Annotated in this window: 51 protein-coding genes (2 of these 51 only partly in view); 30 read left to right on the top strand and 21 right to left on the bottom strand. The window is 69.2% G+C overall.

What is annotated here, in order from left to right; translation table 11 throughout:
• The 4 genes from ABD093_RS11900 to ABD093_RS11885 form a co-directional block, all read left to right on the top strand.
• Positions 1-219, top strand: partial view of an extracellular solute-binding protein gene (locus ABD093_RS11900; protein ID WP_343924665.1) — the 3' portion only. The gene continues 1368 nt to the left of window position 1, outside the view; only the last 219 of its 1587 coding nucleotides appear in the window; the start codon falls outside the window, past its left edge; it ends in the stop codon at positions 217-219.
• Positions 220-327: 108 nt separating this feature from the next.
• The gene (locus ABD093_RS11895) at positions 328-1761 is read left to right on the top strand and encodes a glycoside hydrolase family 32 protein (protein WP_343924663.1); all 1434 of its coding nucleotides are present in this window, start codon (positions 328-330) and stop codon (positions 1759-1761) included.
• 229 nt (positions 1762-1990) lie between these two features.
• Complete coding sequence (locus ABD093_RS11890) at positions 1991-2980, top strand: PrsW family intramembrane metalloprotease (protein ID WP_343924661.1); 990 nt, start codon at positions 1991-1993, stop codon at positions 2978-2980.
• Positions 2981-3070: 90 nt separating this feature from the next.
• Positions 3071-3331: a type B 50S ribosomal protein L31 gene (locus ABD093_RS11885; protein ID WP_193116628.1), complete on the top strand. Its 261-nt coding sequence runs from the start codon at positions 3071-3073 to the stop codon at positions 3329-3331.
• Between the two features lie 10 nt (positions 3332-3341).
• On the opposite strand, the gene ABD093_RS11880 is transcribed toward ABD093_RS11885, so the two are convergent.
• Complete coding sequence (locus ABD093_RS11880) at positions 3342-4463, bottom strand: CobW family GTP-binding protein (protein WP_343924659.1); 1122 nt, start codon at positions 4461-4463, stop codon at positions 3342-3344.
• A 57-nt stretch (positions 4464-4520) separates the two neighbouring features.
• On the opposite strand from ABD093_RS11880, the gene rpmB reads away from it, so the two are divergent.
• The 8 genes from rpmB to ABD093_RS11840 all read left to right on the top strand — a co-directional run bounded on the left by rpmB (position 4521) and on the right by ABD093_RS11840 (position 8557).
• Entirely contained in the window at positions 4521-4757 is a 237-nt protein-coding gene (gene rpmB / locus ABD093_RS11875) for a 50S ribosomal protein L28 (protein WP_193116626.1), read from the top strand.
• Between the two features lie 14 nt (positions 4758-4771).
• Complete coding sequence (gene rpmG, locus ABD093_RS11870) at positions 4772-4939, top strand: 50S ribosomal protein L33 (RefSeq protein ID WP_193116625.1); 168 nt, start codon at positions 4772-4774, stop codon at positions 4937-4939.
• Positions 4939-5244, top strand: coding sequence for a 30S ribosomal protein S14 (gene rpsN, locus ABD093_RS11865; RefSeq protein ID WP_193116624.1), 306 nt, complete (start codon positions 4939-4941; stop codon positions 5242-5244). The genes rpmG and rpsN overlap by 1 nt, the downstream gene beginning before the upstream one ends.
• Positions 5245-5355: 111 nt before the next feature.
• A complete protein-coding gene (locus ABD093_RS11860; RefSeq protein ID WP_343924656.1) occupies positions 5356-5673 on the top strand; it encodes a type B 50S ribosomal protein L31 in 318 nt (105 codons plus the stop codon).
• Positions 5673-5798: a 50S ribosomal protein L36 gene (rpmJ, locus tag ABD093_RS11855; protein ID WP_193116622.1), complete on the top strand. Its 126-nt coding sequence runs from the start codon at positions 5673-5675 to the stop codon at positions 5796-5798. Before ABD093_RS11860 ends, rpmJ begins: the two co-directional genes overlap by 1 nt.
• 254 nt (positions 5799-6052) lie before the next feature.
• A complete protein-coding gene (locus ABD093_RS11850; protein WP_343924653.1) occupies positions 6053-7651 on the top strand; it encodes an FAD-dependent monooxygenase in 1599 nt (532 codons plus the stop codon).
• A gap of 82 nt (positions 7652-7733) precedes the next feature.
• The gene (locus ABD093_RS11845; protein WP_193116620.1) at positions 7734-8180 is read left to right on the top strand and encodes a nucleoside triphosphate pyrophosphohydrolase family protein; all 447 of its coding nucleotides are present in this window, start codon (positions 7734-7736) and stop codon (positions 8178-8180) included.
• Positions 8177-8557 (top strand): NUDIX domain-containing protein, encoded by a 381-nt coding sequence (locus ABD093_RS11840; RefSeq protein WP_193116619.1) that lies wholly within the window; start codon positions 8177-8179, stop codon positions 8555-8557. The genes ABD093_RS11845 and ABD093_RS11840 overlap by 4 nt, the downstream gene beginning before the upstream one ends.
• Before the next feature lie 50 nt (positions 8558-8607).
• Here the strand turns inward: ABD093_RS11840 and ABD093_RS11835 are convergent, their stop codons facing one another.
• Together ABD093_RS11835 and ABD093_RS11830 are read right to left on the bottom strand one after the other, a co-directional pair.
• Positions 8608-10026: a phosphoglucomutase/phosphomannomutase family protein gene (locus tag ABD093_RS11835; protein ID WP_343924650.1), complete on the bottom strand. Its 1419-nt coding sequence runs from the start codon at positions 10024-10026 to the stop codon at positions 8608-8610.
• 49 nt (positions 10027-10075) lie between these two features.
• Positions 10076-11278: a Gfo/Idh/MocA family protein gene (locus tag ABD093_RS11830; RefSeq protein WP_193116617.1), complete on the bottom strand. Its 1203-nt coding sequence runs from the start codon at positions 11276-11278 to the stop codon at positions 10076-10078.
• Positions 11279-11639: 361 nt separating this feature from the next.
• Here ABD093_RS11830 and ABD093_RS11825 point away from each other — a divergent pair, with 361 nt between their 5' ends.
• Genes ABD093_RS11825 through ABD093_RS11815 form a run of 3 tightly spaced genes read left to right on the top strand, consistent with a single transcriptional unit; the run spans position 11640 to position 15126 of the window.
• Positions 11640-12488, top strand: a complete 849-nt coding sequence (locus tag ABD093_RS11825; protein ID WP_343924647.1) for an ABC transporter permease — start codon at positions 11640-11642, stop codon at positions 12486-12488.
• Positions 12485-13465: a carbohydrate ABC transporter permease gene (locus tag ABD093_RS11820; protein ID WP_319021516.1), complete on the top strand. Its 981-nt coding sequence runs from the start codon at positions 12485-12487 to the stop codon at positions 13463-13465. The genes ABD093_RS11825 and ABD093_RS11820 overlap by 4 nt, the downstream gene beginning before the upstream one ends.
• A gap of 26 nt (positions 13466-13491) precedes the next feature.
• Positions 13492-15126: a type 2 periplasmic-binding domain-containing protein gene (locus ABD093_RS11815; RefSeq protein WP_343924645.1), complete on the top strand. Its 1635-nt coding sequence runs from the start codon at positions 13492-13494 to the stop codon at positions 15124-15126.
• 24 nt (positions 15127-15150) lie between these two features.
• On the opposite strand, the gene ABD093_RS11810 is transcribed toward ABD093_RS11815, so the two are convergent.
• The 11 genes from ABD093_RS11810 to ABD093_RS11760 form a co-directional block, all read right to left on the bottom strand.
• On the bottom strand, positions 15151-16347 hold the full coding sequence (locus ABD093_RS11810) for an ABC transporter ATP-binding protein (protein WP_343924643.1): 1197 nt from the start codon (positions 16345-16347) through the stop codon (positions 15151-15153).
• Positions 16344-17399 carry an ABC transporter ATP-binding protein gene (locus tag ABD093_RS11805; RefSeq protein WP_343924641.1) on the bottom strand — a complete coding sequence of 352 codons (1056 nt, stop codon included), beginning with the start codon at positions 17397-17399 and terminating at the stop codon, positions 16344-16346. Before ABD093_RS11805 ends, ABD093_RS11810 begins: the two co-directional genes overlap by 4 nt.
• 134 nt (positions 17400-17533) lie before the next feature.
• The gene (locus ABD093_RS11800) at positions 17534-19216 is read right to left on the bottom strand and encodes an ABC transporter substrate-binding protein (RefSeq protein ID WP_343924639.1); all 1683 of its coding nucleotides are present in this window, start codon (positions 19214-19216) and stop codon (positions 17534-17536) included.
• 69 nt (positions 19217-19285) lie between these two features.
• Positions 19286-20239 (bottom strand): ABC transporter permease, encoded by a 954-nt coding sequence (locus tag ABD093_RS11795; protein ID WP_343924637.1) that lies wholly within the window; start codon positions 20237-20239, stop codon positions 19286-19288.
• 8 nt (positions 20240-20247) lie between these two features.
• Positions 20248-21360 (bottom strand): ABC transporter permease, encoded by a 1113-nt coding sequence (locus ABD093_RS11790; protein ID WP_343924635.1) that lies wholly within the window; start codon positions 21358-21360, stop codon positions 20248-20250.
• Positions 21361-21757: 397 nt separating this feature from the next.
• Positions 21758-23683 (bottom strand): glycoside hydrolase family 35 protein, encoded by a 1926-nt coding sequence (locus ABD093_RS11785; RefSeq protein ID WP_193116611.1) that lies wholly within the window; start codon positions 23681-23683, stop codon positions 21758-21760.
• A gap of 113 nt (positions 23684-23796) precedes the next feature.
• Positions 23797-25812 carry a beta-galactosidase gene (locus tag ABD093_RS11780; RefSeq protein ID WP_193116610.1) on the bottom strand — a complete coding sequence of 672 codons (2016 nt, stop codon included), beginning with the start codon at positions 25810-25812 and terminating at the stop codon, positions 23797-23799.
• Between the two features lie 397 nt (positions 25813-26209).
• Positions 26210-27559 carry a serpin family protein gene (locus ABD093_RS11775; RefSeq protein ID WP_193116609.1) on the bottom strand — a complete coding sequence of 450 codons (1350 nt, stop codon included), beginning with the start codon at positions 27557-27559 and terminating at the stop codon, positions 26210-26212.
• A 210-nt stretch (positions 27560-27769) separates the two neighbouring features.
• A complete protein-coding gene (locus ABD093_RS11770) occupies positions 27770-28732 on the bottom strand; it encodes a carbohydrate ABC transporter permease (protein ID WP_193116608.1) in 963 nt (320 codons plus the stop codon).
• Positions 28729-29613, bottom strand: coding sequence for a carbohydrate ABC transporter permease (locus ABD093_RS11765; protein WP_193116607.1), 885 nt, complete (start codon positions 29611-29613; stop codon positions 28729-28731). Before ABD093_RS11765 ends, ABD093_RS11770 begins: the two co-directional genes overlap by 4 nt.
• Entirely contained in the window at positions 29610-30944 is a 1335-nt protein-coding gene (locus tag ABD093_RS11760; protein WP_193116606.1) for an ABC transporter substrate-binding protein, read from the bottom strand. Before ABD093_RS11760 ends, ABD093_RS11765 begins: the two co-directional genes overlap by 4 nt.
• A 321-nt stretch (positions 30945-31265) precedes the next feature.
• Between ABD093_RS11760 and ABD093_RS11755 the strand changes: the two genes are divergently transcribed.
• The 3 genes from ABD093_RS11755 (at position 31266) to ABD093_RS11745 (ending at position 35139) form a co-directional block, all read left to right on the top strand.
• Positions 31266-32963 (top strand): sodium:solute symporter family protein, encoded by a 1698-nt coding sequence (locus ABD093_RS11755; protein ID WP_193116605.1) that lies wholly within the window; start codon positions 31266-31268, stop codon positions 32961-32963.
• A 22-nt stretch (positions 32964-32985) separates the two neighbouring features.
• Positions 32986-33363 carry a hypothetical protein gene (locus ABD093_RS11750; RefSeq protein ID WP_226849755.1) on the top strand — a complete coding sequence of 126 codons (378 nt, stop codon included), beginning with the start codon at positions 32986-32988 and terminating at the stop codon, positions 33361-33363.
• Between the two features lie 264 nt (positions 33364-33627).
• Positions 33628-35139, top strand: a complete 1512-nt coding sequence (locus tag ABD093_RS11745; protein ID WP_343924630.1) for a S10 family peptidase — start codon at positions 33628-33630, stop codon at positions 35137-35139.
• A 103-nt stretch (positions 35140-35242) separates the two neighbouring features.
• Here the strand turns inward: ABD093_RS11745 and ABD093_RS11740 are convergent, their stop codons facing one another.
• Positions 35243-36775 carry an FAD-dependent oxidoreductase gene (locus ABD093_RS11740; RefSeq protein ID WP_193116603.1) on the bottom strand — a complete coding sequence of 511 codons (1533 nt, stop codon included), beginning with the start codon at positions 36773-36775 and terminating at the stop codon, positions 35243-35245.
• A 101-nt stretch (positions 36776-36876) separates the two neighbouring features.
• Here ABD093_RS11740 and ABD093_RS11735 point away from each other — a divergent pair, with 101 nt between their 5' ends.
• The 11 genes from ABD093_RS11735 (at position 36877) to ABD093_RS11685 (ending at position 50532) form a co-directional block, all read left to right on the top strand.
• Positions 36877-38802, top strand: coding sequence for a glycoside hydrolase family 15 protein (locus ABD093_RS11735; protein ID WP_193116602.1), 1926 nt, complete (start codon positions 36877-36879; stop codon positions 38800-38802).
• A gap of 125 nt (positions 38803-38927) precedes the next feature.
• Positions 38928-40475, top strand: coding sequence for an NAD-dependent succinate-semialdehyde dehydrogenase (locus tag ABD093_RS11730; protein WP_193116601.1), 1548 nt, complete (start codon positions 38928-38930; stop codon positions 40473-40475).
• Between the two features lie 163 nt (positions 40476-40638).
• Positions 40639-41574, top strand: a complete 936-nt coding sequence (locus tag ABD093_RS11725) for a carbohydrate ABC transporter permease (protein ID WP_319021515.1) — start codon at positions 40639-40641, stop codon at positions 41572-41574.
• A gap of 40 nt (positions 41575-41614) precedes the next feature.
• Positions 41615-42553, top strand: coding sequence for a carbohydrate ABC transporter permease (locus ABD093_RS11720; protein WP_343924627.1), 939 nt, complete (start codon positions 41615-41617; stop codon positions 42551-42553).
• 113 nt (positions 42554-42666) lie between these two features.
• Entirely contained in the window at positions 42667-43980 is a 1314-nt protein-coding gene (locus ABD093_RS11715; RefSeq protein WP_343924625.1) for an ABC transporter substrate-binding protein, read from the top strand.
• Positions 43981-44018: 38 nt separating this feature from the next.
• On the top strand, positions 44019-45158 hold the full coding sequence (locus ABD093_RS11710; protein WP_343924623.1) for an ABC transporter ATP-binding protein: 1140 nt from the start codon (positions 44019-44021) through the stop codon (positions 45156-45158).
• 157 nt (positions 45159-45315) lie between these two features.
• Positions 45316-46302, top strand: coding sequence for a hypothetical protein (locus tag ABD093_RS11705; RefSeq protein ID WP_343924621.1), 987 nt, complete (start codon positions 45316-45318; stop codon positions 46300-46302).
• Between the two features lie 180 nt (positions 46303-46482).
• Positions 46483-46803 (top strand): DUF3870 domain-containing protein, encoded by a 321-nt coding sequence (locus ABD093_RS11700; protein WP_343924619.1) that lies wholly within the window; start codon positions 46483-46485, stop codon positions 46801-46803.
• A 154-nt stretch (positions 46804-46957) separates the two neighbouring features.
• Positions 46958-48109 (top strand): DUF819 family protein, encoded by a 1152-nt coding sequence (locus ABD093_RS11695; RefSeq protein ID WP_343924617.1) that lies wholly within the window; start codon positions 46958-46960, stop codon positions 48107-48109.
• A gap of 14 nt (positions 48110-48123) precedes the next feature.
• A complete protein-coding gene (locus tag ABD093_RS11690) occupies positions 48124-49314 on the top strand; it encodes a dipeptide epimerase (RefSeq protein ID WP_343924615.1) in 1191 nt (396 codons plus the stop codon).
• A 99-nt stretch (positions 49315-49413) separates the two neighbouring features.
• Positions 49414-50532 (top strand): C40 family peptidase, encoded by a 1119-nt coding sequence (locus ABD093_RS11685; RefSeq protein ID WP_343924614.1) that lies wholly within the window; start codon positions 49414-49416, stop codon positions 50530-50532.
• A gap of 259 nt (positions 50533-50791) precedes the next feature.
• Here the strand turns inward: ABD093_RS11685 and ABD093_RS11680 are convergent, their stop codons facing one another.
• The 6 genes from ABD093_RS11680 to ABD093_RS11655 form a co-directional block, all read right to left on the bottom strand.
• The gene (locus tag ABD093_RS11680) at positions 50792-51394 is read right to left on the bottom strand and encodes an NlpC/P60 family protein (RefSeq protein ID WP_193116593.1); all 603 of its coding nucleotides are present in this window, start codon (positions 51392-51394) and stop codon (positions 50792-50794) included.
• Positions 51395-51641: 247 nt separating this feature from the next.
• The gene (locus tag ABD093_RS11675) at positions 51642-52442 is read right to left on the bottom strand and encodes a serine hydrolase (RefSeq protein WP_193116592.1); all 801 of its coding nucleotides are present in this window, start codon (positions 52440-52442) and stop codon (positions 51642-51644) included.
• Between the two features lie 235 nt (positions 52443-52677).
• The gene (locus tag ABD093_RS11670) at positions 52678-53022 is read right to left on the bottom strand and encodes a hypothetical protein (RefSeq protein WP_193116591.1); all 345 of its coding nucleotides are present in this window, start codon (positions 53020-53022) and stop codon (positions 52678-52680) included.
• A gap of 232 nt (positions 53023-53254) precedes the next feature.
• The gene (locus ABD093_RS11665) at positions 53255-54133 is read right to left on the bottom strand and encodes a carbon-nitrogen hydrolase family protein (protein ID WP_193116590.1); all 879 of its coding nucleotides are present in this window, start codon (positions 54131-54133) and stop codon (positions 53255-53257) included.
• Between the two features lie 369 nt (positions 54134-54502).
• On the bottom strand, positions 54503-55351 hold the full coding sequence (locus ABD093_RS11660; RefSeq protein ID WP_343924610.1) for an aldo/keto reductase: 849 nt from the start codon (positions 55349-55351) through the stop codon (positions 54503-54505).
• A gap of 311 nt (positions 55352-55662) precedes the next feature.
• Positions 55663-57375 carry an IlvD/Edd family dehydratase gene (locus ABD093_RS11655; RefSeq protein ID WP_343924608.1) on the bottom strand — a complete coding sequence of 571 codons (1713 nt, stop codon included), beginning with the start codon at positions 57373-57375 and terminating at the stop codon, positions 55663-55665.
• 118 nt (positions 57376-57493) lie between these two features.
• Between ABD093_RS11655 and ABD093_RS11650 the strand changes: the two genes are divergently transcribed.
• Positions 57494-57671, top strand: the 5' end (the start) of a protein-coding gene (locus ABD093_RS11650) for a zinc-dependent alcohol dehydrogenase (protein WP_343924606.1). 896 nt of this gene lie beyond the right edge of the window; the window shows 178 of its 1074 coding nt (coding positions 1-178); the start codon lies at positions 57494-57496; its stop codon lies beyond the right edge, outside the window.

Here is a 57671-nt window from a genome sequence, read left to right as displayed (position 1 = left end):
TACCCTCCGGTCATGCTCTCGGTGGATGAGCTGAATCGGATCAGCACCATCGAGGCCGACATCAAGACCCTGGTCACCGAGAAGGTCGCCACCTGGATCGTGAAGGGAGGCATCGAGGACGAGTGGGAGGGCTACGTCGCCCAGCTGGAGACCATCGGCCTCCCCGAGGTCGTCGAGGTCTATCAGACCGCCTACGACCGCTTCACCTCGAACACCTGATGACGTCTGAGCTCGTCTGAGCACGTCTGATCAGACGTCGGCTCACCACCCCGCGCCGCCCTGGGGCCGGCACCACCCGCCGTCCCCACGACCATCGACAGAGAGAACATGACCATCACCTCCCCGTCCCGCCCGCGCACCGATCAGCATCGCCCGCGGTTCCATCTGACCCCCGAGGCCACCTGGATGAACGATCCCAACGGGCTCATCCGCCACGACGGCGCCTGGCATGCGTTCTTCCAGAACAACCCCTTCGGCAGCACCTGGGGGAACATGTCCTGGGGCCACGCGGTCTCCGAGGACCTCGCGACCTGGACGCACCTGCCGGTCGCCCTCCCCTGCTCCGAGACGGAGATGATCTTCTCCGGGAGCATCGTCCACGACGCCGCGAACACCTCCGGCCTGGGGGCGCCGGGCGAGGACGGCCCGCTCGTGGCCTTCTATACGAGCGCGTACACGCCGGCGCATGCGACGACTCCCGGCATCCAGGCGCAGTCGATCGCCTTCTCCCTCGACGGCGGCACGACCTGGGACTTCTACGCCGAGAATCCGGTGCTCACGCGGGATTCGGAGAACTTCCGGGACCCGAAGGTGTTCTTCCATCCCGAGAGCGGCCGCTGGGTGATGGTCACAGTCGAGGCACTGGACCATGCCGTCCATCTCCACACCTCCGCCGATCTGCTGACCTGGGAGCCCGCCTCCACCGTCACGCACCCGGGGCTCGACGGCGGCATCTGGGAGTGCCCGGATCTGCTGCGCGTGCAGGTCGCGGGCGCCGACGGGGCCCCGGCGCGGGAGGCATGGGTCCTGGTGATCAGCACCAACCCCGGCGGACCGGCCGGCGGATCAGGCACCTACGCGGTGATCGGAGACTTCGACGGGACCCGCTTCGCGAGCGACACCTCGCCGGTCCCGCTGGACCTGGGACAGGACTGCTATGCGGCGGTGTCCTTCTCGGGTGTGGACGGCGATCCGGTGCTGCTGGGGTGGATGAACAACTGGGCCTACGCGGAGCAGACCCCGACCGCTCCGTGGCGCTCGGCGATGACCCTGCCGCGGACCCTCCACGTGGAGCCGGACGCGGACGGGACGCTCCAGGTGATCCAGCACGTGATCGTTCCGGAGGGTCTGCGATCCGTGGATCTCGACGTCGTGGATCGCGACGCCGCGGCCGACGGGGAGCCGCTCCAGCTCGACGCGGACGAGCCCTTCCGTCTGCGCGGAACCCTCTCCCCGCAGGGCGCACGACGGGTCGTGCTCCGATTCGGTGCCGGGCAGGCGCAGCGTGAGCTCGTGCTGGGCCTGGATCCGGAGGGCCACGTGGTCCTCGATCGCGGCCGCGCCCACCTCGAGCCCTTCGCAGCCGACCACTCGCGGTCCCTGCCCTACATCCCTCGGGCGGGCGTCGCGGACGTCGCCTTCGACCTGGTCGTGGACCGCTCCTGCGTGGACCTCGAGCTCGACGGCGGCCGCGCCCTGGTCTCCCAGCAGATCTTCCCCGCTGCCGCCACCGTCGCCGTGCACGTCGAGCGCTCGGCCTGAGGGACCCGGCCGCGCTGGTCATCGGAGAGGATGCCCGCGACGGCGGGCGGGCGCGGGACGCGTCCCGCTGATCGACCCGTGCGCGCGGGCACCGGGCACCGGGCACCGGGCACCGGGCACCGGGCACCGGGCACCGGGCACCGGGCACATACTGAGGGCGACGCCGCCGCTCCGACGACGCCGCACCTCGGGTGGGCGGGTCCGATCCTGCTCCAGGAAGGATCCTCCGATGAGCGAGCAGCCAGTCATCCCCCCGCAGGCCCCGACCGTCGCCCGGTCCGGTCCCCCGCCGATGCCGCAGGCGCGATCGGCTCCGCGGGCCGGGCCGGCCCCGTCGCTCGCGTCGACCCCACCAGCCGGTTCCGCGAGCACCGCTCGTTATCCCTGGTACCTGCGGTTCTCGTGGATCCTCGCACTGGTGGTCGGAACCCTCGCCTACGTAGCGACCTTCGTCATCATGCTGCTGACCCGGAACCCCACGATCCTGCCCACCGTGCTGCTGGTCGGCGCCGCGACCATTCCCCTCACGGTCCTGCTGTTCGCCCAGTCGAGCAAGGTCGGCCCGCTCGTGCCCACCCGCACCGTCCTGGTCACGGTGGCCCTGGGCGGGCTGTTCGGACTCTGCGCGGCAGGCCTGGGCGAGACCATCGCCGGGCTGCTGCTGGGCAAGGCCTCGATCCTGCTGGTCGGCGTGATCGAGGAGACCGCGAAGCTCGTGGTCCCGCTGATCGTGCTGGGCCTGGCCCATCGCAGCACCCGGGGCGGCGGCATCGTGATCGGCATCGCCGCTGGCACCGGGTTCGCCGTCCTGGAGACCATGGGCTACGGGTTCAACGCCCTGCTGTCGCGCAGCGGCGGGCTGGGCGCGCTCGACTCGACCCTGATCCTGCGCGGCATCCTCGTGCCGGCCGGGCACGTGGCCTGGACCGGCGCGATCTGCGCGGCCCTGTGGTTCCTGGTGGAGACCTCGCACAAGCCGCGCGGGGTGCTCGCCCTGGCCGTCGCCTACGTCGGGGCGATCGTGATGCACACCGCCTGGGATGCGACCACCAGCGGGATCCTCCATGTTCTGATCGGGGTGATCAGCGTCGGCGCCCTGCTGACGCTCACGATCCTCGCCCATCGCGCCTTCGTGCGACGGACCCTCCCGCCGCCTGGGAACGGGCCGGCCGGAATCCGTCCGGCCGACGGGGAATATGCCGCCCACTCGCGTCGTTGAAAATTCACGTCAACGGCTCTCGGCACGAGCGTCGGTCGACCGGCACCGCACCCCACCAGGCCGCGTCCGCCAGCAGGCGAGGAGAACACCATGAAGAAGAACATCCACCCCGAGTACCGCCCCGTCGTCTTCCGTGACGCGAGCGCCCACCACTCGTTCCTCACCAACTCCACCCGTACGTCGTCCACCACGGTGACCTGGGAGGACGGCAAGGAGTACCCGGTGATCGACATCGAGATCTCCTCCGCCTCGCACCCCTTCCACACCGGCCGCGCCGCCGTGCGCGACGCCGCGGGCCGGATCGAGCAGTTCCGTCGCCGCTACGGCCGCACCGGGGTCCTGACCGCCTGACCGCGTCCGGTCAGACGGTCGCGTCCCGGGCCCCCAACCACGGCGCAAGGTGATCCTCGGCGCCGAGCCACGGGGCAAGACCGTCGGACCACTCGTCCGCCGTGAGCAGGCTGCGCCCGAAGGCCCCGCGCACCCGCTCCCGATCGGCCGGGTCGACGCCGGTGACCACCAGGCGCGTCGTGGGCAGCTCGAGACCCGCCTTCCACACGGCGCCGACGGAGACCTGACCGCCGGCGCCGTCCCATTGGCAGATGCTGTCGGGCCGGTCAGGGACCCAGAACCGACCCCGGCTGCGCAGCTTCCCGGATCCCAGGTCCTCGATGTTCTCGAGCAGGCGCTGCGGATGGAACGGTCGCCGGGAGGTGAGGTCGAGCGTCCAGGTGCCGTGCGCGGTCAGGCCGCCGTAGGGCTCGACGTATCGCATGTCGCGTCGGCGCAGGCCGACGAGATGATCGAGGTGCCCTCCGAGAACCTGGTCGAGCCCGACCTCGTGCGGCCCGGCTGCGAGGATCTGATCCGGGGCACGCAGATGCTCCAGCAGCTCAGCGCCCTCCGAGCGAGGATCTCCGTCCACGACGAGCAGGTCGGAGTATTCGATCTGCGCGGCGAGCGCCTCGCCGACGCTTCGCTGGTCCCCGTCGGCCCATTGCACGCCGCGCTCGGCGAGCGTGGCGTCCCCGAGCAGATCATCCAGTGCGGAGTCGGAGGAGAGCACCGCAGCGGCACCTGCGAGATGCCAGCGGTCCTGATGGGGCTGCAGAGTTCCCACCACGACCGTGGGATCGGCGCTGAGGGGAGGTGCGAGCAGCACACCGGCGCACCGGGGATCCCCCGCGAGACGGGCCAGGGTCGGCACGGCGTCCTCGCGCATGGCGCAGGAGACGCACGGGTGCTCGAGGTGGATGACCTCGTCCTCGATCACACCGTCGGCCCGCAGGATCAGGCGGCGCAGTGCGGCAGAGGCCGCATCCACCTCGTAGCGGAGCTCGACCACGCCCTGGCCGTCGAGCAGCAGGCTCGCGACCAGCGCATCCCGGAGCACCGGATCGATGGCCGTGACCACGGCGACAGGCAGGGAATGCCCATCACCCCGCGGTCGTTGAAACTGATCGAACCCGTGGACGTCGGTCATGCCGACACCACCTTCCTTACTTGACGATAACGATTCTCATTAATAGTATCGCTGAGCATGTCCCAGCACTGTCAAGTCACCGGAGCCGCACCGAGCTTCGGGAAGTCCATCTCCCACTCGCATCGACGCACCTCGCGCCGGTTCGACCCCAACATCCAGCGCAAGCGGTTCTACGTCCCGTCCCTGGGCCGCACCGTGAGGCTCCGAGTCTCCGTACGCGGCCTGCGCACCATCGATCGCCGCGGGATCGAGGCCGTCGTGGCCGAGATCCGTTCCCGCGGCGAGAAGATCTGAAAGGAGCCATACCCATGGCCAGGAAGAACGACGTGCGCGGCACCGTGAAGCTGCGCTCCACCGCCGGCACCGGCTACACGTACATGACCAGCAAGAACCGCCGGAACACCCCGGATCGGCTCTCTGCCCGCAAGTTCGATCCGCGCGCTCGCGCCGTCGTCGAGTTCCGCGAGGAGCGCTGATGGCGAAGACCTCGAAGATCGCCGCTGACCAGCGCCGACGGGGGACCGTCGCCCGGCACGCCGAGCACCGCGCCGCCCTCAAGGCCGCGATCAAGGACCCGTCGACGACCCTCGCCGAGAAGGTCCAGGCCCAACGTGCCCTGCAGCGTCTACCACGGGACGCCAGCCCCACCCGCCTGCGCAACCGCGACGCGATCGACGGCAGGCCCCGCGGCTACCTGCGGACCTTCGGGCTCTCGAGAGTCCACTTCCGGGCCGCAGCCCACCGCGGTGAGCTGCCCGGCATCACGAAATCCAGCTGGTGACCACGACGCGCCGCGGTGAGGAACCGGGCCCGTCCGGTCGCCTGCCAGCCACAACAACAACAACCCCAACCACAACGTTCCGGTGAGAGATCACCCGGAGAGGACTCGACCATGAAGACAGCTATCCATCCCGAGTACCGCAGCGTCGTCTTCCGCGACGCGAGCGCCGACTTCTCGTTCCTGACCCGCTCCACCCGTACCTCCGACAAGAGGGTGACCTGGGAGGACGGCAGGGAGTACCCCGTGATCGACGTCGAGGTCTCCTCGGCTTCCCACCCCTTCTACACCGGCAAGGCGACCGTGCTCGACACCGCAGGCCGGGTCGAGAAGTTCCGTCGTCGCTACGGGAAGTCCGCCCCTCAGCCGGCCGCCGCTGACGATGCCGGTGCCGGTGCCGGTGCCGGTGCCGCAGAGACTGCGGGTGCCTGATGAAGGTTCGCTCCTCGCTGCGGTCCCTGATCCGCAAGCCCGGCGCCCAGGTGGTGCGTCGCCGCGGCCGGATCTACGTGATCAACACGAAGGACCCCCGGTTCAAGGGTCGGCAGAAGGGCTGATCCGACGGGCAGGTCCCGATGCCCGGCACCCTTGATCGAGCCGTACGTTCTGTGCAGACAGGCCTCACTCTCCGTACAGAACGCACGGCTCGTTCTGTCGTCAGGACGGGTCGGTGGCTCTCTGTCGTCAGGACGGGATGAGGTTCTCGCCTGAGCGACGGCGGGCTGATCTTGTGCTCCCCTTCCTGCCCTTGACCCCGCGCACTACCGTAGAAGCACGCCCATACCGGACGTGCCGAGGAAAGGCGCCTCCCATGACGACACCACCAGCGACGACGGAGTCGGCCACGTCGCAGTCATCGACTGCAGCGACGGAGAAGGGTCTGCCGCTGCTGGAGACAGACGTGCTCGTCGTCGGCGCCGGGCCCACCGGACTGATGGCCGCCCTGGTCCTATCCCGGCGCGGGGTGCCTGCCCTCGTGATCGACGCCAAGGCCGGACCCACGCGGGAGTCGCGAGCGATCGTGGTCCAGGCGCGCAGCATGGAGATCTACGACCAGCTGGGTCTCGCGCAGGAGGTGATCGACGGGGCCGTGGCCGCGGAGGGCATGCAGATCCGTGCGGAGAGCGCGTCGGGCGGTCTGCTGTCGAGCGCGAGCGGCGTCGACATCGAGCGCATGCAGCAGGGTCAGACTCCGTTCCCCGGAGTCCAGGTCTTCGAGCAGTCCCGGAACGAGGAGCTGCTGGCCCGGGTCCTCGCCGACGAGGGCCGTCCGGTCCTGTGGCGGCATGCGCTGGAGTCGCTGGACGCACCCTCCGGAAGCCCGGTCGAAGCACTGGTCAGCAGCCCGGACGGGCCGCTGCGGATCCGGGCGCGCTGGTGCATCGGCGCCGATGGGGCGAGCTCGACCGTGCGCCACGAGCTGGGCCTGCCCTTCGACGGTGTCACCGATGACGCGACGTTCTGCGTGGCAGATCTCCACGGCGTCACCGGGCTGCCCGACAAGTCCCTGGCCGCCCGCTTCGGGGACGAGAAGTTCGCGGTCCTGTTCCCGCTCGGGCCCGGCGGCCATGTGCGGCTGATCTGGCTGCACGGCGATGAGCATCCCGAGCAGGAATCTGCCCTCGCGGAGGCCCGCGCCGACCTCGACATCGACTACGACAGGGTCGACTGGTTCTCCACCTACCGCGTGCACCACCGCATCGCCCCGCGCTTCCGGCAGGGTGCCGCCTTCCTCGCCGGCGATGCCGGGCACGTGCATTCACCCCTCGGCGGCCAGGGCATGAACACCGGCCTGCAGGATGCCCACCACCTCGCGCACCTGCTGGCCGACGTCACCTCCGGGCGGTGCACCGAGGCGGCTCTGGACCGCTACGACAGCGAGCGTCGACCCGTCGCGACGACCCTGATCACCGCCACCGACCGCGCCTTCGGGCTCGTCGCCCGACCCGGCCGCGGCACGGCCTTCCTGCGCCGACGGGCCCGGGATGTGATGGCCGAGCTCGCGCCGCGGCTGCTCAGCACGCGTCTCGGCCCCTACGTCGGCGGCCTGCTCGGCCAGTACCGGATCCGCTACCACCCGGTGCCCGCGGAGGCGCCGGTGCCGCAGTGGGCCACCGATCCCGCCGTCGGCCTGCGCCTTCCCCCGACCGCGGAGAACGCCGAGGCCCTGCGCGCGATGAGCTGGCAGCTCCACACCTATGGGGCCGACGCCGGCCGGCCGATCGACGTCCCGACCTGGGTCGATGGACCGCTGCACTTCTCCCCGGACCCGCAGGCCCGGCTCCGCACGGATCGGCTGTATCTCGTGCGGCCCGACGGCTACGTGGCCGCGTCGCTCCCGGTGCACGCCGGCTCCTCCGCCGTCTATGAGGTGCGAGCGGCCCTCGCGGCCTACGACGTCATCGCATGACCGGTGGGCCCGGCGTCGAACGGCGGGCTCGACCTCGGTGCGCCGGGACGAGAGCGCACGACCCCACACATAGGGTGCCGGGATGGACCTCCACGACATCGCCGCCCGGATCGAGAAGCTCTCCACCCAGTACGCGGAGGTCTACGGCATCGAACGCTCCGGCGAATGGGCGCTGCTCAAGCTCACCGAGGAGGTCGGGGAGCTCGCGCAGGCGCACCTGACCGCGACCGGGCAGAGCCGCGACCGCGGGCTGGCGGCCGATGCTCAGCGGAAGGTGCTGGCCGACGAGGTGGGCGACGTGCTCGGCATGTGCCTGGTCTATGCGCAGCAGATGGGCATCGACCCGGTCGAGGCAGTCACCGAGAAATGGTTCCAGTACGAGCGCGCGGTGCCGGCGCGGGATTCGGCGGGCACGGGGCCGACGGGGACGGCCGCGGCCACAGGCGTCGGATCAGCCGCGACCACGGGTGCCGGACCGGCCGCGGCCACCGGCGTCGGACCGGCCGCGACCACGGGCGCCGGATCATGAGCCTCGCGGTCTCGATCAAAGCCGTCCTGCTGGACGCCGACGGCCGCGTGCTGCTGGGACGGAACCCGCGTCAGGAATGGGAGCTGCTGGGCGGCCGGCCCGACCCCGAGGACGCCTCGCCCCAGGACACGCTGCGGCGCGAGCTCCTCGAGGAGGCCGGCCTCGCGGTCGACGTCGGCCCGATCCTGGACTCGTGGATCTACGACCTCGGCGAGCTGGGACGGGTCTGCATCGTCACCTACCGCGCGACCCTCCCCGACAGCTCGTCGCTGCAGGTCAGCGAGGAGCACTCCGATCTGCGCTGGTTCACGGCCGACGAGGTGCTCACCGCCCCGATGCCGCAGGGCTACAAGGACTCCGTACGCAGGGCGCGTTGACGGGACGGCGGGCTCCCTGACGGGACGGCGGGCGCATTGACGGGCCGGCGTCAGGCCTTCAGCCCGTAGTGGTCGGCGACCGTCCGGGACAGATCCTTGGCCTCCTCGGCGGTCGGCGCCTCGGCGAACACCCGGATGACCGGCTCGGTGCCGGAGAAGCGGATGGTCAGCCAGGAGTCGTCGGCGAAGTACACCTTGCAGCCGTCCTCCCAGGAGGTCCGGTCGATCTCCCGCTCGAAGCCGGGCAGATCGTGCTCCTCGAAGATCCGTCGCTGCAGCTCGTCGCGGCGCGCGGGCGTGTAGCCGTAGGAGGACTCCTCCATCACCAGCTCGCCGTAGCGCGCCACGAGGTCCGCATAGATCGCCGAGAGCGTCTTCCCGGAGCGGGCCACCATCTCCACCAGCAGGCTGCCGGCGTAGATGCCGTCCTTCCCGGGGATGTGGCCGCGCACGGTGAGCCCGCCGGAGGACTCGCCGCCGATGACGGCGTCCGTCTCCGCCATCTTCGAGCTGATCCATTTGAAGCCCACGGGGACCTCGTGGCAGACCTCGCCATGAGCGGCGGCGACCCGATCCAGCAGGTGCGTGGTCGAGAGGTTGCGGACCACGGGCCCGCTCCACCCCTTGCCGGTGAGCAGGTACTCGTACAGCAGCACGAGCACCTGGTTGGGGCTGAGGTAGTTCCCGAGGTCGTCGATGATGCCGAGCCGGTCCGCGTCGCCGTCGGTGGCGATGCCGAGGTCTGCACCCTGATCCAGGACCGCCTGGCGCAGCGGCGAGAGCGAGCCCTCCGCGGGGGACGGCATGCGGCCGCCGAACAGCGGATCGTGGCGGGCGTTGATGACGGAGACCTCGCAGCGGGCGCTGACGAGGATCGTCTGCAGGCTGGTCTGGGCCACGCCGAACATGGGGTCCAGCACCACCGAGAGGTGGGCGTGGCGGATGGCGTCCAGATCCAGCTGCTCGATGATCGCGTCGAGATACCAGTTGATCGAGCTCTGCTGGGTGACCAGCGGGCTGTCCGCCACCTCGTGCGGGGCCAGGGAGCGCACCGCAGCCGGGTCCAGGGTCCTGACGTGCGCGGTGATCTCGTCGGTGACCTCGAGCTCGGCATCGCGACCACCCTCGGTGAACACCTTGATGCCGTTGTACAGAGCGGGGTTGTGGGAGGCCGTGACCGTGATCCCGTAGGCGCTGCCCTTCTGCTTCACGGTCCACATGCACATCGGGGTGGGGACCGGGCGGGTGATCACGGTGACCGGCACGTCGTTGCCGGCGAGCACCTCGATCGCCCACCAGGCAGCGACGTCGGACAGGAAACGGCGGTCGTAGCTGAGCACGACTCCGCGCTCGACCACGCCCTCCTCGTGCATCCTGTCGGCGAGCCCCTGCGCGAGCAGGCGGACGTTCTCCCGGGTGAACTCGTCGCCGATGATGGCGCGCCAGCCGCCGGTGCCGAACTCGATCATGGGAAATCCTCCTGGGGTAGCGGTGTTCTCCGGGGTCGTCGCGATGCGCTCAGACCGCGACTGTCCGGGTGTTCTGGGGAGCCTGCTGGCCGCCGTCGAAGTACTCGACGACGTCGGCGGGGACGGGCGGGATGTCGTAGGGGACGCCGCCGTTCCGGATCGACTCGGCCCCGTAGACGCCGGTCGCCACGGCCTCCCGGGCCGCGATGACGGAGACGTCGGTGATCCCGCCCTCGCGGGCGAAGCGCAGGAACTCTGCGACCAGGCTCGGGTCGGCGCCACCGTGGCCGCCGTCGGCCCGCGCGATGACCTCGACCGCGTCGGGGCGGCCGGGCCCGGAGCGGCGGGACTCCCAGATGTGGATCTGGTCGCCGCTGCCGTCTCCCATGTTCTCGATCCGTCCGGCGTCGCCGATGACGGTGTAGTTGCGCCAGTAGTCGGGGGTGAAGTGGCACTGCTCGTAGGAGGCGAGCACCCCGTTGTCGAGCGTCATGCTCAGCATCGAGATGTCCTCGACGTCCACGACGGGGTTGAGCTCCTTCTGCTCCGTGGGCGGCCAGTTGTCCTCGTCGTACCAGTCCCACATGCGACGGTCGGAGTTGTCGCGGCGATCGGTGACGTCTCCGTAGACGGCGAGGTCGCCGATGCCGGAGACGCGGCGTGTGTAGCCGCCGGCCAGCCAGTGGATCACGTCGATGTCGTGGGCGCCCTTCTGCAGCAGCAGAGAGGTCGCCTTGGAGCGGTCCGCGTGCCAGTCCTTGAAGTAGAAGTCGCCGCCCGTGCCCACGAAGTGGCGGCACCAGATCGCCCGCACCCGGCCGATGCGCCCAGAGTCGACGATGGCCTTCATCTGCCGGATCACCGGCATGTGGCGCATGTTGTGGCCGACGAACAGGCGCGTGCGGTTCTCCATCGCGAGGGCGAGCATCGCGTCGGTGTCCTCGACCCGGATCGCCATGGGCTTCTCCGAGAAGGTGGGGATGCCGGCGGCGAGCGTCTTCAGCGCGACCTCGGCGTGGGCGAAGTCGGGGGTCAGGATCATGACCGCGTCGACCTCGTGCTCCGCGAGCAGCTGGTCGACGTCGTCGACGGTCGCGACGTCGTCCCCGAACAGCTCGCGGGCCGAGTCCTTGCTGCGAGGCGTCGGGTCGGCCACGACCGTGACGCGGGATCCCTCCCCCGGCTGGTGGGCGTGGCGGGCGAGGCCGCCTCGGGCGCCGAAGCCGACGACTCCGATCTTGAGGTCAGACATGAAGGGAACCACTTTCGATGAGGTGCATGACGCGCTTCGTCCCATCCTCCCCCGAGCAGGGTCGGCGCGGGAGGCGAACGCTCCACGAGTTTGAACCGATTTACAAAGTAGGTGAAAGCATTTACTCTCGATCTCACCCTGTCAAGGTGCCGATGCCGACGGGTGAGTGCCGCCTCCCCGGGGCGCCGACCGAGAGGACCGATCTCGTGACCACCTCGACAGCGCAATCCCCCGCACCGCCCCCGCAGGTGGTGAGGGCCGCTCGGAGCACATCGTCCGCGCCCCGGAGACCACGGGGCACCTTCCGCAACCGGGTGCGGAAGGACTGGCAGATGCTCGTCCTGATGATCCCTGGGGCCCTGTGCCTGCTGCTGTTCTTCTACGTCCCATCCTCGGCAATGTCATCGCCTTCCAGGACTACTACCCCTTCATCACGATCCCCGAGGCCGAGTGGGTAGGGCTGTGGAACTTCATCGACCTGTTCAACGACGAGCAGTTCCTGATCGCTCTGCGCAACACGCTCGTGCTGGCGGTCGTCCAGCTGGTGCTGTTCTTCCCGGTCCCGATCGTGCTCGCGCTGATCGTCGACTCGGTGATGACGCCGCGCTTCCGCAAGGCCTTCCAGTCGATCGTCTACCTGCCGCACTTCCTGTCATGGGTGCTGGTCATCGCCCTGTTCCAGCAGATGCTGGGCGGCGCTGGGTTCATCAACCAGTTCCTGGCCTCCCATGGCATGGACACGATCCCCTTCATGACCAACCCGAGCACTTTCCCCCTGCTGGTGACCCTGCAGGTGGTCTGGAAGGACGCCGGATGGGGAATGATCATCTTCCTCGCGGCGCTCGCTTCCATCCCGGCCTCGTTGTACGAATCCGCCGCGACGGACGGCGCAGGACGCCTCCATCGCATCTGGCATATCACGCTTCCCGGCATGCGCCCGGTGATCGTGCTGCTGCTGATCCTGCAGCTCGGGTCGATCCTCACCGTCGGCTTCGAGCAGTTCATCCTCCAGCGAGACGCCGTCGGCCCCGATGCCGCCGAAGTGCTCGACACGTACAGCTACTACGCGGGCGTGATCGACGGCAGCTGGTCGATGGGCGCGGCCGCCGGCCTGGCCAAGGGAGTCGTGGGCACGGTCCTCATCCTCGCCTCCAACAAGATCGCCCACCTGCTCGGTGAGGACGGCATCTACCGCGGGAGCAGCAAGTGAGCACATCGACCACGCACCCCCTCGAGAACTCGACACGCTCCGCGCTGCCGGACGAACGGGGATTCCACCGACGGCTCTGGGACCTGATCGGCGGACGCTCGGAACGGCCCGCATGGATGGAGAGGCCCTCCCCCTCGCTGACCCTCCTCAAGACCCTCGTGATCCTCGCGATCTCGATCTCGATCCTGGTGCCGATGCTCGTCGTGGTCTCCACCTCGCTCGCCTCGGACGCAGAGATCCGCGAGGCCGGCGGCTACGTGCTCTTCCCGACCGAGCCGACGCTCGAGGCATACCGCACCATCTTCGCCAGCCCGCTCATCTTCCGCTCGCTGGGTGTGAGCGTGCTGGTGACGGTGGCTGGAACGCTCATCGCGCTGTTCGTGACGATCACGATGGCCTACGCCCTCAGCCGCCCGGTCCTGTTCGGCAAGCCGATGCTGTTGGCGATCGTGCTGACGATGTTCTTCTCCCCCGGGCTGATCCCGCTGTACCTCATGATCAAAGAACTGCACATGCTGGACAGCCTGTGGTCCCTGATCCTGCCGACGGCATTCGCCGCCTTCAACTTCATCGTGATGCGCTCGTTCTTCATGGCGCTGCCCCAGGAGCTGCTCGAAGCCGCCCGCATCGACGGGGCCAGCGACTTCCGGATCCTCTGGCAGATCGTCATCCCGCTGTCGAAAGCGGTGATCGCCGTGATCGGGCTGTTCTACGCGGTGGCGTACTGGAACGCCTTCTTCAACGCGATGCTCTACATCAACGACCAGGAGCTCTGGCCGATCCAGCTCATCCTGCGCAGCTACGTCATCCAGGGCACATCGATGACTGCGGACCAGCTCGGCGTCCAGCAGACCGCCGCCCCGCAGTCGATCAAGATGGCCGTCGTCGTCGTGGCGCTGGTCCCGATCCTGCTGGTCTACCCCTTCCTCCAGAAGTACTTCTCCAAGGGCGTCATCACCGGCGCCGTCAAGGGCTGAACGAACTGCCCTCGAGAAAGGCACCCATGAGCCCCGAACCCCGACGTCGCCACGTCCTCGCCGCCGCCGGAGCACTCACGCTCGGAGCCGGCGCCGCCTCGTGCGGCCCCCGGCCCGAGCCGGAGCTTCCCGACGTCCCGGACATCACCCTGCCGACCTATCAGCCGTTGGAAGGACTCGCCCCGGATCTGGTCGGCAATGCCGATGGTCTCCATGACGCGTACCTGACGGTCCCCGAGCAGCTGATCTCGACCACCTCAGGCAGACCCATCACCTCGGGCACGATCTCCGGCCTGACCCAGACCTTCCAGACCCCTCCTCCGCCGATGGACCGCAACCCCTATTGGAAGCGCCTGAACTCGGCGATGGGTGGCGTGCTCGATCTCGACGTGGTGGTGGACGACTATCCCTCGAAGTTCGCCACCACCCTGGCCTCGGGCAATCTGCCGGATCTCATGTGGGTGCCGCCGAACCAGGGCATACCCAACATCGGGCCGATGCTCGATGCGGCCTTCACCGATCTCACCGACTACCTGGCCGGCGACGCAGTGCTCGAGTACCCGAACCTCGCCGCTCTCCGGCAGGACTCCTGGCGCACCGCGGTGGTCAACGGGAGGATCTGGGGAGCTCCCATCCCGTCGACACCCTTCGGCCAGGTCTACGTCGGCAATCCGGAGGTCTGGCAGGAGGTGGACGGATTCACCGCCGAGAGCGCAGCCCAGTTCCTGGAGAAATGCCAGGAGCTGTCGATCCCGGGCAAGCGCTGGGCGCTCGAGCCCTTCCTGCCCAATGCGTTCCATATGATCGGCGAATGGTTCGGTATGCCCAACGGATATAGGGTCGAGGAGGACCGCAGCCTCACCGCCGCGCAGCAGACCGACGAGTACCTCGAAACTCTCGAGTTCGCTCGTGAGCTGTTCGCCGCAGGGGCGTTCTATCCCGACCTGAACCTCGCGGAAGCACCCCAGCTGCTGGCCAACGGCACCCTTGCCGCGATGGTCTCGGTGGGGCCGCGCGGTGCGGCGGAGACTCGCCTGAACAATCCCGATCTCCTGGGCGACATCCTGATCCCGTTCCCTGCCGTCGACGGGCGCATCCCCACCTATGACATGGGGTACGGCACTGTCGGTTTCACCCCGTTCCGCAAGACTGCTGACGAGGCCCGCATCCGCGAGCTGCTGAGCGTGGTCGATTATCTGTCTGCTCCCTTCGGGACCACCGAGTACATGCAGGTCAACTGGGGCACCGAGGGCAAGGAGTACACGGTCGAGGACGGCAACTACGTGTTCACGGAGGCGGGGGCCCAGAACGTGCCCGGCCTGCAGAGCGCCCTGCAGATCATGGCTGCGGGCGAAGGCGTCATCTACAACCCGATCCCCGAGGACACCCGCTACATCTACGAGTGCGAGCAGGAGCTGCTGCCCCTGGCGCAGAAGAGCCCGATCAAGGGCCTGTACTCGCCGACCAACTCGCGTCTCGGCACCAAGATCAAGACCCGCCTGGACGAGGCGCGCGACGAGGCGATCCAGGGCCGCGGCACGATCGACGACTTCAAGGCCGCTCTCCGGGACTGGGAGGAGAAGGGCGGCAAGCAGATCCTCGAGGAGTTCTCAGAGCTGCTGCCGGACGACGTCCCGGTCACCCCCTCGAACCGGGTTTGAGGCGCCCGGCGTCCGGCACCCGGGTCAGGGCTGGAACGGTCCCAGGTCGGCGGTGGTCTCGCCCTCTAGGGCGACGGTCCGGTCCAGGATGTCCTCGGCGTTGACCGTATCGATCCCGGCCTCCGCTGCGGCGGTCTCGATCGGGACCCCGAACTGGATGTTCCGCTGCTTCAGCAGATCCGCCCTGCCCTCCTGATGCAGCCAGCACTTCGCCCAGTGACCGGGTGAGACCTCGACCTTCTCCGGCTCCTTCTCGTTGCAGATGTCCATCGCGAAGGGGCAGCGAGGGTTGAAACGGCATCCCTTCGGCGGGGTGATCAGGCTGGGCGGCTCGCCGAGATCCCCCACCTCGTCGAAGAGGGACTGCTGATCACCCTCCAGGCCACGGCCGGGGTCCGGGGAGGAGTCCAGCAGCAGGCGCGTGTACGGATGCTGCGGGTCGTGGATGACCTCTTCGGAGCTGCCGCCCTCGACCATCTGCCCGGCGTACATGACGTTGATGCGGTCGGCGATGTACCGGGCCGACGCGATGTCGTGCGTGATGTAGAGCAGGGCCAGGCCCTCCTCGTCGCGCAGCTTCTTGAGCAGGTTCAGCACATCCAGGCGGATGGAGACGTCGAGCATCGAGATCGGCTCGTCGCCGAGCATCACCCGCGGTTCGACGGCGAGCGCACGGGCGATCACGATCCGCTGGCGCTGACCGCCGGAGAGCTCATGGGGGTACTTATCGATGTACTGCTCGGGTGGGGTGAGGTTCACGCGGGTCAACAGCTCATGGATCCGCTCCTCGACCTGCTTCGCGCCACGGGCCTTGCCGTGGATCTTCAGAGCCCGGCCCAGGATGTGGCGGATCGGCTTCAACGCGTTCAGGGAGGCGAAGGGGTCCTGGAACAGCAGCTGCACCTGGCCGTAGTACTTCAGAGCTTTGCGCCCCGTGACGTGGCTGACCGGCTTCCCCTCGAGGAGGATCTCCCCACCGGTGGTCGGGTAGTACAGGCTCAGCAGACGGGCGACGGTCGTCTTCCCGGACCCGGACTCCCCCACCATGGCGACGATCTCTCCGCGATGCAGCTCGAGATCGATGCCTTCGACAGCGCGCACGATGGCGCTGCCCTTCGAGCCGCGCACGGTGAAGTGTTTGGTGACGTCGCGGGCTTCGAGGACGACCTCACGTTCCGCGTCCTGTCGGGGGTGCTCGGTGCGGCTGGTTGTCGTGGTCATGCTGCGTGTCCGTTCTCGGAGCGGGCGTCGGATGGACCCGCGCCCACGGTTTCCCTCTGGGGGTCGTTGAGATGGCAGGCCGCGTCGGCCTTCTCGCTCACCTGCACCAGCTCGGGTCGTGTCGTGCCGCAGACCTCCATCGCCCGGGTGCAGCGCGGTGCGAAGGCGCAGCCCTTGGGGAGGTTCATGAGGTCCGGTGCCGTGCCGGGGATCCCGCGCATCTCGACCAGCGGCGCGTACAGCGGCGGGAACGAGTCCCGCAGCGCCTTCGTGTACGGGTGACTGGGGTGGTGGTACAGCTCGGTCGACGGCCCGATCTCGACGATCTTCCCGGCGTACATGATGGCCAGGCGGTCCGACAGCTCGAGAAGCAGGGAGAGGTCGTGGGTGACGAACACGATCGCGAAGCCCAGCTCGCGCTGCAGTCGCAGCACCTGACTCATGATGGTGCGCTGCATGACCACGTCGACCGCGGTGGTGGGCTCGTCCATCACCACCAGATCGGGGTCGCAGGCCAGTGCCAAGGAGATGAGGGATCGCTGGCGCATGCCACCGGACATCTCGTGCGGGAAGGAGTCCACCCGGTCCCGAGGGATGCCGGAGAGGGCCAGCAGGTCGCCGGCCCGCTCGAGCGCCGCCTTCTCGGTCATCCGCGGATCGTGCTGGCGCAGCACGTCGACGAACTGGGCACCGAGCCGCTTGACCGGGTTCAGGGCGTCCATCGCGCTCTGCATGACGATGGCGAGCTTGTTCCACCGCAGGTGCAGCAGCTCCTTGTCGGTGCGGGGCACGAGATCCGTGACGATCCCGTCGTCACCGTGATAGAGCACCTTCCCGCCCACGGTGACCGCCGGCGATCGCTGCAGGCGCAGCAGCGCGGTGGTGAGCGTCGACTTCCCGGACCCGGACTCCCCGGCCAGCCCGAGGATCTCTCCCCGGCGCAGCGCGAAGGAGGCATGGGAGACGGCGCTGACGGCTCCGTTGAGGGTCAGGTAGTCGACGCTGAGGTCCTGCACCTCGAGCAGGACGTCTCCGACATCGCGACGGGCCACGGTGGACTCCTTGGGTACTGGGTGACTGCGGATTCTGGGGGTTCTGCGGGTCGAGGACCCCCGGGTGCGAGCGGGGCCGACGAGCTGGGCCGACGGGCGGGTGAGCGGATCCGCCGCCCACCCACCCGTAGGCATCAGCCGATCGGCTTGAGCTTGGCCATGGTCTGCCAGCCCTCCGGGCCGTACGGGCGCGGGATGATGTCGCCCTCGCCGAGCGGGCTCTGCGGGAAGCCCTCGAAGTTCTTGCCGCTGGCCTCGAGGAAGGAGGCCGAGGCGTTGAACGGTCCGCAGTACCCCTCCTCCACCACGATCTTCTGCATCTGCTGGCTGAGCTCGAGGAGCTTCGTCTCGTCGTACTCGACTCGGGAGGCGTCCAGCAGCTCGTCCAGCTCGGGGTTCTCGACGCGACCGTAGTTGCCGTCGCCGGCCTCACCGATCGGCGCGGCATTCTTGGAATGGAAGTCGGCGTAGACCGCGGAGAGGTGCGGGCCGCCGCCCACCCAGTTCATGCCGATCTCGAACTCGCCGCTCGCGAACTGGTCCCAGATCTGCGCGTCCGGGATCTTCAGCACGGCCACGTCGAGGCCCAGGACCTCTTTGAGCTGCGCCTTCACGCCGTCGGACCAGGTCGACCAGTTGACATAGTCGGCGACCGTCTTGAAGGAGACCGGGTAGGACGTGCCGTCCTTGACGAGCTTGCCGCCCTCCACGGTCCAGCCTCCATCGGCCAGGAGCTTCTTGGCCAACTCCTGGTCCGCGGCGTGCGGGGTCCGGTACTCCTCGACCACGTCCTCACCGAAGATCTTCTCGTCCATGGTGGTGGGGCTGGTCGAGGCGAGGCCGATGTCGAACAGCGAGTGGATCTGGTCCGTGTCCAGCGCGGCGTAGATCGCGCGGCGCACGTTCCTGTCGTCGAGCGGCGCCTTGGCCGTGTTGAAGATGAGGCTCTCGGTGCCCACCAGTTCCACGGTCCAGTAGTGGTTCCCCTTGGCCACGATCGTGTCCTCGGCGTTCTGCAGCGAGAGGGTCGCCATGTCCATCGTGCCCTGCAGCACCATCGACTTCCCGATCTCGGCGCTGCCGTACGGCGTCCAGTTCACGGTCCCGATGTGGTCCCAGGCGCCCATGAAGTGGTCCTCGCGCACCGCGAAGGAGACCCGCTGCGGGGTGAAGGCGTCCACCACCAGCGGCGAGGACGTCACAGGATCGGCATTGGTGAACGTCGCGAGATCCTCGGTGGAGAAGACGTGCTTCGGGTACAGCGGCACCGCGGCCAGCGTGCGGTCGCCGCTGATATCGGCGGTCTCCTCGCTCCAGGAGACCGTCGCGACGAGATCGTCGACCGCGGCGACCTCGAAGTCGTAGCTGGTGACGGTGGCCTTCTGCTTCTCGGCCTGCGCCGGCAGCTCCATCACCGTGTAGACCAGATCAGCCGTGGTGATCTTCTCGCCGTCGGACCAGGTCGCGTCGTCGCGGAGGGTCACGGTGGCTGTGCGCGCCTCGGGGTCGAAGTCGATGCTCTGGGCGAGCCACGGGACGATCTCGTACTTGTTGTTCACGTCGGCGTACCCGAGCGTGTCGTAGAGGTAGTTCGAGCCGATCACCCCGTCGGTCGGAGAGAACGGGTTGAAGTTCTCGATGAACGTGGGCCGGGGCCCGAAGGAGTTGACGTTGAGGAAGGCCTTGGCGCCGTCGCCGCCCCCGTCGCTGCCGCCGCCACCGGCGGTCTTGTCGAAGCTGCACCCTGCGGCTGCGCCGACGGCTGCCGCCGCGGCCGTGCCGGCGAGGAAGGTGCGTCGTGTGGAGCTCGTGGTCATGTCTGTACCTCTGATTCGTGCGGAAGGGATATCAGGGAGAACTGCAGGAGGAGTGGAGGGGTGGAACTGTCAGGTCGAGGCCGTGACGGCGGTGCGCTGCTCTGCGCGTGCCTCGGCCCGCTGACGTCTGAGGAAGGCGCGGACGACCTTCTCGTTGCCTGTCCGCAGCTTCGGGTTCGTGACTTCGTCCAGGCCGAAGTTCACCATCGCCGTCGCGGTGCCGATCACGGCGATCGCGAGGCCAGGGGGCAGGAACCACCACCAGAAGCCCAGGGTGAGCGCGCCCTGGTTCTGGGCGTTGGTGATCATCGTTCCCCAGGAGATGACGCCGCCGGTGGAGACGCCCAGGAAGTTCAGGCCGGCCTCGGCGAGGATGCCGGCCATGATCGCCGCGAGGAAGCGCGCCGAGATGATGCCCAGCAGGTGAGGCATGATCTCGAACAGCACCAGGCGCCAGGTCTTCTCACCCAGCAGCTTGGTGGCCATGGAGAAGTCACGGCCGCGCAGGGTGAGGGTCTGTGCACGCATGTACCGGGCCATGCCGGGCCACTCGAAGATGCCGATGAGGAAGGCCATCATCACCCAGCCCATCCCAGCCGATCCGGGACCACCGGCGGCGGAGATGTACCCGGCCGCGATCAGCGTCAGGGCGAAGGACGGCATCGTCATGAAGACGTTCGTGATCGCGTTGACGACGGTGTCGTACGCTCCGCCGACGAAGCCGGCCGAGACGCCCAGGAGGGCACCGATCGTGCAGGCCAGCAGCGCCGACAGGGTTCCCACGGCGAGGGAGCCGCGGGCACCGGCGATGAGCTGGGACAGCACGTCCTGGCCCGAGATCGTGGTGCCCAGGAGGTGTCCGCCCTGGAGCGGCGCGCTGGCGACGTAGTCGTAGTCCACGTCCAGAGGGCCGAAGCCGTAGACCGTCAGGATCAGGTCGCCGAAGATCGCGATCACGGCGCAGAGGCCGAAGGCGAGCAGACCCACCTGCACGCGGCGGTTGTGGAGGAATCCGGTGAACATGGGGCGCCTCAGTTCGTGTCGGCCGCGCGCGGATCGAGGAGCACGTAGATCGAGTCGGCGATGAAGTTCGCGACGATCGCGGTGAAGGTCAGCAGCAGCAGGACCGTCTGCATGACCGGAAAGTCGTGCCCGGTGATGGAGGTCTGCAGCAGGTATCCCATGCCGGGGTAGGTGAACACAGCCTCGATGAGCACCGCGCCGCCGATCACGCCGCCGATGGCCATCGCCAGACCGGTGACGTTGGGCAGCAGCGCGTTCCGGGCCGCGTAGTTGAACAGCACCTTCTTCTCCGGCAGCCCCTTCGCACGGGCCATCAGCACGTAGTCCTCGGTGACGGTGGCGACCATGACGTTGCGCATCGAGAACAGCCAGCCGTTGAAGCCGATGAAGATCAGGGCGAACATCGGCAGGGCGCCGTAGTACACGACGCTGAGGAGGAAGTAGAAGTTGTTCAGGGACATCGGGACCGACGTGTCGTATCCGCCTGAGACCGGGAACCATTCCAGCGTGATCGAGAAGATCCACAGCAGCACCAGCGCGATCCAGAAACCCGGGAAGGCGTGGAAGAACGTGGACAGCGGAGCGAACCAGGAGTCGAAGCGGTTGCCGGGCTTCCACCCCATGACCGCGCCGAGGATCGTGCCGATGATCCAGGCGACGATCGTGCTCACCCCGATCAGGAACAGGGTCCACGGCAGCGCCTGCAGCACGATCTCGGAGACCGGGGTGGGGTAGTGCGCGGTCGAGACACCGAAGTCGAACTTCGCCACGCCCACCCAGTAGTCGAAGTACTGGTGGACGATGTTCTCGGTGGGGTTGCCGTACATGCGGCGCACGGAGGCGACCTGGGAATCCGACGGCGGCTCGCCCGTGGTCTGTCGGATCTTGCGCAGGATCGCCTCGGCCGGGTCGCCGGGCATGAAGCGCGGGATGAAGAAGTTCAAGGTGACCGCAGCCCAGATCACCACGAGATAGCTCCCCAGGCGGCGCAGGAAGTACGCCCCGCGGCCACCTGCTCCGCGACGGCGCTTCGCACCGGTCACGCCGGGGAGAGCGGACTCCGGGCGGAGCGGTTCTTCCAGGGCGACCTCACGTCGACCGGTCGCGGTGGGCTGCGTCATCGCTGAGCCTCACGGGTCATCGTCGGTTCTCCGGCTTCTCGGGGACGGTACGCGGGCGGTCGTCGCGGAGAGCACCCAACGGGCCTCTGTTCAGCGACGACCACGTCGCGACGTGCGGACGATCACATCCGCAAAAGGATTTACGAAATATAAGCGGCAACCTCTGACATCGTCAACAGCGGACCGGAGAACCGCCGATCCGTCACCCTTTCGTGATCTGGCCTGGAGCATCGCCGCAGATCGGGGCCGACGCCGATCGGCCCGATCTCCCCTGTGGGGCGACCGGGCTGCTCGGGCCGACGGGCCCGCGACGACTCAGATGGCGGGAAGCGTCGCCGTCACGACTGCTCGCGCCGGGACCCTGGCCGCCAGCACCGCGGCGGCACCCACCGGAACCTCAGCCGTCGGCGCGACCGAAGACGTGCCCCTCCGCGAGGGCGAGGCGCGTGGGCTGCTTCTCGAGATCGAGCAGCAGCACCTCGTTGCGGCCGGCGCGCACCAGCGGTGCGGGCACGTAGAGGGTCTGCTGCGGGCCGATGTTCCAGTAGCGGCCCACGCAGAAGCCGTTGACGTAGGCGACGCCGTGCCCGGCTGCGGAGACGTCCAGGAAGGCATCCGCCGCACCATCGGCCTCGAAGGATGCACTGACCAGCACGGGCAGGGCGTCGTCGAGCACGGTGGAGGTGCCAGCCTCGGAGACGTCGTCAGCCCGTGCTGCGCCGTCGGCCCCCATCGCGCCGACCGCCTCGGACCCGGCCGCCAGCTGCGCGAGCTCGGCGCCCATCTCCTCGAGCGGCCAGGCGTCGGCCTCCCAGTCGTTGAGGAAGCGGATGGTCTGCCAGACACCGCCGAGGATGCCTTTGCGCTCCCCCAGCCGCGGGCCGAAGTTCACGCGCCCGAGGTTCTCGACCAGGATCTCGAGGCGCACGGTGCGGCGCCCGCCGTCGGGCAGGAGGCGATCGGCGAAAGGGCTCAGCTCGACCGTGGCGGGATCGGTGTCCCGTGCCTCGTCGCCCATCACGCCGGTCGCGCCGACGTAGATCCCGTCGACGTAGATCCATGCGCGGTCGTGCAGGTCGTAGAGCTTCAGCGGGGAGATGACAGTGCGCCCCTCGCGCACGGAGGCGGCGATCTCGATGTCGCGGCTCAGCCGCAGCAGGCCGCGCTCGAGGCCGAGATCCTCGAAGGAGGGCGGGGTGGGGTGCACATCCGCGACGCGCGAGAAGCGCTCGGTGCCGCGCAGGGCGACGACCTTCTCGATCGGCACCTCCGTCGCTCGCAGGCGGGCGGGGACTGCGTCGAGCCCGAGCCGGGCCAGGTGCTCCTCGAGCGGCGGCAGCTCGACATGGCGGGCGATGACCTCACGGAACGCGCGGAACTTCTCGGTGAGCTCGCCGTTCTCCGCGATCGGGGCGTCGTAGTCGTAGCTCGTGGTGGTGGGCTGGAGCGCCTCGTCATAGTTGGCGCCGGCGCGCAGCCCGAAGTTGGTGCCGCCGTGCGCCATGTAGAAGTTGACGCTCATGCCGTGCTCGAGCATGTCGGTGAGCTCGCCGGCGGCATCACCCCCGGTCCGCTCGTGATGCTCCTCGCCCCAGTGGTCGAACCAGCCGTTCCAGAACTCCATGCACATCTGCGGCTGCGAAGGCAGCTCCTCCTGCGCCATCGTGAGCACCTCGAGCGCGCGCGAGCCGAAGTTCACGGTGCCGAGCGCCCCCTCGACGGTCCCGCCGGTCAGCCACATGCGGGCCGGCCCGTCGGAGGTCACCAGCAGCTCGTCGATCCCGCGGGCGAGCAGACCGTCCCGCAGGTGGGCGAGGTAGGCCGTGTCGTCCCCGAAGCTGCCGTACTCGTTTTCCACCTGGACCATCACGACGTTGCCGCCGCGGCTCGCCTGGCGCTGCGCGATCACGGGGATGAGCTGGTCGAACCAGGCGTCGACGAGTGCGAGATAGGGGGCGTTGCGGTTGCGCAGGCGCAGATTGCGGTCGGCGAGGATCCAGCCGGGGAAGCCGCCGTTCTCCCATTCGGCGCAGATGTAGGGGCCGGGGCGCACGATCGCATCCAGGCCCTCCTCGCCGGCGATGTCCAGGAAGCGTCCGAGGTCCGCGATCCCCTCGAAGTCCACGACGTCCGCCGAGGGCTGGTGCACGTTCCAGGCCACATAGGTCTCCACCGTGTTGCACCCCATCGCGACCAGGCGGCGCAGGCGATCGCGCCACTGGTCGGGGTGGACCCGGAAGTAGTGGATCGCTCCGGAGATCACGAGGTGGGGTTCGCCGGCGCGGAGGAATCCGTCGGGCGTGGGTTGCAGCAGGGCGGTCATCGGTGGTCGTCCTCTCGGTGAAACGTCTTACGTCCAGTGTCGCAGGAACCCCGCGTCCGACGCGCACCGTCCGCCGGGTGTCAGCGCCCGGGTTCGTCAGCTCTCCTGGATCCTCAGCGCTCCTGGATCACTGCGGCGGAGCCTGCGTGGACGGTGAAGGCGCCGCCGGCGTCGGTGCCGGTGAGCAGCTCGCGCCCGCTGACCTGCACCACCTGGTCCCGGTCGGAGTGGTTGAGCACGAACAGGTAGGTGGTGCCGTCCTCGGCGAAGCGCCGCACGGCCTCCACGTCGCGGTGCAGGCCCGACACCGAGGGCTCCACACCCGCGGCGGCGACGATCTCCGCCACGAGGGTCTCGAGCCCCTCCGCCGAAGGACGGGCCGCCACGTACCAGGCCGCGCCGTCGTCCGCCCCGACCCCGTGCCGGGTCACGGCGGGCCAGCCGCGCAGCGGACCGTCGGCCCAGCTGCGCACCACCTCAGCGCCCTCGAGATGCGTCTTCTCGCTCCACAGGTCCGCGTCGGTCCCGTCGTCGAGATGGAGGATCTCCCCGGCCTGCAGCGGGTAGAACTCCTCGGTGCGGACCCCCAGCAGGTCACGGAATGCCCCGGGGTAGCCGCCGAGGTGCACGTGGTCGTTCTCGTCGACGATGCCGGAGAAGAAGGTGATGACCACCTGGGTGCCGGCGCGGGCGGCGTCGGCCAAGCGGTCGGCGTCCTCCTCGTGCACCGAGTACAGGGTGGGGGCGATGACCAGCTCGTAGCCGGTGAGATCGATCCCGGTGGGCACCATGTCCACGCCGACGCCGAGGTCCCACAGCGCGGTGTACCAGCGCAGCAGCTCCTCGTTGTAGCGCAGCGCCTGGGTGGGATGGGAGTCCAGCTCGCTGGCCCACCAGGAGGGGTAGTCCACGACGATCGCGACCCGGTTCAGCACGCGGCTGCCGTGCACGGGGGCGAGAGCTTCGAGCGCCCGTCCCAGAGCCACCGTGTTCCGCCAGACGTCGGTGTCCTGGCCGCCGTGGGGAACCATCGCGGAGTGGAACTTCTCGGCACCGGCCCGGGACTGGCGCCACTGGAAGAACATGATCCCGTCCGCCCCGCGCGCGACGTGCGAGAGCGAGTTGCGCAGCATCTCCCCGCGCCCCTTGGCGCGGTTGCGCGGCTGCCAGTTCACGGCCGACGTGGAGTGCTCCATGAGGATCCAGGGGTCGCCGCCGGCCACGCCGCGAGTGAGGTCCGCGGCCATCGCCAGCTCGATCTGGCCGCGCTCCTGGGCAGCGATCAGGTAGTGGTCGTTGGCGACCAGGTCGACGTCGCCCGCCCAGGAGTAGTAGTCCATCCACTTCGTGGCGCTGGAGAGCATGAAGTTCGTGGTGGCCGGGATGCCCGGGGTGACCTCGCGCAGCACGTCGCGCAGGGCCCGGTAGTGGGTCAGCAGCTCGTCGCTGGAATAGCGGGCGAAGTCGAGCTGCTGCGTGGGGTTCGCGTAGGTCGGTGCGGCACGCGGCGGCAGGATCTCCTCGAAGGAGTCGTAGCGCTGGGACCAGAACGCCGTGCCCCAGGCGTCGTTGAGCGCCTCGATCGTCTCGTACCGGCGCTCGAGCCAGCCCCGGAACGCGAACGCGGCATGGTCGGAGTAGTCGTGCGGGACATGGCAGCCCAGCTCGTTGTCGACGTGCCACAGCGCGAGCGCGGGATGCTCGCCATAGCGCTCGGCCATCACCCTCGTCATGCGCAGCGCGTACTCCCGAAACAGGGGCGCGGAGACCGCGTAGGCCTGGCGCCCGCCCTGGCCCAGCACGGTGCCGCCCTCGGTGACCGGGAGGAGCTCGGGGTGAGTGCGGGTGAGCCACGGCGGCGGCGAGGCGGTCGCAGTGGCCAGGGCGACCTTGATCCCGGCATCGGCGAGGTCGTCCATGACCTCGTCGAGCCAGGCGAAGTCGTACTCGCCCTCGCGCGGCTCGAGCGTGGCCCAGGCGAAGATCGCGACGCTGACCAGGTTCACGCCGGCCTCGCGCATGAGGTCGACGTCCTCGAGGCGCACCTCGCGGGGCCACTGCTCCGGGTTGTAGTCGCCGCCGTAGATGATCCCATCGACTCCGAGCGGCCAGGGGCGTGAAACGGTCATGTCTCCTCCATCGCGAGAACTTTCCGGAATGCCTACTGACCAGGGTAGTCGGCAGGATCCCTGCCGGGTGGGTCTCCACCGGATGCCCCCGTCGGCCGCCACCTCGTCCTCCGCCCCCTCACCCTGCCTGCTCGGAGAAGATCTCCGTGAAGCGCCCGCCACGGGCGAGCAGCTCGTCGTAGCGTCCGCGCTCGACCACGTGACCCTCGTCGACCACGAGGATCTCGTCCATGCCGCGCAGGGTCCATGCCCGATGCGAGACGACGATCGTGATCCTGCCGGCCCTTATCCCGGGCAGCGTCCGCCGTCGACCGGCTGCGGTGGCCGACGGGTCCGTGCCGATCAGGCGCCCCGGCCGACGGGCGCGAGGCGCCGAGAGCCGCCGGCTGCGGCCCGGTCAGCGGGTCTGCGTCGGGTCCCCGATCCAGCCGAGCACCAACGGCGCCCGCGTGGTCCTCTCGTAGGCGACGAACAGGAACGGGGAATCCAGCACCAGCTCGTGCACGTCCGCCGGTGCCGACACGGCTCCGGCGCCGACCGCGGTCGCGGCGGCCGCCTCCATGCCCCCCTCATCGACCGTGATGACGGCCTTCTGCAGGACCGCGGAGATGGCCAGCTCCTCCTGGGTCGTGATGCCGGAGAAATCGGCAGCGGCGGTGAAGGCGTCGGTCATGCCGAGCCCCTGGAGGATCTCCATCAGCGACGCATCCCCGTCGATGTCGAAGCCCGGGAAGGTCAGCTCGGTGGTCGCCTCACCTCGCTCGAGCCCGTCGAGCAGTGCGGCCAGGCCCGCCCCCGGATCCACCGCGGCATCGACCCAGGTATCCAGGACGCTCGCGAGGTCCGCGGCCGGCTGCACCAGGGCGAGCGCGAGGGCGTTCCCGGCGGTGTCCAGCGCGGTGGCGCGGCACAGGTCATCCTCGTACCAGGACGAGGTGGGGCCGCTGAGCATCTCCGCGCTCACCTCCTCGCCCGCGCCGGTGGTGAAGGTGCCTCCCGCCGACGACAGGGGCTGCGGCCAGGCGGCCTTGAGGTGCAGGGCGTTGACCAGCACCAGGCGGGTCGAGGCGTCGAGCGCACCCTCGGGGATGAGGTCCTCGATGAGGTCGTTCGTGGCGTCGGCGACCCAATCGTTGACGCGTCCGCGTCCCTGCTCCCGCTTCCGCTCGTCGGTGAAGTCGACCTGGTAGACGCCGCTGCCGAAGTGGGTCGCCAGGCCTTCCAGGAACTCCTGCTCGACGGCGAGGTCCTCCTGCAGCCAGGTGCCGTTGACGAGCGCGGCGACGGCCGGCTCGGGCTCCTCGTCATCGGCCTTCTCGCGCTCCTCGTCGCCGATGGCGGCGAGCACGCTGGACAGGGTGTTCGCGGTGGCCGCGAGCTCGTCGATGCTGCGGCCGAGCACCTCCTCCATCTGAGCACGGGTATCCCCCGCCGCACCGAGGCCGGCCATGGTCAGCGCCACCTGGGCGGACAGCGGCGAGCAGACGGTGTTCACCGCGGACCTGTCCACGGCCCCGAGCAGGCGGGCGCTGAACGGGACTGTCAGGGTGCCGGCGCCCTCGGCCGGGCCGGGATCGGCGCGCGGCACCTCGGCGGCGAGATCCGGCTCCCCGGCCTCACCGGGGCCGGCCCCCTCGCTGCAGGCCGCGAGGCCGATGGTGGCCAGCGGGAGCGCCGTCCCCGCTGCGAGCACGGCCCGACGGGGGATTCCGGGGCGCGGCACGGGACAGGACGTCAGTGAGGTCATGGGTCCCATCGAAGAGGGCTGACGTCGCGGATGCAAGCACCCCCGGCTACGGAACAGCACCGTTCGCCCCGATCAGGGACCGCCGAACACCCCGCCCCTCTCCCGAACGCCTCCCGAATGCGATTGTGCGCTGCGCTTCCCGGCAAGGAAGCACAGCGCACAATCGCGTCGCGGTGACGCAGGGACGGGGCCGGACCCGGCGGTGGGGCGTCAGCCCTTGATGGAGCCCTCGGTGAGACCGCCGCGCCAGAAGCGCTGCAGCACCAGGATGAGGATCGCCAGCGGGATCACCGACAGCAGGGCGCCAGTGGTGGTGAGCTGGTAGAACTCCGGCAGACGATCTGTCTGGGCCCGCCAGTTGTCCAGGCCCAGGGTGATCGGATACAGCTTCTCGTCGGCCAGCATGACCAGCGGGAGCATGTAGTTGTTCCAGATCGCGACGAACTGGAACAGCAGGATGGTCACGATCGCCGGGGTGAGCTGCGGGAGCGCGAGGCGATGGAACAGCCCCAGCTCTCCCACGCCGTCGATCCGGCCCGCCTCGAGCAGCTCGTCCGGCACCGCGGCGCCGGCGTAGATCGACGCCAGGAACAGACCGAAGGGGCTCACCAGCGACGGGATCAGCACGGCCCAGTAGGTGTTGGTGATCCCGATCGAGGAGAACAGGAAGAACAGCGGCAGGGCCACGGCGGTGCCGGGAACCAGCACACCGCCCAGGACCAGCCCGTACACGAGCTTCCGACCCCGGAAGCGGTACTTGGCCAGGGCATACCCGGCGGCGACCGAGAAGTAGGTGGCCAGCACGGAGCCGACCCCGGAGTACAGCAGCGAGTTCAGGCCCCAGCGCGGGAAGATGCCGCCGTTGGAGGACAGCACCGCCTTGATGTTCTCCCACAGCTGGAAGCTCTCGCCGAACCAGAACCCGCTGGTGCCGAAGAGGTCCTCGGTGGACTTGGTGGCATTGATGACCACCCAGTACACCGGCACGAGGAAGTAGAGCGCGACGATCGCGAGGATCGCGGTGACGAGGATCGTCGTAGTCGGCTTACGACCTGCGTTTCGATTCCCGAGGCGACCGTCACCCCGGGCGGCCTTGGCGGCATTGCCCAGAGGCTTGTTCCGCCTGGCAGTGGTGGTGGTGCTGCCGGCGGGGGCGTTGTCGGTGGAGCTCATCGGCGCTTCTCCGTCCAGTTCGAGACTCCCAGCGCGATGGCCGAGAGGAGGAAGGCGGCGACCGCGATGATCACGGACTGCGCCGCGGCCATGCCGATGTCGTTGTACTGGAACGCGAAGGCATAGGCGGACATGTTCGGGGTGTACTCCGAGGTGATCCCGGCACTCATGGTCTGCAGCAGCCTCGGCTCCGCGAACAGCTGCAGGGTGCCGATGATCGAGAAGATCACCGTGAGCATCAGGGCCGGGCGGATCAGCGGCAGCTGGATCGAGGTCGCGACACGCAGCGAGCTGGCGCCGTCGAGCTTCGCCGCCTCGTACAGCTCACCGGGGATCGCTTTCAGCTGCGCGATGATGATGAGCATGTTGTAGCCCGTGTACGTCCAGGTCACGATGTTCGCGATGGACCACAGCACCATGTTTGGGCCGAGGAAGTCGATGTCGATCCCCACCGCCCCGAGGACGTCCACGATCGGGGACAGACCCGGGATGTAGAGGAACGACCACAGGATCGTGGCGATGACACCGGGGATGCCGTAGGGCAGGAAGTAGGTGGCGCGAAAGAAGCCGGGCCACTTCGCCGAGGCGCTCTCGAGCAGCAGCGCGAGGACCGTGGCAGCGATGATCATGACCGTCACCTGCACGATGCCGAACAGGATCATGCGACCGATGGATGCCACGAAGTTCGCGTTGGTGAGCGCGGCGACATAGTTGTCGAACCACGCGAAGGAGTTCGTGAGCCCTTTCTCGCCGAGCAGACCCGAGCGCGTGACGGTGGTGAAGCTGTAGCCGATCGCCATGATGATCGGCACGATCATCGTGCCGATGAACACGATCAGGAAGGGTGCCAGCAGCACCCACGGAGCTGTCCTGCTTCTCATCGTGCCTCCTCCGCATCCAAGCCCATGTCCCGCATGATCGTGATGATCTCCTTCTGCGAGTTCTCGAGCATGTCCACGAGCGTCTGCTCGCCGGCGACGGCCTGGGTGAAGCCGTCACCGATGATGGCCTGTGCACGCTGCATCATCGGCGCCCAGGTCCAGTCGAGGTTCTGCCCCTCGGCCATCGGGACGATGACCTCCTCGTTGTAGTTCTGTCCGGAGAAGAACTCCGAGGGCTGCTGACGGACCGTGCCGATGTAGTCCTTGGCGGGCGACCAGCCGATGCCGGAGAACTCGATCATGGCGTCGATCCCTGCCGGATCGGTGCACATCCAGGTGAGGAACTCGAGCGCCTCGACGGGATGCTTGCTGGTGGACAGCACCGCGGCCGATGAGCCGCCGTGGCCGCCGGAGGCGTAGCCGTCCTCCCAGCGAGGCATGGGCGCCACGGCCCACTTGCCGGCCCCGCCGGGGACCGTCTCGACCAGCGCATCCGACCATGAACCGCTGATGGAGGCGAGCACGTCGCCGTCACCGGCTGCGGCGTACCACGGCGTCGAGAAGGCGCCGTACCCGGCGCCGATGATCTTCTTGTCCAGGATGTCGTCCCAGAACTCCGCGACCTTCATCGAGGCGTCGCCGACCATGTCGATGACCCAGCCGTCCCCTTCGGGACGGAACCAGGTCGCGCCGGACTGCATCGCCCACGCGATCGGATAGGAGCCATCGGAGGGGTCGAGGCTGATGAGCATCTTGCCGGCCTCGGAGACAGCGGCCGCGGTCTCGCGGAACTCGTCCCAGGTGGCCGGGACCTGCAGCCCGAGCTCCCCTTCGAGAACCTCACGGTTGTAGAAGGTGGCCACCGGGCCGGTGTCCTGGGGGACCGCCCAGTAGGAGTCGCCGACCTTGACCTGGGCGATCGCCCCGGGGTCGAAGGCGTCCGCCTGCTCGGCGAAGTCGTAGCGGGTCAGGTCGACCAGGGCGCCGGCGAGGGCGAACTCCGGGACCTGCCGCAGCTCGACCTGGGCGATATCGGGACCGCCGCCCGCGGCGACCGCGGACAGGATCTTGGCATAGCCGCCCGAGTTGCCGCCGGGGATCCAGGTCGTCTCGACCTTGATCCTGTCCTGGCTGGCGTTGTAGACGTCCGCGACCTTCTGCAGGTCCTTCAGCCAGGCCCAGTAGCTGACGGTGACGGGACCGTCGGATGGGGGGATGGTCGCCTCAGCATTGACGTTGCCGGGGTTCGGCGGGGCGCAGGCCGCTAGGGCAGCGCCCATTCCGACGGCGCCTGAGGCGGCGAGCGCCGCGCGCCGTGTATAGCTCTTCATGAGGGTGGGCTCCTTTCCTCCTCGTCGAGGGTGAACGTTCACGATAACCGGATCCGGGGCGGATCCGGCCCCCAGGTTCGGACCGTGACCTACGGGTGCGTCACATCACATCCGCGATCTTCGGCAACTTCGTGAACGAACCTCGGAAAACTCTACATTGTGATATGCGCGTCGTCCGGCCCCAGGGGGCTCTGCTGGCGGTCGGGAAATAGTTTCACGGTGGTAGCGTGACCGCCCGGTGGCCACGGCCACCCTGCCCTCGTGCCCTTCGGCGCACGTCAGCGGCCCCTCCTCACCCCTTCTTCACCAAGGATCATCCTCATGGTCGACATCCGCCTGGATGCTCAGTGGATCGACTACGCGATCATCGCGTTGTACTTCGTGTTCGTGCTCGGCGTCGGCTGGTACGCCAAGCGCGGAGTCTCGAACTCCATCGAGTTCTTCCTGTCCGGCCGCTCCCTGCCTGCCTGGGTCACCGGCCTCGCCTTCATCTCCGCCAACCTCGGCGCCGTCGAGATCATGGGCATGTCCGCCACGGGCGCCCAGTACGGCATGCCGACCATGCACTACTTCTGGGTCGGCGCCATCCCCGCGATGCTGTTCCTCGGCGTCGTGATGATGCCGTTCTACTACGGCTCCAAGGTGCGCTCGGTCCCCGAGTTCATGCGCATGCGCTTCGGCACCGGCGCGCACCTGGTGAACTCGATCAGCTTCGCCGTCGCGCAGCTGCTCATCGCCGGCGTGAACCTGTCGCTGCTGGCCATCATCGTGAACCGTCTGCTGGGCTGGCCGATGTGGGTGGGCCTCGTGCTCGCCGCCGCGTTCGTGCTCTTCTACATCACCGTCGGCGGCCTCTCCGCCGCGATCTACAACGAGGTGCTGCAGTTCTTCGTGATCGTCGCGGCCCTGCTGCCGCTGACGCTGATCGGCCTGCACCGCGTGGGCGGCTGGAACGGCATGAAGGAGCGCATCGCCGGTGACGGCATGCTCGGCGAGGAGCAGCTGCACTCCTGGCCCGGTCAGGCGCTGTCCGGCTTCGACAGCCCGATCCTCTCCGTCGTCGGCATCGTCTTCGGCCTCGGCTTCGTGCTCTCCTTCGGCTACTGGACCACGAACTTCGTGGAGGTCCAGCGGGCGATGGCGTCGAAGTCCATCACCGCCGCCCGGATGACGCCGATCATCGGCGCCTTCCCCAAGATGTTCATCCCCTTCATCGTGATCATCCCCGGCATGCTCGCCGCGGTGCTGGTCGGGGAGCTGACCGAGTTCAAGCAGCTGGACGTCGCGGGCGATGCCGCCGGGGCCGCCGCCACCGGCGTCACCTACAACGACGCCCTGCTGCTGCTCATGCGCGACGTGCTCCCCAACGGCCTGCTCGGCGTCGCGATCGCCGGTCTGCTGGCCGCGTTCATGGCCGGAATGGCCGCGAACATCTCGGCCTTCAACACCGTGGTCACGTACGACCTGTACGAGCAGTACGTGAAGAAGGATGCGCCTGATGCGCACTACATCAAGGTGGGGCGCTACGCGACGCTCGCCGCCTGCATCATCGCGATCTTCACCGCGCTGATCGCCGGCAGCTTCTCGAACCTGATGGACTACCTGCAGGCCCTCTTCGGGTTCTTCAACGCGCCGCTGTTCGCGACATTCATCCTGGGCATGTTCTGGAAGCGGATGTCCCCGACCGCCGGCTGGGCCGGTCTGGTCGCCGGCACGCTCTCCGCCGTGGCCCTGTGGGCCGGCTCGACGTTCTTCAGCATCTTCGAGCTGCCGGGCCAGGGTCTCGCCTTCGTCTGCGCGGCCACCGCCTTCGTGGTCGACATCATCGTCTCCGTGGTGGTCACGCAGTTCACCGCCCCGAAGCCGGCGCACGAGCTGAAGGGCCTCGTCTACTCCGAGACCCCGAAGGCCGATCTGGTCGACGCCGACGAGAAGAACCTCCCGTTCTGGCGCCGCCCCGTCCCGATGGCGGGCATCGGCCTCGCCCTCGTCGTCATCCTGAACATCGTCTTCGCCTGAGCGCGGACGGAGGAGAACACTCATGAGTGCACACAAGGATCAGAGCCACGGCAAGCGCCGGGCCACCGGGACCGAGCCCGCATCGGCCACCCCGCTCGGGGCCGACGCCGCACCCGCGGGCGCGGACGTCCAGACCGCCGGCGCCTTCGACATCCGCAACTTCATCGGCACGCTGCTGGGCCTCTTCGGGGTGCTGTTGACCCTGATGGGTCTGTTCGCGTTCGACGACGCGGCGGCCGCGAAGACCGGCGGGATGAACGCCAACCTGTGGGCGGGCCTGGCCATGATCGTCGTGGCCATCGCCTTCGTCGTCTGGACGAAGCTGGACCCGATCCGCATGGTCGTCCGCGAGAACGAGGACGGCGCCGAAGTGCCCCGCGACATCGCGCCCCTCGACTGAGCGACGAGCTGACAGGGTCGGCACCGCTCGACCCTCGCCGGGTCCGCTCGACCCTCACCGATTCCCTCGATACGTGCCGCTCATGGCACGGATCGGGGGTTTCGCGCGTCCTGCCCGTCCGGGAGGGCCCCTCCTGCTCCCCGGCCGGGCGGAAGGGCCGACGACATCTGCCCCGCACCGGCCGGAGCGCCACCACCCGAGCACCTCTGACCGCACCGCCCGCGTAGCATCGACGCCGATGCCGTCCCCGACGAAGGAGCACGAGTGAACGCCCAGCCCACGACCCCCTCCCCCGAGGTCGACTCCGACGGGAGCTCCGCGAGCCCTGCCCCCGAGGACCACCTCGTCACGACGCTTCATTCGCTCACCCTGCCGGACGGGCCGCTGGACTACACCGCGACCGCCGGCACCGTGGTGCTGCGGGAGGAGCCCGAGGGTGAGGAGTACGGGCGCGGCGCCGCCTACGCCGAGCTGTTCTCCGTCTCCTATCTCGCCCAGGGCACCGACGATCCGCAGCGGCCCGTGATGTTCGCGTTCAACGGCGGCCCCGGGGCGTCGACCGTGTGGCTGCACCTGGGCCTGCTGGGCCCGCGCCGGGTCGACTCCGGGGATGCCGGTTCCCCGGCCGCTCCCCCGCACCAGCTGGTGGACAACCACGAGACGATCCTGCGCCACGCCGATCTCGTCGTGGTCGACGCGATGACCACGGGCTACTCGCGGCCCGCTCCCGGCGCGAAGCCCGCCCGTCATCACGGCTTGACGGCGGACCGCGACCTGATCGCCGCGTTCGTCATCGACTGGCTGACCCGCAACCAGCGCTGGACCTCCCCGATCCACCTCGCCGGCGAGTCCTACGGCACCACCCGCGCCTCCGCCGTCGCCGCTCACCTCATGGACCGCTACTACGTGGCGGTCGCGGGCGTCGTGCTGATCTCCCCCGTGCTCGACTTCGGCACCATCAGCTTCGACCCGGGCAACGACAGCCCCTACGTGCACTACCTGCCCACCTATGCGGCGATCGCGCATGCCCACGGCAAGCATGAGGGGCGCCTGCTGCAGGACGTGGTCGACGAGGCGGAGGCGTTCGCGGAGCAGGAGTACCCGGCGCTGCTCGCCGCGGGCCTGCGGCTCTCGTCGGAGCAGGTCCAGGAGGCGTCGGCCCGGATCGGCGCCCTCATCGGGATCGACCCGGAATGGGTGGAGCGGGCGAACCTGCGCGTCGAGCACCTGGCGTTCCTCGCCGAGCTGCTGCGTGACCAGGGCCTGGTCACCGGCCGCATCGACGGGCGGTTCACGGCGCCCGCGGGAGCGGGCAACGCGGCGACGATGGAGACGGACCCGTCGATCGACCAGCTCGCCCCGTCGTACACCGCGACGATCAACCAGTACCTGCGCACGGAGCTCGACTTCTCCAGCGACGTGGTCTACGAGATCATGTCCGGCCGGGTGCACCCGTGGAGCTACAAGGACTTCGAGAACCGCTCCGTCGAGGTCGCCTCGGATCTCTCCCGGCTCCTGCGGAAGTCCCCGCACACGACGGTCCTGGTCTCCCACGGCTATCACGACGCCGCGACCCCGTTCCATGCGAGCGAGCACGTGCTCGCCCAGCTCGCGATCCCGCGGGAGGACTACGCCGAGCGGATCCGCATCGAGTACTACGAGGCGGGGCACATGATGTACTGCCACGAACCCAGCCGCCTCGCCCTCTCCCAGCACCTCGCGGAGTTCGTGACCGGCGAGGACTCCGCGGTCGAGACCACGTCCGACGGGGACTGACCCGGCGCTCCCCCGACTCGGCTCAGTCCCCGGCCCGGCTCGGTCCTCGAGCGATTCAGCCCTCGAGCGGCTCAGTCCTCGAGTGGCTCAGTCCCCGAACGGCTCAGCCCTCGAGCGGCTCGAGCTTCCCGAGGGTCTCGTTCAGCGACTCGGTCGAGGCCGGGTGGGTCCAGATCCCGTTCTTCAGCTGCGTGGCGGTGGTGCCGGTGCGCATCGCGAGCGCGACGAGGTTGATGACCTCCTGCGCGTCGACGTGGAACAGCCTCGCGCCGAGGATCTCGTCGGTCCGGGCGTCGACCACGAACTTCACGATCCCGCGCGGATCGCCGACGGCCTTCGGGCGCGGCATCGCCTTGATCGTCGCGGTCTTCTGCGAGGCCACGAGCACGTCGCGTCCTGCGGCGAGCGCCTCGCCGGCGGTGAGACCGACGGCCGCGAGCGGCGGGGTGAGGAAGGTGGTGGTGGGCACGGCGACCCGGTCGGTGGTGGTGCGCTCCCCGTCTCCCTGCAGCTGGGAGAGCACGATCCGGAAGTCGTCGAGGGAGAGGTAGGTCTGCTGAGACCCGCCGTGGACGTCGCCGATCGCGTACACGTTCTCGGCGCTCGTGCGCAGATGCTCGTCGACCACGATCGCGCCGCGCTCGTCAACGTCGATCCCTGCCTGCTCGAGCCCGAGGTCGTCGGTCGCGGGGCGCCTGCCGGTGGCGAGCAGGATGGCGTCGGCCTCGATCCGGCGCTCCTCGGAGCCGACGCGCAAGACGACCACCGCACTGGCAGAGCTGTTCTCACTCGCGGAGCTGCTCCCGCTGGCAGAGCTGTCCTCGCTCGCGGTGCTGTTCCCACTGCCCGCGCCGTCCTCGATCCGTACCGCCGAGGCCTCGTGCAGCACGTGGATGCCGTCGCCCTCGAGCACGCTGGTGACCTCGGCGGCGACGTCCTCGTCCTCGTCGGGCAGCAGGCGCTCACGACGGTTCACGAGCGTGACGTCGGCCCCGTACCCGGCGAACATCGAGGCGAACTCGAGGCCGATGGGGCCGGCGCCGATCACGGTGAGGCGGGCGGGCAGCGGGTCCACGTGCTGCACGCTCGTGGAGTCGTGCACCCGCGGGGAGTCGATGCCGGGCAGGTCCGGCCGGGTCGGGGTGGCACCGGTGTTCACGATGACCACGTCGGCCGAGGCGGTGAGCACGTCGTCGCCGCCGGTGACCTGCACGGTGCGCTCGGCGGTGAAGCGGGCGCGGCCGTCGATCAGGGTGACGGCGTCGAGGTCGGCGAGCATGTGGTGGTTGACGTCGCGCATCTTCCCCACCACGGTGTCGCGGCGCTCGACGGCGCGGGCCCAGAACTGCTGCGCGTCGTCGTCCTCACGGCGCTGCTCCGCGTCGTGGACGAGGGTCTTGGTGGGCACGCAGCCGATGTTGATGCAGGTGCCGCCGTGCATGGTGTCGAACTGCTCGACCATGCCCACACGCTTCCCCGCCCCGCCGAGCGTGGCTGCGAGGGTCTTGCCGCCCTTGCCCCAGCCGATCACGAGGACGTCGAAGGTCAGCTCGGGAGCGTCACCGGAGCCGCGGGCCGGTTCAGAGGCTCGGACAGATTCAGAGTCGCGGACAGGTTCAGTGGTCGAGGTGCTCATGGCCCCACCGTAAGCCTGGACCCCCGTACCCCGGCAGGCACTCTGCCCGTCGGGCAGAGTTTTCCCACCCCTGCCGGAACCAGCAGGTGCACACTGGAGCCATGACCAGCCCGCTCATCGAAGACCACGCCCTGCTGTCGGACCAGCGCGCCACCGCCCTCGTGACCAGGGAAGGGGTCATCAACTGGCTGTGCCTGCCCCGCTTCGACTCCGATGCCCTCTTCTGCTCGCTGCTCGGCGACGACGAGAACGGGCACTGGTCGCTGCGGATCGCTGACGGCGAGGTCCTCTCGCGCCGCTACCTGCCCGGCACGATGGTGCTCGAGACGGTGTGGCGCTCCCCCACCGGGACCGCCACCGTCACCGAGTACATGCCGATCACCGGCGGCGGGGAATCCGGCACCGGAGCCGGCACCGACACCGGTGACTCCGACTCCGCCGTGGCCGACGCCGACAGCACCGGGGGTGAGGCGACCGGGTCCTCGCCGGGCCCCGGGAGCGCCTCCTCCCTCTCCGGGGACGTCGACGACCACGCGGACCTCGTGCGTCATGTGGAATGCCATGAGGGCGAGGTCGAGGTGCTCCAGGAGCTGAAGATCCGCTTCGAGTACGGGCAGGCGGTGCCCTGGGTGCGCCGCGGCGAGGACGAGGCCGGGAACCGTGTGCTGATCGCCGTCGCCGGCGGGGACGGCATCGCGCTGCACGGCCCCGCACTCACTCCGCACGGCCGGACCCACCGGGGCACGCACCGCCTGCGCGCCGGGGAGAGCACGTGCTGGGTGCTCACCTGGTTCCCCTCCTGGCAGCAGGTGCCCGCCGCGCTCGAGAGCGAGACCGCCCTCGAGGCCACCATCGCGGAGTGGACCGGCTGGCTCGGCCAGGTGCGGGTCGACGCCGAGTACGAAGAACCGGTGACCCGCTCGCTGCTCGTGCTGCGGGCGCTGACCCACCGCCGCACCGGCGGCATCATCGCCGCCGCGACCACGAGCCTGCCCGAGGACTTCGGTGGGGTGCGCAACTGGGACTACCGCTACTGCTGGCTGCGCGACGCGGCCCTGTCCCTCGAGGCGCTGCTGGGCCACGGACACGTCGACGCCGCCGCGACCTGGCGCGACTGGCTGCTGCGGGCGATCGCCGGGGATCCGGAGCGGCTGCAGATCATGTACTCGATCACCGGGGACCGGAACCTGCCCGAGCGGGAGGTGCCGCATCTGGCGGGCTACGAGGGCTCGGTGCCGGTGCGGGTCGGCAACGGGGCGGCCGATCAGTACCAGGCGGACGTGGTGGGCGAGGTGATGATCGCCCTCGCGGCGATGCGCGATGCCGGCTTGGAGGAGACCGCCTGGTCGTGGCCGCTGCAGAAGGCACTGGTGCGCTACACCGAGGACCGGATCGACGAACCCGACCAGAGGATCTGGGAGATGCGCGGCGACCCCGCCTACTTCACCCATGGCCGGGTGATGGTGTGGGCGACCTTCGACCGCGCCGTCCGTGCCGTCGAGGATCACGGCCTGCCGGCCACCACGGAGCAGGTCACCCGCTGGAAGCACATCAGAGACCAGGTGCGCCAGGAGATCATGACCCGAGGGGTGGGTGCCGACGGAGCCCTCACCCAGACCTACGGCTCCACCGAGGTGGACGCCTCGCTGCTGCAGATCCCCCACACGGGCTTCCTGCCGGCGAACGACCCGCACATGCTCGCCACCGTGGCCCGCATCGAGCAGGACCTGCGCACCGAGGACGGACTGATCCTGCGTTACCGCACGCAGGGCCAGGACGGTCTGCCCGGGGATGAGCACCCCTTCCTGGTGTGCTGCTTCTGGCTGGTGGAGCAGTACGCCGCCTCCGGTCGCCGCGACGAGGCCGAGGCGCTCATGGAGCAGCTGCTGGGGTGCGCGAACGATCTGCACCTGCTGGCCGAGGAGTTCGACAGCGGCGCCGGACGCATGGCCGGGAACTTCCCGCAGGCCTTCAGCCACCTGGGCCTGATCCGCGCCGTCGACGCCCTCGCCACGACCCGGGACTGACTCCGCGGTCGGTCCCCGCCACGCGGCAAGGCCCTTCCACGCCGTCGGGCCCTGCCACGCGGTCGGGCCCCGCCCGGCCGTCGGGTGCAGACTGGATGGACCACCCGTCGACGAAGGAGCACCCCATGGCTGACCTGCCCACCATCACCGCGTCCCGCATCGCCGAGCTGCTCGAGCGCACTCCGCGCAGCTCCTTCGTCGCCGGTCGCTTCCTCGGCGGCACCGCCTCCCTGGACGTGCTGGATCCCGCGACCGGGCGCGCCCTGACCCAGGTGGTCGACGCCGACGCGCCTGCCGTCGGCCTCAAGGCGCTGGATGCGGCAGTCGACGTGCAGGAGGACTGGGCCGCGACCACCCCGCGACAGCGCTCCGAGATCCTGCGCCGCGCCTACGACCTGTGCCATGAGCGGGCCGACGACCTCGCACTCCTCATGACCCTGGAGATGGGCAAGCCGCTCGCCGAGGCGTACGGGGAGGTCACCTACGGCGCGGAGTTCCTGCGCTGGTTCAGCGAGGAGGCGGTGCGCCTGCCCGGACGGTTCCGCCACGCCCCCGCCGCCGACGAGGCGATCCTGACCGTGGCCCGCCCCGTGGGCCCCACCCTGCTGATCACGCCCTGGAACTTCCCGCTGTCGATGGGCACCCGCAAGATCGCCCCGGCGCTCGCGGCCGGCTGCACCGTGGTGCTCAAGCCCGCGCAGAAGACCCCGCTGACCTCGCTGCTGCTGATGGAGATCCTCGCCGAGGCCGGAGTGCCCGCCGGCGTCGTGAACTGTGTGGTCAGCTCCGATTCGAAGGGGCTGAGCTCCACGCTGATGTCCGATCCGCGGCTGCGGAAGGTGTCCTTCACCGGCTCCACGCCCGTGGGCCGCACCCTGCTCGCCCAGGCGTCCGAGCACGTGCTGAAGGCGTCGATGGAGCTGGGCGGCAATGCACCCTTCCTCGTGCTGCCCTCCGCCGATGTCGAGACGGCGGTCAAGGCCGCGATGCTGGGCAAGTTCCGCAACAACGGCGAGGCCTGCACCGCCGCGAACCGCTTCTACGTGCACTCGTCCCTCGCGGAGGAGTTCACGGCGCGCCTCGCGGAGGAGACCGCGAAGCTCCAGGTCGGCCCCGGGATCGCGCCCGGCACGACCATGGGTCCGATGATCGACGCCGCCGCACTGGAGAAGATCGAGGATCTCGTCGCGGACGCCGTGGACCGCGGCGCCCGAGTGCTCGTGGGCGGTCGTCGACCGGCACCGGCCTCCCTCGCTGCAGGCGGCAGTGCCAGCACGGACAGCACGGACAGCTCAGACAGCTCAAGCAGCGACGGCGGGTACTTCTACGAGCCCACCGTGCTGACCGACGTGCCGCGCGCTGCCCGCGTGAACCGCGAGGAGATCTTCGGCCCGGTCGCACCGATCATCGTGCTGGACGACATCGACGAGATGGTCGCCGCCGCCAACGACACCGAGTTCGGCCTCATGGCCTATGTGGCGGGCGAGGATCTCGGCGAGGTCACCGACGTGGCCGGCCGGATCGAGTCCGGGATGGTCGCGGTCAACATCGGCGTGGCCTCGGATCCGTCGGCCCCCTTCGGCGGCGTCAAGGAGTCGGGCCTGGGCCGCGAGGGGTCTCACGAGGGCATCACCGAGTTCCTCGAGATGACGTACGTGCGCCTGCCCCTGTGAGGGCCGACGACCCCGCGGGGGACGCTGGAGCCCGCTGACCTGACGACGCCATGACCAGGGACGACACCCAGGAGCTCACCTGGATGTCGCAGTATGGTCACGGAACTGGGCGAACCGTGTGACCTGGCTCCCAAACGGAGCGGCGACGCGTACTGTGACCGCTGTGACGACTCCCGCGATCCCGGGGCTCGAGACGACGACGTCCGACGAGCCGACGAAGCGCTCCCGCTCGCTCAACTGGCGGCATATCGGCCTGGCTGCCATCTTGATCGTGCCGAACATGATCCTGCTGGGCCTGTTCACCTACCGCCCGCTGATCGACAACTTCCGCATCTCCTTCTACAACTGGAACATCTCCTCGCCGGACATGCGGTTCGTGGGCCTGGGGAACTACATCGAGTGGTTCACCGACGACACCAGCTGGCAGATCGCCCGCAACACGCTGATCTTCACGCTCGTCGCGGTCATCGGCTCGATGGCACTGGGCCTCGCACTGGCCCTCCTGCTGGACCAGCACCTGCGCGCCCGCAACATGGTGCGCACCATGGTGTTCGCCCCGTACGTCATCTCCGGCGCCGCGATCGGCGTGGCCTTCCAGTTCGTGTTCGACCCCGGCTACGGCCTGGTCCAGGACGTGCTGGGCCGGCTCGGCCTGGACACCCCGGCGTTCTATCAGCATTCCGGCTGGGCGCTGTTCATGATCACCACCACCTACGTGTGGAAGAACCTCGGCTACACCTTCGTGATCTACCTGGCGGCCCTGCAGGGTCGTCGCTCCGACCTCGACGAGGCCGCCGAGATCGACGGGACGCCCGCCTGGCGGAAGTTCTGGCGGGTCACGCTGCCCCAGCTGAAGGGCACCACGTTCTTCCTGTCCGTCACGGTGCTGCTGAACTCGTTCCAGGTGTTCGACATCATCCAGGTGATGACCGAGGGCGGCCCCTTCGGCACCGGCACCTCGACGCTCATCTATCAGGTCTACCAGGAGACCTTCGTGAACAACCGAGCGGGCTACGGCGCCGCGGTCGCGACGATCATGTTCTTGATCGTCCTGGTCGTCACGCTCGTGCAGGTCAAGCTGCAGGACAAACAGGACTAGAGAAGGCCAGGAAGACAAGGACGGAGGTACCCCCATGACGATGACCAATGACGCACAGGCCGTCCTGCCGCCCGTTCCCGGGCTCGAGGACGACGACCCGCCTCAGCTCACCCCCGCGCAGAAGAAGCGCGCCACCTCCCGGCACCTCGCCTTCCAGGGCGGGACCGCCGGGAAGCTCTTGGGCTACTTCGGGATGCTGGCCGCGGTGCTGCTGTTCTTCGTCCCCCTGTACTTCATCGTCGTCACCTCGCTGAAGACCCACGGGGACATCTACTCCAACCCCATCAGCTGGTTCCCCAATCCCTTCGCGCCGGAGAACTACTCCTACGTGATCAATGAGGTGCGGTTCGACAAGTACCTGCGCAACTCGGTCATCATCACGGGGATCCTCACCGTGGTCGAGGTCAGCCTCGGCGTGATGACCGCCTACGGCCTCTCGTTCCTGCGCTTCCCGGGGCGGAACCTGCTGTTCCTGCTGGTCATCGCGTCACTCATGGTGCCCAACCAGATCACCGTCATCTCCAACTACGCCCTCGTGGCCAGCTGGGGATGGCGCAACACCTTCCAGGGCATCATCGTGCCGCTGGCCGCGGTCGCCTTCGGCACCTTCCTGATGCGCAACCACTTCCTGTCGCTGCCCAAGGAGATCATGGAGGCCGCCGAGCTCGACGGCACGGGCTTCTTCCGCACCCTGTTCCGGGTGGTGCTGCCGATGTCCTGGCCCACCCTGGTCGCGTTCACGCTGATCACCGTGGTCAACGAGTGGAACCAGTACTTGTGGCCGTTCCTCATGTCGGACACCGACGCCGTGGCACCGCTGCCGATCGGCCTGACCCAGCTGCAGGACAACGAGGGCCTGACCAACTGGGGCCCGGTGATGGCCGGCACCGTCCTGACCACCGTCCCGATGCTCATCGTCTTCCTCATCCTGCAGAAGCAGATGATCAAGGGCCTGACCGCCGGGGCCGTGAAGGGGTGATGGCCGGGCGCCGAACACCGCGCCCTACCCTCTCCCCCGCCCCCTTCCTCGACCCGGCCGCTATCCGTCGGCCCCGCACCGTCCCCGCACCACCACACGAATCGGAGATCGACATGGCAACGACGCGACGTTCACTTCTCGGAATGGCCGGAGCCGGCAGCGCAGCCCTGGCACTGGCCGCCTGCGCCGGGGGCTCCACCTCCGCCGGCGGCGGCGGTGGCGGCAAGGGCGAGGAGGGCGACGGCTCCATCCAGTTCTGGTCCAACCACCCCGGCAGCTCGAAGGACCTCGAGCAGAAGATCATCGACGCCTGGAACAAGGACAACCCCGACAACCAGGCGAAGCTCATCGACGGCGGCGCCAGTTACGAGGAGCTCGGCCAGAAGTTCAACGCCGCGCTCGCCGGCGGCGGCCTGCCCGACCTGATCGTGGCCTCGGACGTCACCTGGTTCAACTTCGTCTTCACCGGCACCACCACCGCGATGGACGACCTGTGGAAGGAGGCCGAGGTCGACTCGGACGACTTCGTGGACACCCTGCGCGAGGACTACGAGTACGACGGCAAGCACTACGGCATGCCGTACTCGCGCTCCACGACCCTCATGTACTTCAACACCGAGGTGATGAAGAAGGCCGGGCTGCCCACCGACAAGGGCCCGGAGACCTGGGAGCAGTTCGCCGAATGGGCCCCGAAGATCCTCGACGCGAACGGCGGCAAGCCCGCCATCGTCATCCCGGACGGCTCCGACTACCTCGACTGGTTCTTCCAGGGGATCATCTGGACCTTCGGCGGCAACTACTCCAAGGAGTGGACCCCGACGTTCACCGAGCAGGGCTCGATCGACGCCGCGACCTTCCTCCAGGAGCAGGTCGCCGCGGGACACATCGGGATCGAGAAGGACGCCGCCAACGCGTTCTCCATCGGCAACTCCTCGGGGCTGCTGCAGTCCACCGGGTCGCTGGGCGGCCTGAAGGAATCCGCGGAGTTCGACTTCCACACCACCTATCTGCCAGGCCCGACGCCCGGCGCCTGCACAGGCGGCGCCGGCATCGCGATCCCCGAGGGCATCAGCGACGAGCGCAAGGTGATGGCCATGAAGTTCGCGGACTTCCTGACCAGCACCCAGAACACCATCACGTTCAGCCAGGCCACCGGGTACATGCCGGTGCGGAAGTCCGCGATGGAGGACGCCGAGGAGACGAAGTACCTCGAGGAGAACCCCAACGCCATGACGGCGATCCGCCAGCTGAGCGAGAACACGGCGCCGCAGGACTACGCCCGCGTGTTCGTCAGCGGCGGCGGTCAGCGCATCGGTGCCGGCCTGGACCGCATCGCGATCGCCCAGGAGGACGTCGCGACCGTCATGAAGGACCTGCAGGACGAGACGCAGAAGGTCATCGACCGGGACATCACCCCCAACCTGTGAGCGCCCGACCGACCCCCTGAAGGAGCACGAGGAACACCATGGCCACCGTCGAGTACCAGCAGGCCTCCCGCATCTACGACCCGTCCCGCCCTCCCGCGGTCAACCGGGTCTCGCTCACCGTCGCCGACGGGGAGTTCCTGGTGCTGGTGGGGCCGTCCGGCAGCGGGAAGTCCACCGCGATGCGGATGCTTGCCGGGCTCGAACCGATCGACGAGGGAACCGTCCTCATCGACGACGTCGACGTCAGCGAGCTGCGCGCCCGGGATCGCGACGTGGCCATGGTGTTCCAGTCCTACGCCCTCTACCCGAACATGACCGCGCGCCAGAACATGGCCTTCGCCCTGCAGAACGCGAAGATGCCGAAGGCGGAGATCACCCAGCAGGTCGAGCGCGCCGCCGCGATGCTCGAGCTCGAGCCGCTGCTGGACAAGAAGCCCTCGCAGATGTCCGGCGGCCAGCGTCAGCGCGTGGCCATGGGCCGCTCGATCGTGCGCAACCCCAAGGTGTTCTGCATGGACGAGCCGCTGTCGAACCTCGACGCGAAGCTGCGGGTGTCCACGCGCGCACAGATCGGCTCGCTGCAGCGCGAGCTGGGGGTGACCACGGTGTACGTCACCCACGACCAGACCGAGGCCATGACCATGGGTGATCGTGTCGCCGTGCTGCGCGAGGGCGTGCTGCAGCAGGTCGACGAGCCCACCCATCTGTACGAGCACCCCGGCAACACCTTCGTGGCGGGGTTCATCGGCTCTCCGGCGATGACCCTGATCGACGGGGCCACGGTGAGCTCCGACGGCCGGGCCCTGCTCGGCCCCGACCACAGCCTGGACATGGACCTGCCCCGTGAGTACGCCGAGAAGACCCCCGGCCAGGTCATCGTGGGCGTGCGCCCCGAGAACTGGGAGATCGTGGGCCACGGCGCCGCGCCGGAGGACGGCGGCGCCAGCCTGCCCCTCACGGTGCGCCTGGTGGAGAAGCTCGGCGGCGAGGCCTTCCTCCACTGCCGTGCCCAGGAGACAGAGGGCATGACCGCGTCCGTGCGCGGGAGCCAGCTGGTGCTCCGGCTGGACCACGGCTTCAAGGGCATCGAGCCCGATACGACGATCCACGTGCGCCCCAAGCCCCGCACCAGCGTGTTCTTCCACCCCGAGAACGAGATCAACCTCGAGTACCTCTGACTCGAGTCTGACCGTCGGGTGAACGGGTGTAAAAAGTTTCAGCGTTAATGTCCGCATTCCTCAGCGATGTGGGTCACATGCCGGTACGGTCGGAGAGGAACCTCATCCCCCATCTGCCGCCGGCGCTCCTTCGTGCCCGGCGCGACTAGGAGCCGACGTGCGCCCCCTTTCCCGAACTGTCATCTCATTCTCCGCTCTCGCCCTCGCCTCCGCGGGCCTCGCCGTCGGCGCCGGATCCGCCTCCGCGGCACTGACCACCCACTGCGACGGGGACGCCGCGGACGTCACCGTGCCCGGCGATCTCGTCGTCGACAAGGGCGACTCCTGCGTGCTGGACGGCGTGACCATCGAGGGCGAGGTGACGGTGAAGGCCGGCGCCGATCTGCTCATGACCGACTCGAGCATCGCGGACCGCGTCGTGGTCTCCTCCGAGGGCTACTTCGATGCCACCGGCACCGAGGTGGCAGGAAACCTGATCAGCAAGGGCGGCTACGGCGTCTACCTCGACGACTCCGCCCTGGGCGGGTCCTACACCGGGCGTGCCGTCGACGGAGCCGATCCCTTCCTGTACTCCTACGACTCCTCGATCGGGGGCAAGCTCACCGTGGAGCAGGGCCTCGTTCACCTGCAGACCGTGACCATCGACGGCGCTGTGAGCAGCGAGAACACGCTGTACACCGACATCATCGACTCGACCCTCGCGAAGGGACTGACCGTCTCCGCGAACGAAGAGGGCACCTCCCTGTGCAGCAGCGAGGTCGACGGTGCGGCCACCTTCACCGGCAACTCGGGCGTGCAGCTCGGCACCGGTGGCGGCCTCGTCGACTGCGAGGACGGCAACTACTTCGGCTCCGACGTGACCCTCTCGGACAACCTCGACGGCGTCGACGTCTCGGGCAACATCATCCGTGGCGCGCTGTCCGGCGAGGGCAACGATCCCGCGCCGACCGGCGAGGACAACCGCGTGCGCGGTGAGGTGGGCGGCCAGTTCACCGACCTCGCACCGGCTGCTCAGAAGGCCCAGGCCTTCGCCGCGACCGCCGATCCCGAAGCCCACGCCGACGAGCTCGACGCCCAGCGCAACGACCGCCGCGCCACCGCTGAGCAGAAGGCCGAGGAAGCGGGTCCCGCGAACCTGCGCTGATCCCTCCGGCTGCCCCGCAGCCACTCCCCGACCGCGGCCGGCCCACGCCGGCCGCGGTCGTCCGGCTCTTCCCGGGCTTCTGACAGTGGTCTGTCATGGGCACTGTCAGGATCTCCGGCCGGGGGCTCTGCCCGAGGTCCTCCCGCTCAGGCTTCCCCTCTCGGCGCATAGGCTTCGGCCATGGGCACCACCATCTATCTCACCGGCGAGGCCAAAGCGCCGAGCAACAATCCGATCACATCGCAGTGGGGATTGTTCTTCATCGGTCTCATCGTCGATACTGAGACCCACGTCATCACGGCAGCGGATTGCACCGCCACGCTGACCCTCACTGTCGAGTTCGTTCGCGAACTGCTGGTGGGACGTTCGTTGCTCGATGACGATTCCCTGGTGGAGTCGATCACCGACAGGTACCACGGGTCCTCGCAGAGGGCGCTTGCCACAGCAGTGCGCAACGCCGCCGCGAAGTACCGCGACCTGTCGGCCGGCGTCACCGTCTAACTTCATAAGCGCCCACCGTCTGCCCGGAACCTCACCGAACCGGATCCCGTCGGAAGCACCCAGATCGCGCCTCGCCCGAGGCGTCGATCCCTGGTGCTTCCGACTTTTTTGTGCCCCGACGGCGGCGACTTCCTGACCGACGAGGAGATCTCCCGTGATCACCGATGGCCTGCTGATGCTCGGAGTCCTGCTGGGACTGTCGTGCGCGCTGATCGTGCTCGAGCGCACGACCGGCTGGAAACTGTTCAAATTCGTGCCCGGCATGGTGCTGATGTACCTGCTGTGCGCGGCCCTCAACACACTCGGCGTGTTCGGCGACGACGAGGCGACCCGCGAGCCCATCGCCCAGGTCAAGACCGTGCTGCTGCCAGCGATGATCCTGCTGTTCCTGTTCGGCTGCGATCTGCGCAAGATCATCAAGCTCGGCCCGAAGCTGCTGCTGACGTACTTCGTCGCCGCAGCCTCGCTGTTCCTGGGGATGGTCGGGGTGTACGTCGTCTTCCAGAGCTTCGTGCACACCGAGGCCTGGAAGGTGTTCGGCGCCCTGCTGGCCTCCTGGACCGGCGGCAGCGCCAACATGGTCGCCGTGCAGGACATCCTGCAGGCGCCGGAGTCGATCTTCGGCTATGCCCTGATCACCGACACGATCATCTACTCCGTCTGGCTGATGGCGATGTTCGCCTCGGTCGCCGTCTCCCCCAAGTTCAACAAGTGGACCAAGGCGGACACCTCCTACCTCGACGCCCATGAAGGTGCCTACGAGACGGACAAGAAGCCGGTCACCGCCGCCTCGCTGTCGATCGTCGTGTTCGGCTCGATCTTCGTCTCCACCCTCGCGATCTGGGTCGGTGGGCTGCTCCCGGAGTGGGGCACGGTCGTCAACGGCACCACCTGGACCATCCTCATCGTCTCCGTGCTGGGACTGCTGATCGCCCTCACGCCGCTCGGCGAGACCGCCGGGTCCAGCGAGGTCGCCGGCCTGATGCTGTTCGTGGTGATCGGTCAGATCGCCTCGGGCTCTGACTTCTCCGCCCTCACCCAGGCACCGATCTACCTGCTCATGGGCCTGCTCGTGCTGATCATCCACGCCGCGATCATGGTGGTCTACGCGAAGCTCACCAAGACCGAGCTGTTCTCCCTGGCCGTGGCCTCGACCGCGAACATCGGCGGCATCGCCTCCGCGCCCGTGGTCGCCGCCGCCTTCAACCGTCAGCTGGTGCCGGTCGGTGTGCTGTTCGCCCTGATCGGCTCGTTCCTGGGCACCTTCGTGGGCCTGTTGGCCTCCCAGCTCATGTCGGCGCTGTGAGAGAGGGGAACCCCATGACCTCCACGCCCAGCCCGCGTTCTGCTCCCGGTCCGCGCGTTGCTGCCAGCCCGCGCGACGCACCGGCACCGCAGCTGAGCACGCCGCTGTCCGTGGTGGCGGTGCGCTCGCACCGTCACCGAGCCCCGCTGCTGCGACCGTTCGTGACAGCCGCGCGCCGCACCGAGGCCGTCGAGTACGTCGTCGCCGAGGTCGAGCTGGCCGACGGCACGATCGGCCAGGGCAGCGCCGCGGAGACCGTCGCGGTCACCGGCGAATCGGCCGACACCATCTCCGTCGCCCTGCAGGGGCCCCTGCGCTCGGCGATCGTCGGGGTCACCGGCACCATCACGGAACTCTCCGCCCGGGTTGCCGGCGCGCTCGACGGGGCCACGAGTGCGAAGGCCGCGCTCGAGGTGGCCCTGCACGACGCCTGGGCCCGGAGCCTCGGGGCGCCGCTGGTGGAGCTGCTGGGCGGGCGCCCCGGAGATCGTCTGCTCAACGACATGACCATCTCCCTCGAGGACCCCGAGGTGATGGCCGGGCATGCCCGCGAGGCCGTCGCCGGGGGCGAGCAGATCCTCAAGATCAAGCTCGGCCACGACATCGAGGAGGACAGGCACCGCCTGGCCGCGGTCGTCGAGGCGGCCCCCGGGGTCCGGCTGCGGCTGGACGCCAACCAGGGCTGGGTGCCGGAGCAGGCCATCGACATCATCACCGGGTTCCTCGCGGACGGTCTCCCGATCGATCTGGTCGAGCAGCCGGTGGCCGCGGCGAACATCGAGGGCCTCGCCCGGGTGTCCGCCGCGGTCGAGGTGCCGATCATGGCGGATGAGTCGGTGTGGAACGTCGAGGATGCCCGACGCCTGGTAGAGGCCGACGCCGTGGACATGCTCAACATCAAGCTCGCCAAGACGGGCGGTCTGCGCGGGGCCCTGGCCATCGCGGACGTCGCCCTCGAGGCGGGGGTGGAGTGCATGGTCGGCGCCATGATGGAGCCCCGTATCTCGATCACCGCCGCCGCCCACCTCGCGATCGCCCACCCGGCGATCACGATGATCGACCTCGACCCGCCGTTCTGGTTCGCCTCCGATGTCCCTGCCGGCGGCTACGTCCAGGAGGACGGCTGGCTGCGCCTGCTCGGCGGGCCGGGCCTCGGGCTCGAGCGCCTCCGAGCCGACGTCGATCCGTCCGGAGGTGATCAGTGACCCGCGCGACCACCCGCGCTCTCGACCGATAGCCGATCGCCCACCCATCATCCCGTGACCTGCGGCCCCCGCTCGGGGACCTGTCGAAGGAGACTCCAGATGTCCACGCACACCCCCACCGTCCGCCTCACCCGCCGTGACGGCCTGCGCCTGGCCGCGACCGGCACCGCCGGCCTCGCCGTCCCCGGCCTCGGCGCCGTCGCCCCTGCCCTGGCCGAGGTCCCCGCCGCACCGGCCGCCGGGCCGGCGACCCTGCCCGAGCCGGGCGCGGGCCTCACCCCCGGCGCCACCGCGCACGTCGCGGTCACCGCCACCACGCTGTGGGTGGAGCCGGGCTCGAACCGTCCCGGCATCGATGACCCCTCGCTCACGAACCCCGTCGACCTCGACGCCTGGAACGCGAACATGCAGGACACCGAGCCGCGACGCTGGCTGACCGGCGAGCTCGAGTCGCAGGCCGTGCTGGGCAGCGAGGTCATCGTCGACGAGATCGACGGCGACTGGGCGCACATCGTGGTCACTGCACAGGGCACCCCGCGCGACGCCCGCGGCTATCCCGGCTGGGTGCCCACCGTGCAGCTCGTGGTCGACGAGGACTTCGCCCAGCAGGCGGCCTCCGCACCGACCGCGACCGTCACGGCTCTGACCAGCACCCTCACCGGCACCCCGTCGGGCAACCACCCCGGGATCGACGTCTCCTTCGACACGATCCTGCCGGTGCTCGGCCGCACCGCGAAGGCCGTGAAGGTCGCGGTCCCCGGCGGGCGTCACGCCTACCTGCCCGCCGACGACGTCGTGGTGCGCGAGCACGGCGAGCAGCCGCCGCTGCCCACCGTCGAGGACATCGTCGCCACCGGCGAGCGGTTCCTCGGGCTGCGTTACCTGTGGGCCGGCGTGAGCGCCTACGGTTTCGACTGCTCGGGCTTCACGTACACGCTGTTCCACCACCACGGCATCTCGATCGACCGCGACGCCGGCGATCAGATGAACCACTCCGGCCTGGAGCCGGTGGAGCGGGAGGACCTGCAGCGCGGCGACCTGGTGTTCTTCGCATCCGAGCCGGGTGGCGACTCGATCCGCCACGTGGCCCTGTACATCGGGGACGACCTGATCATGCAGGCCCCCAACGCCGCGCGCAGCGTCGAGATCATGTCGCTGACCGAGTACGACCCCATCGGCGAGTACGCCGGCGCCCGACGGGTGGCCCTGGCCGGCTGAGCCGCCGAGTCGCGATCCCCACGTCGACACCAGCCCTCAGCCACCCCCTGGCCAAGCCCACCGCTGGCCCGGCCCGGCCCGTCGCAAGAACGGGACCTACAGGCCCGTCGCAGGAACGGGACTTACAGGCCCGTCGCGACAACGGGACTTATACGTGCAGCGAGCCCGCATATAGGCCTCGTGCCACGTATACGTCCCGTCGATGCGGGGGCTCCGCCCGAACAGGGCCGGTCGGGGCGGGGCGCCCCGCACTCTTCGGTCAGTCGACGATGAGGTCGTAGCGGAACGGGTGGTAGTGCGCGAGGTCGTCGTACGGGTAGCTGGCGGTCCGGGAGGTGGTGCCGCCGGCCCCGTAGGACTGCTCGAGGACGTTGTAGCCGCCGTCGACCCAGCCGTTGAACAGCACCACATGCCCGACGCCGCTCTCGGAGTCGGCGTTCTTCTGCAGGATGAAGTCGCCCGGGAGCAGATCGTCCTTGCTGATCGAGTGCGAGATCTCGTAGCCGCCGTCGGGGTGCAGCGTCTCGGTGGTCAGGCCCGTGGGGTTGTCGTCGAAGCGGACGGCCAGGGCCATCGACACGAAGCCCGAGCAGTCCATCCGCCACAGGATGTCGGAGTCCTCCTCGGGGCCGATGTCGAAGTTCTCCATGCTGTACGCCCTAGGGTCGTCCACCCAGAACATCGCCCGCTCGATGACCCGGTCGCGGGTGATCTTCTCGTTGTAGCCGGGGACCGGCGCTGCCGAGGCGGAGGGCGCGAGCAGCGTGGGGACGGCGACGCCGGTGACAGCCGCGGCGCCGGCGATGCCGACGCCCCGGAAGAAGCTCCGACGGCTGGGGGTGGTGAGTGCTTGATCGGTCACGGTCAGTACCTCCGTGTCGTGTGCACGGTCCGTCCTGAGGTCCGGTCTCCGGTCGATCGGACGACGGTGCCGTGCGTGATCGGGCACCTCCACTGTGACCACGGGCACACCCCGGAATGCAACCCCTGGGCGCTTCATCGCGGGATTTTTTACTCGCCGTTCATCGGCCGACGTGCCGCTGGGCGGGTGCCCCGACGAGGGGATGCGCACGACGGCCGACGAGGTCTGGGCAGGGTGGCCTGCCGGTTCAGGCGGCGACGTCGGGCAGCAGCTCCCTCACGAGCGACGCGATCTTCTCGTCGGCCGCCTCCGGGGCCAGCCCCGCGGTCATCACCGCGAGGACCCTCAGCTCATTGGAGTCGGGATCGCCGACGAAGGCGACGTCGTGCCGGTACCCGTCGACCCAGCCGGACTTCGAGCCCCAGTCGACCCCGTCGGCCAGCGCCGAGGCGATCACCGGGATCCGCTGCGCCCGCAGCACACTGCGTGCGAGGTCGACGTGGGCTGGCGTCGACTCTGCACTGCCGTCCTGCTGCACGAGCGCTCGCATCGTCCGGGCGAGGTCCGCCGCGCTGGTCTCGTTGGTCGCGCCCGTCGCGAGCGCGCTCGCGTCACCGATCAGGCGCTCGACCCGGGTCTCCTGCAGGCCCAGGCTCGCGATCGCCTCGGCCACCGCCTCCAGGCCCACGAGCTCGACGAGGTGGTCCGTGGCCTCGTTGCTGGAGCGGTCGATCATGCGCTGCAGGAGCTCGCGCACGCTCACCTGCTCCCCGTCGGCCGGATGTGTGGGGTCGAGGTGGTCGCCGCCGAGGGTGAAGGTCGTTGCGTCGGCCCCGGTGAAGCTGCGGGTCGCGGTCACGGCATCATCGAGGTTCAGGTCTCCGCGGTCTGCGGCCCGGAGCACGGCCAGCATCACGTGCAGCTTGATGGTGCTCGCGGCGTAGTAGGGCTGCTCGGCGCCCTGTGCGGAGATCGCCACACCCGCCGCATCGAGCAGGCAGTGGGAGATGGAGACCTGATCAGGGGCGGCAGCGGTGGGGATCGGCATCCTGCGACCTTACGTCAGCGTCTCCCGGCCGGCGCCTCATGAGCGCAAGCACGCCCCATCCCAGGTATCGCCGCTGGTAACGGGCATATTGCACGGGAGCCGTCTCGAGCTCGGCGCGCAGCTCCGGGACCAGCTCGTCCTCGGGGTTCTCGTCGCAGAAACGGCGGATGCTCAGCCACTGCGCGGCGACGTAGCGAGGGGGTTTTCGCGGTCGGGCACCCGCTGGCCGGCGGGGTCAGACCTCGCGGTCGCGTGCCAGGGGATCGTCCTCGGTGAAGGGCTCGTCCTCGAAGGCCTCGAAGGAGTCGTCGCCGCCGTCGAGCGCCCGGTCGTCGTCCGCGTCGTCACCCTCGGACAGCATCTCGTCGCCGTCACGGTTGCCCTGATCGGCGGCGGCGGAGTCCTCCTCGCCCAGCTCGCGGGGGAAATCGGCGGCGTCATCCGATCGGGCCGCGCCATCGCGCTCCCGATCGCGCTCCAGCTCGAGGATCCGGTCGGCGCTCTCGACACCGTTGGGGCCCGTGAAGTCGCGCGCCTCGTCGCCGGGGTCGGCCTCTGCGTTGTACTGGTTCTCGCTCATGGGATCCTCCGGCCGTGGTTCGACTTCGTGCATCGGATTTTACGCCGCCGGGTGGGCGGCAGCTCCCGCGCCATACGACGGGTTCGCCGACAGCGGGCAGGAGGAGCAGTGGCCGACCAGCTAGCCGGCACGGTGCGCAGGGAGGGCCGGCCGACACCACAACGGGACGACCGGCTCCTCCCGGGTCACCACGGACCCATCTCGATCAGGTCACCTCGATCGCCTGCGCGGGTCAGTCCGCGTCGACCATGGCGCGCCGCCAGTCCCGAGATGCCCCGCCGGGGCGCCGCGCGATCGTCTGCACGACCACAGCGGGCGACTGCTGGGCAGGACATATCGCGAGCCAGCGGCCGTCCGGACCGATCACCCCTGCAGGGGCGTACGGCGCGTTCGACGTCGGCACGCTGTAGCCGATCGATAGGCCATGGTGACGGGCAGCCGCGCGTGCGGAGATCGCGAAGGCGTCACCCTCCACAGGATCGCCCGGCCCTTGCGAGCACAGCAGGACGGCATCGGCGCCCGCGTCCTCGTAGCCCCGGAATACATCCTCGAACAGCACTTCGAGCCCCGACGCCAGGCCCAGCACGATCCCGTGGATGGAGATCGTGACGGCCTCGGTACCCTGCTCGTACATGAAGGCGCCCTTCGTCCGCGAGAGGCGCCGTTCGTCGTACTGCGCATGGACCCTGCCCTGTGGATCGATCACCAGCAGGCTCGTGCGGGGACGGCTCGCACCTTGGGCGCGGGTCTGACTCCCGATGACGGTCCACAATGCGAGTTCCTTCGCCGCTGCGCGCACCTCGGCGAGCTCCGCCTCCAGGGCATCCCAGGCGAAGCGGGTCCACTCCGACTCGGTGATCTCCTCGCTCGAACGGGACAGGGCCACCTTGTCGGGGAAGCTGAGCGTGGCCTCGGGGAACTGGATGAGGTCGGCACCAAGATCCCCGGCGCGGCGCATGAGCGAGCGGACCTCCTCGCCCGCGCAGTGGAAAGCATCGGCATCGGAGGGATGGTGCTGAGGGGTGGTCTGCGCCGTCGCGAGGCGTAGGGCGCGATCGGTGGTTGGATCCGTGGCATTCGTCGGATCCGGAGTGATGGGTTGGGTCGGCACGGTGTCTCCTGGGGTGGAGCGGAGGTGCCGGAGGGCTGCCGTATAGGACTCTCCCGTGCGCGACATGCGAGCGCGCACGCGCTTCTTGAGTGCTCGGTCGGCTGTCATCCGTACTCCCGCAATGCCTCGCATCGGCTCCCCAGCGGCGACGACCCGAGGCACGGGTGTTCATCGACAGCGACCGGAGACCGGGTCCCTTTGCCTCGTGGTGCCCTCTACCGAGGTGCGGGCCCGTGCTGGGGACGGGCGATCGAGGTTCGGCGTCGGACACGCCACGTCCAGAGTAGCCCGCATCCTCGGAGATCCCGGGACGACATCGGGCCCGGCCCCTCCCGCTGCTGCGAGAAGGGCCGGGCCCGATCAGGGGACTCAGGCGCCCTGGTGACCGATCATGTCGTTCGGGTTGCCGCCCTGACGGCCGGCGTCGCCCTTGTGCAGACCGGTGATCTGCGCGATCTCGTCGTCGGTGAGCTCGACCTCGAGCGAGGCGAAGTTCGAGATGATCCGCTTGGGGGTCTCGGACTTGGGGATCACCACGTTGCCCAGCGCCAGGTTCCAGGCGATCAACACCTGGCCCGCGTCGGCCCCGTGCGCCTCGGCGATCTTCGTGACCACCGGGTCGGTGAGCTCGCCGCCGCCCTGGCCCAGCGGCGACCAGGACTCGGTGAGGATCTGCTTGGAGGCGTGGAACTCGCGCAGCTCGGGCTGGTTGAAGTACGGGTGCAGCTCGATCTGGTTGAGCACGGGGAGCACACCGGTCTCCGCCTCGATCTTCTCGAGGTCCTCGACGCGGAAGTTGGAGACGCCGATGGAGCGGATGCGTCCCTGCTCCTTGAGCTCGACGAGGGCCTTCCAGGTCTCCACGGCGAGGCCCTTGGAGGGTGCGGGCCAATGGATCAGGTAGAGGTCGAGCTCCTCGAGGCCGAGGTCCTTCATGGTGGCGTCGAAGGAGGCGAGGGTCTTGTCGCGGCCCTGGTCCTGGTTGGGGACCTTCGAGGTCACGAACACGTCGTCGCGCTTCAGGCCGGCGGTCTTCAGCGCCTGGCCCACGCCGGCCTCGTTGTTGTAGCCGCGGGCGGTGTCGACGTGGCGGTAGCCGGCCTCGAGTGCCTGCACGACGACGTCGGCCGCGACGGCGTTCTCGACCTGCCACACGCCGTAGCCGAGCTGCGGGATGGACCGGCCGTCATGGAAGGAGACGGAGGGAGAGACGGGCATGATGCTCCTCGTGATCGAACGCGGCGCCGGGCCGCACTGCAGGGACGTCACCAGGCTAACGCTTTCCTCTCCCCGGTGACCAGGGCGTTCACCAGCTGATCGTCGTTCCCGGCGCGCGGGCCCGCGCCACGTCGCAAAAGGTACCGGCCAGATGGCACCTTTCTCGTCACGACGCTCGGCGGCCGGGAACCACGTCGCTCGACGCTCGGCGGCCGGGAACCACGTCGCGAAAGGTACCGGCCAGATGGCACCTTTCTCGTCACGACGCTCGGCGGCCGGTAACCACGACGCCCGGCCAGCGGAACCTGAGGTCAGTGGGACTCGCGCGCGACCTCGGAGCCGCTCGCGCCGACGAGGAAGTCGAGGTCGGCGCCGGTGTCGGCCTGCTGCACGTGGTCGACGTACAGCCGCTCCCACCCGCGGGTCGGCGCGGCGAATGCCCCGGTCATCGCGGCCGACGGCTCGCGTGCCGCGAGCTCCTCCGCGCTGAGCTCCACGTCGAGGCGGCGCCCTGCCACGTCGAGCACGATCCAGTCGCCGGTGCGCACCAGCCCGAGCGGCCCGCCGGCTGCGGCCTCGGGGGCCACGTGCAGCACCACGGTGCCGTAGGCGGTGCCGGACATGCGGCCGTCGCAGATGCGCACCATGTCGCGCACGCCCTGCTCGAGGAGCTTGGTGGGCAGGGGCATGTTGGACACCTCGGGCATGCCCGGGTAGCCCTTGGGTCCGCAGCCGCGCAGGATCATCACGGAGTCGGCGTCGACCTCGAGGTCGGGGTCGTCGATGCGCTCGTGGAAGTCCTCGATGCTGTCGAACACGAGGGCCCGGCCCCGGTGCTGGAGCAGCTCGGGGGTGGCGGCGGCGGGCTTGATGATCGCGCCGTCGGGGGCGAGGTTGCCGCGCAGCAGGGCGATGCCGGCGTCGTCCTGGACCGGGGTCTCGCGCACGGAGATGACCTCGGGATCGAAGATCTCCGCGTCGTCGAGGTAGTCCACGAGCGGCTTCCCGGTGATGGTGAGCGCCTCGGGATCGAGCAGGTCCTTGACCTGGCGCAGCACGGCGAGCAGGCCGCCGGCGCGGAACAGGTCCTCCATGAGGTGACGCCCGGCGGGCTGGAGATCCACCAGCAGCGGCACGTGGGAGCCGATGCGGTCGAAGTCCTCCACGCTGAGCTCGATGCCGAGGCGGCCGGCGATCGCGAGCAGGTGCACCACGGCGTTGGTGGAGCCGCCGATCGCGGCGAGCGCGACGATCGCGTTGTGGAAGGAGCCCTTGGTGAGGAAGGTCGAGGGGGTGCGCCCCTCCTTCACGAGGTCCACGGCGAGGCGGCCGGTGAGCTGGGCGGCCTCGCTGAGGCGAGCATCGGAGGCGGGCGTGCCGGCGATCCCGGGGACGATCGTGCCCAGCGCCTCGGCGACCAGCGCCATCGTCGACGCGGTGCCCATCGTGTTGCAGTGCCCGGCGCTGCGGATCATCGCCGATTCGGAGCGGGCGAAGTCCTCCTGCGAGAGGGTCCCGGCCCGAACTTCCTCGCTGAGCTTCCACACGCCGGTGCCGCAGCCCAGCGGCGCGCCGCGGAAGGTGCCGTTGAGCATCGGGCCCCCGGGCACCACCACGGCGGGGATGTCCACGCTCGCGGCGGCCATGAGCAGGGACGGGATCGTCTTGTCGCAGCCGCCCAGCAGCACCACCCCGTCGACGGGGTTGGCACGCAGCATCTCCTCGGTGCTCATCGCGGCCATGTTGCGCCAGAGCATCGCGGTGGGGCGCACGTTGGTCTCGCCGAGGGAGACGACAGGCAGTTCCTGGGGCACGCCGCCGGCCTCGAGGATCCCGTTCTTCACGAACTGGGCGACGCCGGTGAGGTGCGCGTTGCAGGGGGTGAGGTCGCTGGCAGTGTTCGCGATCGCGATCTGGGGGCGGCCGCGGAAGGAATCGTCGGGTGCGCCGCGGCGCATCCAGGCGCGGTGGATGTAGGCGTTGCGGTCCTCGCCCGCGTACCACTGGCTGCTGCGGAGCTCCATTGCTGATCCCGTTCCCACGCTGTCGACTACGCTGATGACTGCTCGCAGGGTACGTCACACTGCAGCACACTCGCCGATGAGTCCGCAGGTGAGAACACTCTTGAGAGGATCCGCCCTGATGCGCGCGTTCGTGATCACCGCCCCCGGGGAAGGCTCCGTGCAGGAGGTCGAGGCGCCGCGGGCGGAGCCCGGCGAGGTCGTGGTCGACGTGGAGCGGGTGGGCATCTGCGGCACCGACCTCGAGTTCCACACCGGCCACATGGCCTACCTCCGCTCCGGGCACGCGCGCTATCCGA

This window comes from Brachybacterium tyrofermentans (assembly GCF_039526165.1).
GTDB classification, from domain to species: Bacteria; Actinomycetota; Actinomycetes; order Actinomycetales; family Dermabacteraceae; genus Brachybacterium; species Brachybacterium tyrofermentans.
This window is presented reverse-complemented; position numbering and strand designations above follow the sequence as displayed.

What these genes read in the sequence shown, in the direction of transcription:
- ABD093_RS11770 (WP_193116608.1), bottom strand. Translation starts at nt 28,732, where the DNA reads ATGAGCTCCACCGACAACGCCCCCGCCGGCAGCACCACCACCACTGCC.
- ABD093_RS11845 (WP_193116620.1), top strand. Translation starts at nt 7,734, where the DNA reads ATGGACCTCCACGACATCGCCGCCCGGATCGAGAAGCTCTCCACCCAG.
- ABD093_RS11715 (WP_343924625.1), top strand. Translation starts at nt 42,667, where the DNA reads ATGGCAACGACGCGACGTTCACTTCTCGGAATGGCCGGAGCCGGCAGC.
- ABD093_RS11670 (WP_193116591.1), bottom strand. Translation starts at nt 53,022, where the DNA reads ATGAGCGAGAACCAGTACAACGCAGAGGCCGACCCCGGCGACGAGGCG.
- ABD093_RS11690 (WP_343924615.1), top strand. Translation starts at nt 48,124, where the DNA reads ATGACCTCCACGCCCAGCCCGCGTTCTGCTCCCGGTCCGCGCGTTGCT.
- ABD093_RS11730 (WP_193116601.1), top strand. Translation starts at nt 38,928, where the DNA reads ATGGCTGACCTGCCCACCATCACCGCGTCCCGCATCGCCGAGCTGCTC.
- ABD093_RS11860 (WP_343924656.1), top strand. Translation starts at nt 5,356, where the DNA reads ATGAAGACAGCTATCCATCCCGAGTACCGCAGCGTCGTCTTCCGCGAC.
- ABD093_RS11780 (WP_193116610.1), bottom strand. Translation starts at nt 25,812, where the DNA reads ATGACCGTTTCACGCCCCTGGCCGCTCGGAGTCGATGGGATCATCTAC.
- ABD093_RS11880 (WP_343924659.1), bottom strand. Translation starts at nt 4,463, where the DNA reads ATGACCGACGTCCACGGGTTCGATCAGTTTCAACGACCGCGGGGTGAT.
- rpsN (WP_193116624.1), top strand. Translation starts at nt 4,939, where the DNA reads ATGGCGAAGACCTCGAAGATCGCCGCTGACCAGCGCCGACGGGGGACC.
- ABD093_RS11660 (WP_343924610.1), bottom strand. Translation starts at nt 55,351, where the DNA reads ATGCCCGTCTCTCCCTCCGTCTCCTTCCATGACGGCCGGTCCATCCCG.
- rpmJ (WP_193116622.1), top strand. Translation starts at nt 5,673, where the DNA reads ATGAAGGTTCGCTCCTCGCTGCGGTCCCTGATCCGCAAGCCCGGCGCC.
- ABD093_RS11755 (WP_193116605.1), top strand. Translation starts at nt 31,266, where the DNA reads ATGGTCGACATCCGCCTGGATGCTCAGTGGATCGACTACGCGATCATC.
- ABD093_RS11700 (WP_343924619.1), top strand. Translation starts at nt 46,483, where the DNA reads ATGGGCACCACCATCTATCTCACCGGCGAGGCCAAAGCGCCGAGCAAC.
- ABD093_RS11790 (WP_343924635.1), bottom strand. Translation starts at nt 21,360, where the DNA reads ATGACGCAGCCCACCGCGACCGGTCGACGTGAGGTCGCCCTGGAAGAA.
- ABD093_RS11890 (WP_343924661.1), top strand. Translation starts at nt 1,991, where the DNA reads ATGAGCGAGCAGCCAGTCATCCCCCCGCAGGCCCCGACCGTCGCCCGG.
- ABD093_RS11655 (WP_343924608.1), bottom strand. Translation starts at nt 57,375, where the DNA reads ATGGAGCTCCGCAGCAGCCAGTGGTACGCGGGCGAGGACCGCAACGCC.
- ABD093_RS11720 (WP_343924627.1), top strand. Translation starts at nt 41,615, where the DNA reads ATGACCAATGACGCACAGGCCGTCCTGCCGCCCGTTCCCGGGCTCGAG.
- ABD093_RS11835 (WP_343924650.1), bottom strand. Translation starts at nt 10,026, where the DNA reads ATGATCGAGTTCGGCACCGGCGGCTGGCGCGCCATCATCGGCGACGAG.
- ABD093_RS11840 (WP_193116619.1), top strand. Translation starts at nt 8,177, where the DNA reads ATGAGCCTCGCGGTCTCGATCAAAGCCGTCCTGCTGGACGCCGACGGC.
- ABD093_RS11765 (WP_193116607.1), bottom strand. Translation starts at nt 29,613, where the DNA reads ATGAGAAGCAGGACAGCTCCGTGGGTGCTGCTGGCACCCTTCCTGATC.
- ABD093_RS11760 (WP_193116606.1), bottom strand. Translation starts at nt 30,944, where the DNA reads ATGAAGAGCTATACACGGCGCGCGGCGCTCGCCGCCTCAGGCGCCGTC.
- rpmB (WP_193116626.1), top strand. Translation starts at nt 4,521, where the DNA reads ATGTCCCAGCACTGTCAAGTCACCGGAGCCGCACCGAGCTTCGGGAAG.
- ABD093_RS11800 (WP_343924639.1), bottom strand. Translation starts at nt 19,216, where the DNA reads ATGACCACGAGCTCCACACGACGCACCTTCCTCGCCGGCACGGCCGCG.
- ABD093_RS11895 (WP_343924663.1), top strand. Translation starts at nt 328, where the DNA reads ATGACCATCACCTCCCCGTCCCGCCCGCGCACCGATCAGCATCGCCCG.
- ABD093_RS11850 (WP_343924653.1), top strand. Translation starts at nt 6,053, where the DNA reads ATGACGACACCACCAGCGACGACGGAGTCGGCCACGTCGCAGTCATCG.
- ABD093_RS11885 (WP_193116628.1), top strand. Translation starts at nt 3,071, where the DNA reads ATGAAGAAGAACATCCACCCCGAGTACCGCCCCGTCGTCTTCCGTGAC.
- ABD093_RS11795 (WP_343924637.1), bottom strand. Translation starts at nt 20,239, where the DNA reads ATGTTCACCGGATTCCTCCACAACCGCCGCGTGCAGGTGGGTCTGCTC.
- rpmG (WP_193116625.1), top strand. Translation starts at nt 4,772, where the DNA reads ATGGCCAGGAAGAACGACGTGCGCGGCACCGTGAAGCTGCGCTCCACC.
- ABD093_RS11815 (WP_343924645.1), top strand. Translation starts at nt 13,492, where the DNA reads ATGAGCCCCGAACCCCGACGTCGCCACGTCCTCGCCGCCGCCGGAGCA.
- ABD093_RS11750 (WP_226849755.1), top strand. Translation starts at nt 32,986, where the DNA reads ATGAGTGCACACAAGGATCAGAGCCACGGCAAGCGCCGGGCCACCGGG.
- ABD093_RS11675 (WP_193116592.1), bottom strand. Translation starts at nt 52,442, where the DNA reads ATGCCGATCCCCACCGCTGCCGCCCCTGATCAGGTCTCCATCTCCCAC.
- ABD093_RS11710 (WP_343924623.1), top strand. Translation starts at nt 44,019, where the DNA reads ATGGCCACCGTCGAGTACCAGCAGGCCTCCCGCATCTACGACCCGTCC.
- ABD093_RS11775 (WP_193116609.1), bottom strand. Translation starts at nt 27,559, where the DNA reads ATGACCTCACTGACGTCCTGTCCCGTGCCGCGCCCCGGAATCCCCCGT.
- ABD093_RS11735 (WP_193116602.1), top strand. Translation starts at nt 36,877, where the DNA reads ATGACCAGCCCGCTCATCGAAGACCACGCCCTGCTGTCGGACCAGCGC.
- ABD093_RS11740 (WP_193116603.1), bottom strand. Translation starts at nt 36,775, where the DNA reads ATGAGCACCTCGACCACTGAACCTGTCCGCGACTCTGAATCTGTCCGA.
- ABD093_RS11685 (WP_343924614.1), top strand. Translation starts at nt 49,414, where the DNA reads ATGTCCACGCACACCCCCACCGTCCGCCTCACCCGCCGTGACGGCCTG.
- ABD093_RS11785 (WP_193116611.1), bottom strand. Translation starts at nt 23,683, where the DNA reads ATGACCGCCCTGCTGCAACCCACGCCCGACGGATTCCTCCGCGCCGGC.
- ABD093_RS11810 (WP_343924643.1), bottom strand. Translation starts at nt 16,347, where the DNA reads ATGACCACGACAACCAGCCGCACCGAGCACCCCCGACAGGACGCGGAA.
- ABD093_RS11830 (WP_193116617.1), bottom strand. Translation starts at nt 11,278, where the DNA reads ATGTCTGACCTCAAGATCGGAGTCGTCGGCTTCGGCGCCCGAGGCGGC.